This window comes from Micromonospora sp. BQ32, from assembly GCF_059358895.1.
Genome location: NZ_JCADBI010000011.1, coordinates 55,953 through 113,623 on the forward strand (window position 1 = coordinate 55,953; position 57,671 = coordinate 113,623).

General features: G+C 71.4%; 46 protein-coding genes and 1 riboswitch (2 of these 47 cut by a window edge). Of the genes, 31 read left to right on the top strand and 15 right to left on the bottom strand.

The genetic code is table 11. The features are described 5' to 3' along the window. A protein-coding gene (locus AC5L30_RS20940; protein WP_494869262.1) for a FadR/GntR family transcriptional regulator crosses the window boundary here: on the top strand, nucleotides 1-263 show its end. 460 nt of this gene lie to the left of the window's left edge; only the last 263 of its 723 coding nucleotides appear in the window; its start codon lies off the left edge, out of view; it ends in the stop codon at nucleotides 261-263. 10 nt (nucleotides 264-273) lie between these two features. On the opposite strand, the gene AC5L30_RS20945 is transcribed toward AC5L30_RS20940, so the two are convergent. From AC5L30_RS20945 to AC5L30_RS20965, 5 genes are all read right to left on the bottom strand, one after another. Further along, the gene (locus AC5L30_RS20945) at nucleotides 274-1,248 is read right to left on the bottom strand and encodes an aldo/keto reductase (protein WP_494869263.1); all 975 of its coding nucleotides are present in this window, start codon (nucleotides 1,246-1,248) and stop codon (nucleotides 274-276) included. A gap of 41 nt (nucleotides 1,249-1,289) precedes the next feature. Beyond that, a complete protein-coding gene (locus AC5L30_RS20950; protein WP_494869265.1) occupies nucleotides 1,290-2,108 on the bottom strand; it encodes an ATP-binding cassette domain-containing protein in 819 nt (272 codons plus the stop codon). Next, nucleotides 2,108-3,160 (bottom strand): ABC transporter substrate-binding protein, encoded by a 1,053-nt coding sequence (locus AC5L30_RS20955; protein WP_494869266.1) that lies wholly within the window; start codon nucleotides 3,158-3,160, stop codon nucleotides 2,108-2,110. Before AC5L30_RS20955 ends, AC5L30_RS20950 begins: the two co-directional genes overlap by 1 nt. A gap of 40 nt (nucleotides 3,161-3,200) precedes the next feature. Further along, nucleotides 3,201-4,208 (bottom strand): ABC transporter permease, encoded by a 1,008-nt coding sequence (locus tag AC5L30_RS20960; protein WP_357228841.1) that lies wholly within the window; start codon nucleotides 4,206-4,208, stop codon nucleotides 3,201-3,203. Between the two features lie 321 nt (nucleotides 4,209-4,529). Continuing rightward, on the bottom strand, nucleotides 4,530-5,408 hold the full coding sequence (locus AC5L30_RS20965; RefSeq protein WP_494869268.1) for an amidohydrolase family protein: 879 nt from the start codon (nucleotides 5,406-5,408) through the stop codon (nucleotides 4,530-4,532). Between the two features lie 275 nt (nucleotides 5,409-5,683). After that, nucleotides 5,684-5,829: riboswitch (cobalamin riboswitch) on the top strand. A 35-nt stretch (nucleotides 5,830-5,864) separates the two neighbouring features. Here AC5L30_RS20965 and AC5L30_RS20970 point away from each other — a divergent pair. From AC5L30_RS20970 to AC5L30_RS20980, 3 genes are read left to right on the top strand one after another with little or no spacing between them, the layout of a single operon-like run. Further along, complete coding sequence (locus tag AC5L30_RS20970; protein WP_494869270.1) at nucleotides 5,865-6,068, top strand: CbtB domain-containing protein; 204 nt, start codon at nucleotides 5,865-5,867, stop codon at nucleotides 6,066-6,068. Continuing rightward, nucleotides 6,059-6,829, top strand: a complete 771-nt coding sequence (locus AC5L30_RS20975) for a CbtA family protein (RefSeq protein ID WP_494869272.1) — start codon at nucleotides 6,059-6,061, stop codon at nucleotides 6,827-6,829. Before AC5L30_RS20970 ends, AC5L30_RS20975 begins: the two co-directional genes overlap by 10 nt. Next, nucleotides 6,826-7,422 carry a histidine phosphatase family protein gene (locus AC5L30_RS20980; RefSeq protein WP_494869273.1) on the top strand — a complete coding sequence of 199 codons (597 nt, stop codon included), beginning with the start codon at nucleotides 6,826-6,828 and terminating at the stop codon, nucleotides 7,420-7,422. Before AC5L30_RS20975 ends, AC5L30_RS20980 begins: the two co-directional genes overlap by 4 nt. A 76-nt stretch (nucleotides 7,423-7,498) precedes the next feature. Here AC5L30_RS20980 and AC5L30_RS20985 read toward each other — a convergent pair whose 3' ends face one another. Beyond that, on the bottom strand, nucleotides 7,499-9,001 hold the full coding sequence (locus AC5L30_RS20985; RefSeq protein ID WP_494869274.1) for an MFS transporter: 1,503 nt from the start codon (nucleotides 8,999-9,001) through the stop codon (nucleotides 7,499-7,501). A gap of 308 nt (nucleotides 9,002-9,309) precedes the next feature. On the opposite strand from AC5L30_RS20985, the gene AC5L30_RS20990 reads away from it, so the two are divergent. Beyond that, nucleotides 9,310-9,942, top strand: a complete 633-nt coding sequence (locus AC5L30_RS20990; protein WP_494869275.1) for a TetR family transcriptional regulator — start codon at nucleotides 9,310-9,312, stop codon at nucleotides 9,940-9,942. An 80-nt stretch (nucleotides 9,943-10,022) separates the two neighbouring features. Here the strand turns inward: AC5L30_RS20990 and AC5L30_RS20995 are convergent, their stop codons facing one another. Both AC5L30_RS20995 and AC5L30_RS21000 read right to left on the bottom strand, forming a co-directional pair. Then, nucleotides 10,023-15,638, bottom strand: a complete 5,616-nt coding sequence (locus AC5L30_RS20995; protein WP_494869276.1) for a GH92 family glycosyl hydrolase — start codon at nucleotides 15,636-15,638, stop codon at nucleotides 10,023-10,025. Nucleotides 15,639-15,906: 268 nt separating this feature from the next. Beyond that, entirely contained in the window at nucleotides 15,907-16,986 is a 1,080-nt protein-coding gene (locus AC5L30_RS21000; RefSeq protein WP_494869277.1) for a glycoside hydrolase family 19 protein, read from the bottom strand. 439 nt (nucleotides 16,987-17,425) lie between these two features. On the opposite strand from AC5L30_RS21000, the gene AC5L30_RS21005 reads away from it, so the two are divergent. From AC5L30_RS21005 to AC5L30_RS21030, 6 genes are all read left to right on the top strand, one after another. After that, on the top strand, nucleotides 17,426-18,433 hold the full coding sequence (locus AC5L30_RS21005) for a polysaccharide deacetylase family protein (RefSeq protein ID WP_494869278.1): 1,008 nt from the start codon (nucleotides 17,426-17,428) through the stop codon (nucleotides 18,431-18,433). Nucleotides 18,434-18,699: 266 nt separating this feature from the next. Continuing rightward, nucleotides 18,700-20,118, top strand: coding sequence for a WGR domain-containing protein (locus tag AC5L30_RS21010; RefSeq protein ID WP_494869279.1), 1,419 nt, complete (start codon nucleotides 18,700-18,702; stop codon nucleotides 20,116-20,118). Nucleotides 20,119-20,188: 70 nt separating this feature from the next. Beyond that, nucleotides 20,189-21,292 carry an endonuclease domain-containing protein gene (locus AC5L30_RS21015; protein ID WP_494869281.1) on the top strand — a complete coding sequence of 368 codons (1,104 nt, stop codon included), beginning with the start codon at nucleotides 20,189-20,191 and terminating at the stop codon, nucleotides 21,290-21,292. Further along, nucleotides 21,289-22,017: a hypothetical protein gene (locus tag AC5L30_RS21020; RefSeq protein WP_494869283.1), complete on the top strand. Its 729-nt coding sequence runs from the start codon at nucleotides 21,289-21,291 to the stop codon at nucleotides 22,015-22,017. The genes AC5L30_RS21015 and AC5L30_RS21020 overlap by 4 nt, the downstream gene beginning before the upstream one ends. Then, nucleotides 22,014-25,265 (top strand): ATP-binding protein, encoded by a 3,252-nt coding sequence (locus AC5L30_RS21025; protein WP_494869285.1) that lies wholly within the window; start codon nucleotides 22,014-22,016, stop codon nucleotides 25,263-25,265. The genes AC5L30_RS21020 and AC5L30_RS21025 overlap by 4 nt, the downstream gene beginning before the upstream one ends. A gap of 9 nt (nucleotides 25,266-25,274) precedes the next feature. Beyond that, complete coding sequence (locus AC5L30_RS21030) at nucleotides 25,275-25,607, top strand: putative quinol monooxygenase (protein WP_494869286.1); 333 nt, start codon at nucleotides 25,275-25,277, stop codon at nucleotides 25,605-25,607. A 53-nt stretch (nucleotides 25,608-25,660) separates the two neighbouring features. Here AC5L30_RS21030 and pdxY read toward each other — a convergent pair whose 3' ends face one another. From pdxY to AC5L30_RS21045, 3 genes are all read right to left on the bottom strand, one after another. After that, nucleotides 25,661-26,512 (bottom strand): pyridoxal kinase PdxY, encoded by an 852-nt coding sequence (pdxY, locus tag AC5L30_RS21035; protein WP_494869287.1) that lies wholly within the window; start codon nucleotides 26,510-26,512, stop codon nucleotides 25,661-25,663. Between the two features lie 142 nt (nucleotides 26,513-26,654). Further along, the gene (locus tag AC5L30_RS21040) at nucleotides 26,655-27,449 is read right to left on the bottom strand and encodes a S1 family peptidase (RefSeq protein WP_238689401.1); all 795 of its coding nucleotides are present in this window, start codon (nucleotides 27,447-27,449) and stop codon (nucleotides 26,655-26,657) included. 150 nt (nucleotides 27,450-27,599) lie between these two features. Then, the gene (locus AC5L30_RS21045) at nucleotides 27,600-28,616 is read right to left on the bottom strand and encodes a LacI family DNA-binding transcriptional regulator (protein WP_494869288.1); all 1,017 of its coding nucleotides are present in this window, start codon (nucleotides 28,614-28,616) and stop codon (nucleotides 27,600-27,602) included. Nucleotides 28,617-28,872: 256 nt separating this feature from the next. Between AC5L30_RS21045 and AC5L30_RS21050 the strand changes: the two genes are divergently transcribed. The 11 genes from AC5L30_RS21050 (at nucleotide 28,873) to AC5L30_RS21100 (ending at nucleotide 42,322) form a co-directional block, all read left to right on the top strand. After that, nucleotides 28,873-31,227, top strand: a complete 2,355-nt coding sequence (locus tag AC5L30_RS21050; RefSeq protein WP_494869289.1) for an AbfB domain-containing protein — start codon at nucleotides 28,873-28,875, stop codon at nucleotides 31,225-31,227. A 478-nt stretch (nucleotides 31,228-31,705) separates the two neighbouring features. Beyond that, the gene (locus tag AC5L30_RS21055) at nucleotides 31,706-32,998 is read left to right on the top strand and encodes a cytochrome P450 (protein ID WP_494869290.1); all 1,293 of its coding nucleotides are present in this window, start codon (nucleotides 31,706-31,708) and stop codon (nucleotides 32,996-32,998) included. A gap of 263 nt (nucleotides 32,999-33,261) precedes the next feature. Continuing rightward, nucleotides 33,262-33,744 carry a helix-turn-helix transcriptional regulator gene (locus tag AC5L30_RS21060; RefSeq protein WP_494869292.1) on the top strand — a complete coding sequence of 161 codons (483 nt, stop codon included), beginning with the start codon at nucleotides 33,262-33,264 and terminating at the stop codon, nucleotides 33,742-33,744. 253 nt (nucleotides 33,745-33,997) lie between these two features. Beyond that, complete coding sequence (locus AC5L30_RS21065; RefSeq protein ID WP_494869294.1) at nucleotides 33,998-36,397, top strand: sensor histidine kinase; 2,400 nt, start codon at nucleotides 33,998-34,000, stop codon at nucleotides 36,395-36,397. 16 nt (nucleotides 36,398-36,413) lie between these two features. Next, complete coding sequence (locus tag AC5L30_RS21070) at nucleotides 36,414-36,818, top strand: roadblock/LC7 domain-containing protein (RefSeq protein ID WP_030490280.1); 405 nt, start codon at nucleotides 36,414-36,416, stop codon at nucleotides 36,816-36,818. Between the two features lie 54 nt (nucleotides 36,819-36,872). After that, entirely contained in the window at nucleotides 36,873-38,066 is a 1,194-nt protein-coding gene (locus AC5L30_RS21075) for an ABC transporter substrate-binding protein (protein WP_494869296.1), read from the top strand. Further along, nucleotides 38,063-38,959, top strand: a complete 897-nt coding sequence (locus tag AC5L30_RS21080) for a branched-chain amino acid ABC transporter permease (protein ID WP_494869297.1) — start codon at nucleotides 38,063-38,065, stop codon at nucleotides 38,957-38,959. Before AC5L30_RS21075 ends, AC5L30_RS21080 begins: the two co-directional genes overlap by 4 nt. After that, nucleotides 38,956-39,975, top strand: a complete 1,020-nt coding sequence (locus tag AC5L30_RS21085; protein ID WP_494869299.1) for a branched-chain amino acid ABC transporter permease — start codon at nucleotides 38,956-38,958, stop codon at nucleotides 39,973-39,975. Before AC5L30_RS21080 ends, AC5L30_RS21085 begins: the two co-directional genes overlap by 4 nt. After that, a complete protein-coding gene (locus AC5L30_RS21090) occupies nucleotides 39,972-40,715 on the top strand; it encodes an ABC transporter ATP-binding protein (RefSeq protein ID WP_494869300.1) in 744 nt (247 codons plus the stop codon). The genes AC5L30_RS21085 and AC5L30_RS21090 overlap by 4 nt, the downstream gene beginning before the upstream one ends. Then, the gene (locus AC5L30_RS21095) at nucleotides 40,715-41,485 is read left to right on the top strand and encodes an ABC transporter ATP-binding protein (RefSeq protein ID WP_494869302.1); all 771 of its coding nucleotides are present in this window, start codon (nucleotides 40,715-40,717) and stop codon (nucleotides 41,483-41,485) included. The genes AC5L30_RS21090 and AC5L30_RS21095 overlap by 1 nt, the downstream gene beginning before the upstream one ends. 33 nt (nucleotides 41,486-41,518) lie before the next feature. Further along, on the top strand, nucleotides 41,519-42,322 hold the full coding sequence (locus AC5L30_RS21100; protein WP_494869303.1) for a class I SAM-dependent methyltransferase: 804 nt from the start codon (nucleotides 41,519-41,521) through the stop codon (nucleotides 42,320-42,322). Nucleotides 42,323-42,754: 432 nt separating this feature from the next. Here the strand turns inward: AC5L30_RS21100 and AC5L30_RS21105 are convergent, their stop codons facing one another. Together AC5L30_RS21105 and AC5L30_RS21110 are read right to left on the bottom strand one after the other, a co-directional pair. Next, complete coding sequence (locus tag AC5L30_RS21105) at nucleotides 42,755-43,219, bottom strand: hypothetical protein (RefSeq protein WP_494869305.1); 465 nt, start codon at nucleotides 43,217-43,219, stop codon at nucleotides 42,755-42,757. A gap of 385 nt (nucleotides 43,220-43,604) precedes the next feature. Then, nucleotides 43,605-43,775 carry a hypothetical protein gene (locus tag AC5L30_RS21110; protein WP_494869307.1) on the bottom strand — a complete coding sequence of 57 codons (171 nt, stop codon included), beginning with the start codon at nucleotides 43,773-43,775 and terminating at the stop codon, nucleotides 43,605-43,607. Nucleotides 43,776-43,962: 187 nt separating this feature from the next. Here AC5L30_RS21110 and AC5L30_RS21115 point away from each other — a divergent pair, with 187 nt between their 5' ends. Further along, entirely contained in the window at nucleotides 43,963-44,325 is a 363-nt protein-coding gene (locus AC5L30_RS21115; protein ID WP_494869447.1) for a GNAT family N-acetyltransferase, read from the top strand. Nucleotides 44,326-44,420: 95 nt separating this feature from the next. Here AC5L30_RS21115 and AC5L30_RS21120 read toward each other — a convergent pair whose 3' ends face one another. After that, a complete protein-coding gene (locus AC5L30_RS21120; protein WP_494869308.1) occupies nucleotides 44,421-45,362 on the bottom strand; it encodes a hypothetical protein in 942 nt (313 codons plus the stop codon). Nucleotides 45,363-45,656: 294 nt separating this feature from the next. Between AC5L30_RS21120 and AC5L30_RS21125 the strand changes: the two genes are divergently transcribed. Both AC5L30_RS21125 and AC5L30_RS21130 read left to right on the top strand, forming a co-directional pair. Then, nucleotides 45,657-46,637 carry an ATP-binding cassette domain-containing protein gene (locus AC5L30_RS21125; RefSeq protein WP_494869309.1) on the top strand — a complete coding sequence of 327 codons (981 nt, stop codon included), beginning with the start codon at nucleotides 45,657-45,659 and terminating at the stop codon, nucleotides 46,635-46,637. Continuing rightward, nucleotides 46,634-47,461 (top strand): ABC transporter permease, encoded by an 828-nt coding sequence (locus AC5L30_RS21130; protein ID WP_494869310.1) that lies wholly within the window; start codon nucleotides 46,634-46,636, stop codon nucleotides 47,459-47,461. The genes AC5L30_RS21125 and AC5L30_RS21130 overlap by 4 nt, the downstream gene beginning before the upstream one ends. 1 nt (nucleotide 47,462) lies before the next feature. Here AC5L30_RS21130 and AC5L30_RS21135 read toward each other — a convergent pair whose 3' ends face one another. Continuing rightward, entirely contained in the window at nucleotides 47,463-50,642 is a 3,180-nt protein-coding gene (locus tag AC5L30_RS21135) for an ATP-binding protein (RefSeq protein WP_494869311.1), read from the bottom strand. A 113-nt stretch (nucleotides 50,643-50,755) separates the two neighbouring features. On the opposite strand from AC5L30_RS21135, the gene AC5L30_RS21140 reads away from it, so the two are divergent. The 6 genes from AC5L30_RS21140 to AC5L30_RS21165 all read left to right on the top strand — a co-directional run. Next, nucleotides 50,756-51,589, top strand: a complete 834-nt coding sequence (locus tag AC5L30_RS21140) for an ABC transporter ATP-binding protein (RefSeq protein ID WP_494869313.1) — start codon at nucleotides 50,756-50,758, stop codon at nucleotides 51,587-51,589. Nucleotides 51,590-51,621: 32 nt separating this feature from the next. After that, on the top strand, nucleotides 51,622-52,605 hold the full coding sequence (locus AC5L30_RS21145; protein ID WP_494869315.1) for an ABC transporter substrate-binding protein: 984 nt from the start codon (nucleotides 51,622-51,624) through the stop codon (nucleotides 52,603-52,605). A gap of 5 nt (nucleotides 52,606-52,610) precedes the next feature. Next, the gene (locus AC5L30_RS21150) at nucleotides 52,611-54,710 is read left to right on the top strand and encodes an iron ABC transporter permease (RefSeq protein WP_494869448.1); all 2,100 of its coding nucleotides are present in this window, start codon (nucleotides 52,611-52,613) and stop codon (nucleotides 54,708-54,710) included. Between the two features lie 26 nt (nucleotides 54,711-54,736). Beyond that, the gene (locus AC5L30_RS21155) at nucleotides 54,737-55,642 is read left to right on the top strand and encodes a siderophore-interacting protein (RefSeq protein ID WP_494869316.1); all 906 of its coding nucleotides are present in this window, start codon (nucleotides 54,737-54,739) and stop codon (nucleotides 55,640-55,642) included. Between the two features lie 133 nt (nucleotides 55,643-55,775). Beyond that, a complete protein-coding gene (locus AC5L30_RS21160) occupies nucleotides 55,776-57,236 on the top strand; it encodes an SDR family NAD(P)-dependent oxidoreductase (protein WP_494869317.1) in 1,461 nt (486 codons plus the stop codon). A 51-nt stretch (nucleotides 57,237-57,287) separates the two neighbouring features. Then, a protein-coding gene (locus tag AC5L30_RS21165) for a heme-degrading domain-containing protein (protein WP_355010264.1) crosses the window boundary here: on the top strand, nucleotides 57,288-57,671 show its 5' portion. Its footprint extends 93 nt past the window's final position; the window shows 384 of its 477 coding nt (coding positions 1-384); its start codon is at nucleotides 57,288-57,290; its stop codon lies beyond the right edge, outside the window.

Genomic DNA, 57,671 nt, shown 5'->3' on the forward strand with positions numbered 1-57,671 from the left:
TGCACGCCGAGAATCCGGTGCTCGTCGGCCTGATCGAAGCCTTCGCCGGGCGCACCATCCGCGGCCGGCTCTGGCGGAGTCTGCACGAGGAGGGCGCGGACCTGCGTACCCATGACGAACACGTGGCGATCCTGAAGGCCCTCGTGGCGCGCGACCCGGAGCGGGCCCGCACCCGGATGGCCAACCACCTGATCGGTGTGGAGGAGTCGTTGCAGGGGTTACCCGACGACGGTGACGCGAACGTCGAGACGACTCGGTCGTGACCGCCGGCCCCTACGACTGCACGTCGAGCAGCCCTTCGTCGTACAACGCCGCCCAGAGCTGATCCGGGACGTCGACGTCGGATCGGCGCAGGGTCTCGGTCACCTGGGCCTGGTCACGCATGCCGACCACGGTCGAGACCACGGCCGGGTGACGACGGACGAACGCCAACGCCGCCTGGGGCAGCGTGACGCCGTACGTCTGACAGACCCGCGCTATCCGGCGGGCCTGGTCGATCACCTCTGCCGGCGCCTGCCGGTAGTCGTAGACGGCGTCGGTCGCCGGCATGTCCCGGGACAGCAGCCCGGAGTTGTAGACCCCGGCGACCACCACCCCGACGTGGCGGGCCTGCGCGACGGGCAGCAGGTCGGTCAACGCGCCCTGCTCCAGCAGGGTGTACCTGCCGGCGCACATCACCACGTCCACATCGGTCTCGGCGACGAAGCGGGCCAGCATCGCGGACTGGTTCATCCCCGCACCGACGGCACCGATCACGCCCTGCTCCCGCAGCTCCACCAACGCCGGGATCGCCTCGTGCGCGGCCTGCTCCCAATGCCCGTCCGGGTCATGCAGGTACACCACGTCGATCCGATCCAGGCCGGTGCGCCGAAGGCTCGCCTCCAACGAACGGCGTACACCGTCGCGGCTGAAGTCCCAGACCCGGCGATGATCGGCGGGAACGTCGAACCCCTCCGGGTCCCGCCGGTGTGCCGTCTCCGGTGACGGCACGAGCAGCCGGCCGACCTTCGTCGACACCACGTACTCGCCGCGCGGGCGGGAGCGCAGGGCCGCGCCCAGACGCCGTTCGGACAGGCCCAGCCCGTAGTGCGGCGCCGTGTCGAAGTATCGGATGCCACCTGCCCACGCGGTGTCCACCGCGGCGGCGAACTGCTCATCCGACGTCGCCCGGTAGAGATTGCCGCCCTGGGAGGCGCCGAAGCCCAGTGGGCTCAGCCGCAGCGGCGACCCGACGCCGTTTCGGGTCACCGGACGGGAGGGATCGCGCGCACCCCGCTGGACGACAGCCGTCACCGCTCGTCCCGATCCGCGCTGGTGCTGCCGGTCATCGCCGCGACCAGGTCGTCGGTGGTGACCTCGTCGGCGCGGAGTTGGGCCGCTCGTCGACCGAGGCGCAGCACCTCGACCCGGTCGGCGATTTCAAGCACCTGCGGCATGTTGTGGCTCACCAGCACCACCGACATGCCGGCGTCGCGGGCACGCCGCACGACGTCGAGCACCCGCCCGGTCTGGACCACGCCGAGCGCCGCGGTCGGCTCGTCGAGGATGACCACGTTGGTCGCCCAGATGATGGCGCGGGCCACCGCGACGCACTGCCGCTGCCCGCCGGAGAGCATCGCGATCGGAGTGGTGACCCGGGGGATCCGTACGCCCAGCTCGTCGAGGGCGGCGGCGGCGCCCTGGCGCATGGCGCGCTTGTCCAACAGCCCGAGCCGACCGAGCGGTCCGGAGCGCAGGATCTCCCGGCCGAGATACAGGTTGGCGGCCACGCTGAGGTCGTCGGCGACGGCGAGGTCCTGGTAGACGGTCTCCACCCCCGCCCGCCGGGCATCGACCGGGGTGGAGAACTGAACCGGGCGGCCGCCGACCCGGATCTCGCCCTCGTCCGGCGGATGCACACCGGACAGGGTCTTGATCAGGGTGCTCTTGCCGGCGCCGTTGTCACCGATCAACGCGACGACCTCACCCCGGCGGACCGTGAAGTCGGCACCACGCAACGCCTCGACGTGCCCGAACCGCTTGACGATGCCGCGGGCTTCGAGGACCGGCGGTTCCGGCTCGGTGGGTTGCCGATCGCTGTCGGTGGTGGCCGTGGGGATGCCGCCCATCACTGCACCGGCGGGTTGGCGCAGCTGGGCTCGAGCACCGCCTTGATCTCCGCCGAGTCGATGTTCTCCTTGGTGACGAACGTGACGCCGGTGTCGGCCGACGCCAGCGGCGCCTTGTCCCGAAGGTGCTTGACCATCTTGTCGACGCCGAAGTAGCCCATCTTGAACGGGTTCTGCACGACCAGCGCCGAGATCTGGCCGTTGCGCACCCCGGCGATCTCGTCCGGGGCCGCGTCCCAGCCGATGATGACCACCTTGCCGGACTTGCCGGCAGCCTGGATGGCCTGCGCGGCACCGAGCACGCTCGGCTCGTTGGCCGCGAAGACGCCGGCGAGCTTCGGGTTGGCGGTGAGGATGTTCTCGGTGACCCGGCGGGCCTCGTTGACGTCACTGCGGCTCGGCTGCTGGCCGACCAGCTTCAGGTTGGGGTACTGGGCGAGGCCGGCCTTGAAGCCGTCGACTCGCTCGGTGTTGGTCTGCGATCCGGGCTGGAACTCGACGAGCGCCACCTCGTGGTTGCCGGGGCCGAGTTCGGTGGCAAGCAGCTTCGCCGCCTCGGTTGCCGACGCACGGTTGTCGGTGGCGAAGAGGGGCACACTCGACGGCTGCGGGCTGGTGCCGGAGTCGATCATGGCGACCGGGATGTTGGCGCCAAGCGCCTTGTCGGTGGCGGGTGCCAGCGCGCTGGAGTCGGTCGCCGCGTAGACGATGCCGTCGACCTTCTTGGTGACGAAGTTCTGGATCAGGTTGACCTGGCCCTCGACGTCGGTCTCGGTGGTCACCCCGTCCCACTGGACGGTGACGTCCCCCGCGCGCTGCGCGGCACACTCCGCGCCCGCCTTGACCGTGTTCCAGTAGTCGGCCCCGACCGCCTTGGGTACGACGGCGAGCTTCAACGGGCCGCTGGCGTCCTTGGTCGCGCCGTCGCCGCCGTCCCGGACCTCGACCCCGCCGCAGGCGCTGAGCAGAGCGGTCGCCGCGGCCGCAGCCAGGATCGCCTGCGCGCGCAGGAGTCGTCCTCGCGTCCGCCGGCTGGTGGTGGTGTGTGCCATGGTGTGTGTCCTTCCTCGTTCGGACTCTCGGAATGGCATGTCAACCCCGTGATTCCAGCCGCCGGCGGCGGTACTGGTCGAAGTAGACGGCGGCCCAGATGATCACGCCGACGATCACCTGCTGGTAGTGGATGCTGATGTCGAGCAGGACGGCGCCGTTGCGGACCAGGGCGATGAGGAACGCGCCGATGATGGTCCCGACGATCCGGCCCTGCCCGCCGAACAGGCTGGCACCGCCGATGACCGCGGCGGCGATGACGTCGAGCTCCAGCGAGATGCCGTAGTTGGGCTGGCCGGAGTTGACCCGGGACGCGGCGATCATGCCGCCCAGCCCGACCAGCACGCCGGCCAGCACGTACACCCCGGTCAGGTGTCGCCCCACCCGGATGCCGGAGCGACGGGCCGCCTCCAAATTGGAGCCCATCGCGTAGGTGTACTGACCGAAGCGGGTCTGGGAGAGCAGGAAGGCGACCCCGACGGCGACCAGGACGGTGATCACCACGGCGAACGGAATGCCGAGGATCTGCCCGTTGCCGAGCAGTTGGAAGGATCGGGGCAGCCCGTAGACGCCGACCGCTCCGGTGATGATGAAGACGAGGCCGCGGCCCACCGACATCGTCCCCAACGTCGCGATGAACGGCGGAATCCGGGCCACGGTCACCAGCAGCCCGTTCAGCAGCCCGGCCAACGCGCCGACGCCGATCGCGACCGCCGTCGCCGCCCACAGCGAGAAGCCGAGGTCGCGCACGACCATCGCGCCCAGCACGCCGGCGAGCGCGGCGACCGACCCCACGGACAGGTCGATGCCCTTCGTGATGATGACCATCGTCTGGGCCGTGGCGATGATGGCGATCACCGCCGTCTGGGCCCCGATGTTGAAGAGGTTGTCCGCTGTCAGGAAGTAGGGACTCGCGAAGGTCAGGGCGATGAACAGGACGACCAACGCGGTCGCGGCGGTGAACTCGGAGACGGCGTGGGAGATGCGTTCCCGGAACCAGTCGCTGAGTTCACCGCGCTGCGTGCCGGCGGTTGCCTCGACGCTACTCATCGTCGGACCTGACCTCCCCAAGCGTGGCGCCGGCATTCGACGGGGACCCGCCGACGAGCCAAACGCCTGTGAGCGCCCGACCCCGCTCGATGGCAGTGCGCCTAGGTGCCGGCACAACTCCCGGGGAGATAGGTCGGATGTTTCCCACGATCAGGCGTTACCTTGCCACGCATTCACGTATGTTGCCAAGGTCTTGCGAGCATGTTTTGCCATCGTTACCTGCACCCCGGTGACATACGTCTGACCAAACCGACATCGGCTGCCATCCCTAGCATGTTATCGATAACATGCTATGTTCCCAGTCAGGAAGGCGCTGCCGCGTCAGGACGGGGCCAGCCGGTACACCCGGCCGGCGGTCTGCCACCAGATCGCCGCCCGGTCGTCCTCGGACAGCGGAGCCAGCAGGTCACCGACGGCCGTGACCCAGCGGATGTACGAGGTGGCGAGCAGGCACACCGGCCAGTCCGAGCCGAACATCAGCCGATCCGGCCCGAAGACGTCGAGGGCCTCCTCGACCGCCGGCCGCAGGTCCGCCGTCGTCCAGGACGCGCCGTCCACCTCGGTCACCAGCCCGGAGAGCTTCGCCGTCGTGTTGGGCTCAGCCGCGAGCGCCCGTAGGTCATGCCGCCAGTCACCGAGATCGGCGCGCCCGAGCGGGGGTTTGCCGAGGTGGTCGAGGACGAACCGCACCTGGGGCAGGTCACGGACGAGCCGGGTGGCCGCCGGCAGCTGATGGTGGCGCACCAGAAGGTCGAAGGCGAGGCCGGCGGCCCCGACCGCGGCGATGCCGCGCCGCACGTCGGGGCGGTCGAGATAGGACGGGTCGGGCTCGGACTGGACCAGGTGGCGGATCCCGACCAGCCGTTCGCCGCCCCGCGCCCTCCGTAGTCGGTCGAGGCGGCGGTCGACATTGGCGGCGGTGAGGTCGACCCAGCCGACGACCCCGGCGACGAGGGGGTCGTCGGCCGCGATGCCGAGCAGCTCGGGCGTCTCCGACCGAACGGCGACGGACTGCACGACCACGGTCTGGGCGACCCCGGCGGCCCGGGCCGCCGGGGCGAGCTCGACCGGCGTGAAGTCGTCGTCGATCACGGCCATGGTGTGCGGATCGATCCAGGGCTGCGGGTGCCGCGCCCGGACCCAGAGGTGGTGATGCGCGTCGACGATGCCCGGTCGCCGCGCGACCTCGCCGGTCGTCACCGGACCCCGTCCTGGCGCGTTCTCGTCCACCCCACACCCCGCCCAGCCGCTGATCGAACCCTCCAAGTCGACCCGGAGCCACAGAGCCGATCTGGCAGGTTGACCATGTTAGCGGTAACAGGCTGTTCCCAAGTCGCGGAACGCGCGCCACAATCGGCCGCCGGCAGTGTCACCTTTTGGTCTGACGAATCCGCCGGCACCGTGCGGCTGGTCCGGCTCACTGACCGACCGGTGGGGGACGCGTGCGGGGCGTGGGGTCCGGGTTGACCGTCTGAGGTGGCACCGATACCGTCGACCCACTATCTGCGGCGACGCGAGGGAAGCCGGTGTGAATCCGGCGCGGTCGCGCCACTGTGAGCGGTTCCCCAACCACAACTGGGGGCCGCGAGCCAGGACGCTCGGTCGTCCGCAGCCTTGCGATGGGGACGCGTCATCCCTGGGGAGGTTCGTGTATTCATGTCTAGCTCCGCTTCCAGCCAGCCGGTGGTGCACCCCGCTGGCAGTGCACGTCTGCTGTGGACGGCTCTGGCGACCGTTGCCGTGCTCGCCCTGCTTGCCTACCTCGTCGCCTTCGACCAGGGGGCGGTGTCGCGCAGCGGGATGTACCTGCACGAGTTGATGCACGACGGCCGGCACCTGCTGGGTGTCCCGTGCCACTGAACACCACCACCGCTCCCCCGTTCGTCGCCGTCCTCGTTCGCGGGCTGCTCGCCGGCCTGATCGCCGGCCTGCTCGCCGGGGCGTTCGCGTACGTCGCTGGCGAACCGCACGTCGAGGCGGCCATCGCCATCGAGGAGGCGGCGACGCACGCCGAGCCTGCCGCTGGTGCGCACGATCACGAGGACGCTCTGGTCAGCCGGACAGGTCAGCGCGGCGGCCTGTTCCTGGCCACCGCCCTGTTCGGGGCCGCGATGGGTGGCCTGCTCGCCACGGCGTACGTCCTGCTGTCCCGTCGGCGGCGCGGCGACGACGACGGGCGGTCGGGCCTGCTGCTGGCCGGCGCGGCGCTGCTCGGCGCGGTGATCGTGCCGTTCCTCAAGTACCCGGCGAACCCGCCGGCGGTCGGCGACCCGGCCACCATCGACCAACGGACCGTCACCTACCTGTTGATGGTGGTGCTGGGGCTGGTGGCCGTGTGGGCCGGCTCGCTGGGCTACCGGTCGGTCGGCGCCCAGGCGCCGCCGTGGCTGCGCGCCGCCGCGGCCGTGGGCGGGTTCCTGCTGGTCACGGCAGTGGCGTACGTGGTGATGCCATCCTTCCAGGAGGTTCCGGCGGACTTCCCCGCGACCCTGCTGTGGAATTTCCGGCTGGCCTCGCTCGGCACCCAGGTCGTGCTCTGGACCGGCATCGGCCTGCTGTTCGCGGCTCTGATGCACCACGAGCGGCGACGCCGGGCCGGCACCGCGCTGCCGAGCACGTGACCCACACCAGCCTTCGGCTGGTCGCCCACGGTCACACCGCCGCTCTGCGCCGGGCCCGCTTCGGCGGCACCGACGACAGCCTGGACGAGGGTGGCCTGCGTGCCGCCCTCGCCCAGGCCCACCCGCGTCCGGACCGGCGTGGGCACCTCGGCGTGAACGACACCTGCCTGTCCAGCCCGGCGGCAGCGGCCCGGCAGACCGCCGACGCCTTCGATCTGCTGCCGACGATCGAGACGGCGTTGGCCGACTGTGACTACGGCGACTGGTCCGGCCGGTCGCTTGACGAGATCGCCGAGACGCACCCGCGGGCGCTGCGTGACTGGCTGTCCACACCGGACTCCGCGCCGCACGGCGGCGAGTCCGTCACGGCCGTACGGGATCGGGTCGGAAGCTGGCTGGACGAGCAGCGCGGCGCCGGTCGACGCATCATCGCCGTCACTCACCCACTGGTGATCCGGGTCGCGGTTGTGCACGTCCTCGGTCTGCCGACGGCGGCATACCGGCAGGTGGACGTGGAGCCGTTGGCGATCGTCCGGCTCACCAGCCAGGGCACGCGCTGGCAGCTCCGCCTGGGCGCACCGCGCGCAGCGTGAGGTCGCGCCAACCGCGCGGGCCGCGCCCACCAGAGGTGGACACGGCCCGCGCGGATGAGCACCGGTCAGCGTCTGCTCAGTGGTGCCGGTGGGACAGGTGCAGCTCGACCGGCTCGGGCGGAAGGTCGTCCACCCCGGCGGCGACGGCCTGTTCGTGGCGACGACGCGCCGACGGCAGGGCGAGTGCCGCGAAGACGGCCAGGACCGCAACGCCGGCGCACACCCAGAAGCCGGCGGTGAACGCGGTGTCGGTGGGCAGACCCTGAGGGGTGCTGTTCGACGTGATGACGGCCGCCACGACCGCCGCGCCGATGCTGCTGCCGATGGTCCGTGCGATGGTGTTGACGCCGCTCGCCTCGCCGGTCTGCCCGGCCGGGACGCTCTCGATGATGGCGTTGGACATCGCCGCGAACGCCAGGCCGATGCCGGCACCGGTGAGCACCCCGGAGAGCAGCACCTGCCAGGTCGCGCCGTGCGCGAGCGCCGGCAGCGCGAATGCGACGACGACCGCGACCGTGCCGAGGAACATCGGAACCTTGGGACCGAAGCGGCGGTCCAGCAGACCCGCGAGGGGACCGAAGACCACCATCATGAGGACGGTGGGCAGCAGGAACAGTCCCGCCTGGGACACCGTTTTGCCGAACCCGTAGCCGGTGGCCGCGGGAAGTTGCAGCAGGGTCGGTACGAGCACGAACGTCCCGAACATCGCGAAGCCGAGGATCAGGGCGACGAGGTCGGTGGCCCAGACACCGCGAATCCGCATCAGACGCATGTCGATGAGCGGCTCGCGTACCCGAAGCTCGACCCGGACGAACACCACCATCGCGACCGCCCCGAGCACGAACAGGCCGACGGTCTTCGGCTCGGTCCAGCCCCAGCCCTGCCCTTTGCTCACGGCCAGCAGCAGCGAGACCAGCGACACCGACAGGACGGCCGCGCCGAGCATGTCGAGCCGCCCGGGCGTGCGGACCCGCGACTCGGGCATCCCGAAGATCGCGCCGAGCAACGCGACGACGACGAGGACCAGCGGCAGCCAGAACAGCCAGTGCCACGACAGGTGCTCCACGATCGGGCCTGCGGCCACGATGCCGACACCGGCGCCGACCCCGAAGATCGCCGACAGCAGGCCGACGGTGACCCCGACCTTCTCGCGGGGCAGTTGGTCGCGGACGATGCCGATCGACAGCGGCAGGATCGCTCCGGCGGCTCCCTGTAGCGCCCGCGCGACGATCAGCACGGTCAGGTTGGGCGCCAGGGCGGCGAGCAGGGTGCCTGCGGCGAGGGCCGCGAGGACGCCGATGAGGACCCGACGCTTGCCGACCATGTCACCGAGACGTCCGAGAATGGGCGTCAGCACCGAGGCGGCCAACAGGTACGCCGTGAGCACCCAACTGATGTCTCCGGTCGAGACGCCCAGGTCCCTTCCGATGGTCGACAGCGCGGGCGCCACCAGCGACTGCAGCACCGCGAACGCCAGGCCGCCCAGCGAGAGGTACAGCACCAGAAGGGTGCTGTTGGCGCGCGGGGCGGCGCTGGGCGCGGAGCCGAGGTGGGTCGACTCCTCGATGGTGTGGGTCATGAGATCCCCGAACTAGATGTAAACGTTTGCTGACTTAGCCAGTATGCGCAGCCGGGGAGGCATGTCAACAGTCGTTTACGTCACCCTCGGCCGCACCGGAGGTTGCGGCCGCCGGAAAGTCAACATATGTTTACTTGCGGGCGGGTGACGACCGGTGGCGCGGTCTGGAGAGCGATACCTCAGCGGTATAGATATGACCCGGTGGTATATCGCCGGAGAGCACCACCGTTGCCAGCGATGTCCTCGCCGCCGGGCTGCCCGACTGCTGACAGCACCGCCACCGAGCCAGAACGAAGGAGGGACGCGTCGTGACAGCAGAACCGCCTGTCCCCACGACCAGCAACACCGCTGGCGAACCGGCCCAGCGTCGCCGGCGGGACGCGGCCGAGACCCGGCAGCTGCTGCTCGACGCCGCGCGCCAGCGCTTCGCCCGGGACGGCTACGCGGCCACCACCGTCCGGGACATCGCCGACGACGCGGGCGTCAACGTGGCGCTCATCAGTCGCTACTTCACGTCGAAGGAGGGCCTGTTCGAGGCGTGCCTGCGGGCGGCCGGTGACGAGCTGCGCAGAACGACCGGTCAGACGCCGGCCGACCGGATGCCCGAGGCCATCGCCCGGCACATCGCCGACCTCGGCGCGGCGGGCCTGTCGAGCCAGCTCTCACTGCTGTTGCGGTCATCCGGGGACGCGGGCGCCGACGAGATCCGGCGCGGCGTCCTGGTCCGTTCCAGCGAACAATTGGCGGCGGCTCGCGGGTGGCGTCCCGGCGAACCGGGCAGCGAACAGCTCCTGCTCCGCGCGCAGATGGCCCTCGCCGCCGGCATCGGAGTCGCGGTGCTGCGCTCGTCGATCCAGCTGGAACCGCTGAGTTCCGCCACCGAACAGGACCTGGTCGGGCCGCTGCGCGACCTGGTCGACGCGCTGCTGCCACCGCATTGAGAGCTGATCATTTCCACGCGGCGTGGGGCGGGCCGTGATCACGGCCCGCCCCACGCGGCTGCGCTGTCCCCGGCTCGGTACTAGCCGGTGACGGTGAACGGTCGGGACACCTTCGTCACCGACGTCGCGCCGTTCAGCGTGACGCTGGTCGCGCCCGCCTTCGCCGCACCCGGAACGCTGACCGTCGCGCCGGAGATGACGCCGTCACCGTTCGCGCGCACGGTGCTGACCGCGAACCCGGTTCCGAACGCGATGGTGACCGTCTCGTTCGGCGCGAACCCGGAACCGTCGACCATGATCGACGTACCGCGCGGCCCCGAGGTGGTCAACAGCGCCACCCGCGGCTGGTAGGTCCGCGCCTCCGGCTCCCCGGTCACCTGAACGGTGGCCGTGGCCGGCGTACGCGAGGACGCGCCCGTCGCGGTGACCGCGTACCGGCCGGGCTGCGCGTCACCGGAGGTCGGCACCGAGGCACGAACTGTTCCCGTCGCGGAGGCCGCGACCTTCATGGCCCGGCCCGGGTCGGTGCCGACGCTGACCGTCACCTGCTCGCCGGCGGCGAAGCCGCTGCCGTCGACGGTGATCGCGCCACCGGTGGTGACGGTGCCGGACGCGGACAGCGCGATCGCCGGCTGCGATCCGCCCCGGGCCACGGTCACGGTGAACGACTCGGTGCTGCTCGACTGCGTGTCCCACGCGGTGACGCGCACCGTGTAGGTGCCCTCCCGCGGGTAGGTGTGCTGGCCGCTCATCGCGCCGGACGCGCCGATCGTCACGTCGTCCGGAACCGTGCCGTCACCCCACTGGACCCGGGCGCGGTAGCCCGTCGTACCGGGAACGCCGCCGGTCACCGTACCGAGGTTCGCCGCGAGGGCCTGCCCGGCGGTGGCCGTCTGGTCCTTCGGGGCGACGGTCGCCAGCGCCGGGGCGGGCGTGCCGTCGTTGGCCACGGCGAACACGTGTATCCGACCCGCCGAGCGAGGGTCACCGGTCTGCGTCGGCAGGGTCACCGACACCAGCGTCTTGCCCGCCGGGATCTGGTACGGCGCGGTGGCGAACAGGAACGGCTGGGCGCCGTCACGGCTCGTGCCCTGCAACCGGTACGCCGTCCGGGCGACGATGATGTTGCCGTAGGACGGGGTGCCGTTGGCGTTGCCGCCCAGCGTCCAGTCGCTCAACTGGATCGGAATGCTGGCCGTGCTGCCGTCGCTGAACGTCGCCGTGCCGGTGGTGCTCTGGTTGCCCTGCGTTCCGGCGCCGACGAACGAGATGCTCTTCGCGTCCTCCGGAAGGTCGAGGACGACCGTCGCCCCGTTGCCGGTGGCGTTGTCCGGCTGCCCGGCCGGGATCACCGGCAGCGTGAACCGCAGCGCGGTGCCCGGAACCTGCTGCGGCTGGCCCTGGGTGGCGCCACCTGCCGCCAGCGCGGCCCGCGAGTACGCCCACGACTTGGCGTCACAGTCTGCCGCGAGGACCCCTTCGTCACCGACGCAGACGTTGTCGAACGCGGCGGTGAGGCCGGCGGCCGGTGCGTACGCCACCTCGACGCCGACCGTCGCGGAGCTCTGGCTCTCGCCGTCGGTCACCGTGACGTTCGCCTGGTGGTAGCCGGGCGTGGCGTAGGTGTGCGACCCACCGATGCGGTAGACGGCCCGCGAGCTCAACGTCACGGTGCCCGCGGTGACCGGCGTGCCGTCACCCCAGTCGATGGTGGCCTGGTATCCGCTGGCATCGCCGCCGGTGACCGTGGCCAGCGGCACCGAGACGGGTACGCCGGTGGTCGCGTGCACGCCGTCCGCGGCGGTGACCGTGATGTCGCCGCCACCGAGGTCGAGGTCGCCCCCGGCGAGCAGCTCGATCTCGGCGAGGGTGGTCTGCGCCGCGCCGACGGTCTTCGTCACGGCGAGGCGGAACTGCGCGAAGCGTCCCGGCTTGTCGATCTCGTACGGGCGGGTCTGGTTGCGCCACGGGAACACCTGACCGGTGCGGGAGTCCACGGTGGTCCAGGTGAGGCCGTCGTTGGAGCCCTGGAGGCGCCAGTCCGCCGGATCGCCCGCACCGGCCCCGGACGTGACGGTGTAGTACTTCGGCTTCTGCTTGCCGCCCCGGAAGGCCCAGGTGATCTGCGGGGTCGCCGAGGTGGAGGTCAGCTGCGTGGTCGACGAGTCGTCGAACAGCTTCGACGCGTCCTGACCGCCGCTGGCGGTCGCGGTGCCGAGCCCGGGGCCGGTGACGTCCTGCAACGGCTTCGGCGCCTCGTCTCCCTTGGTCAGCGACGGCGGCGCGTCGTTCTTGCCGCTGCCCCAGGACGACGGCCTGGGGCCCATCTGGAAGTCGATGGTGCCGCCCTTAACCAGCGCGGCCACGTCCAGGGACAGGCCGCGCTGCTTCTTGCCGTTGACCAACACGCCCTGCACATAGACGTTCGCCGCGCTGTTGTTCGGCGCGTTGACGACGATGTCGCCGCTGCTGCGGTGCACGGTCATCCGGGTGAACTGCGGCGAGCCGATCGCCCACTCGGACGACCCGGCCTGCAACGGGTAGATGCCCAGCGAGCTGAGGATGTACCAGGACGACATCTCGCCGTTGTCCTCGTCGCCCAGGTAGCCCTGGCCGATCTCACTGCCGACGTAGAGACGACGCAGGATCTCCCGTACGGTCTCCTGGGTCCTGGCCGGCGCGCCGGCGACGTTGTACATGTACGGGATGTGGTGCGAGGGCTGGTTGCTCATGCCGAGCTGACCCATCCGCACCGCGCGCGCTTCGAGCATCTCGTGGATGATGCCGCCGTACCCACCGGGGCGGTCGGCGTTCTCCGGGGTGGTGAAGAACGCGTCGAGCTTGTCCCGCAGCGCCTTCTGCCCCCCGTACAGGTTGGCCAGGCCCCGGCCGTCCTGCTGGGCGGTGAACGCGAAGTTCCACCCGTTCGTCTCGGTGTAGACGCCACCCCAGTCCAGCGGGTCACCGGCGAGGAAGGTGCCGGCGGCGTCACGGCCCTGGAAGAGCTTCGTCTTCGGGTCGAAGAGGTGGACGTAGTTGCGGGCCCGCTCCAGGAAGTACCGCGACTCCTCCTGGAGCCGGGCGCGTTCCGACTTCGGTGTGGCCGGGTCCTTGGCGAGCGCCGCGCCCATGTTGCCGATGCCGTAGTCGTTGATGTAGCCCTCCAGCGCCCAGGACACCGACTCCCCTGTGGACGTCGGCGTGTAGCCGAGGAACAGGGAGGTCTCGATGCCCTTGCGCCCGACCGCACTGCGGCCGGACGCGACGGTCGCGTCCTTGACGGCCGCGTCGTACGCAGCGAGCGGGTCGGGCAGCTTGACCCCGGTGAGGTACGCCTGGGCCAGCGCCACGTTCGCGCTGGTGCCGGTCATCAGGTCGGCGTAGCCGGGGGACGACCAGCGGGCGATCCAGCCGCCGTCGCGGTAGTGCTGCACGAACCCGTCGGAGATCTTGGCGGCGACGTCCGGGTACAACAGCGCGTAGGCGGGCCACACGGTGCGGTAGGTGTCCCAGAAGCCGTTGTTGACGTAGATCTGCCCATCGACGATCTTCGCGCCGGTTCGGGTGGGGGTTGACGCGCCGGTCGGCGCCGAGACCGGGCTCGCGTACTGCCAGCGTGGCGCGGCGGCGGTGCCGGTGTTCTCCGACTGCGAGTTCGGGTAGAGGTTCAGCCGGTACAGGTTCGAGTACATGGTGACCAGCTGCGACTCGGTGGCGCCCCGCACCTCGACCCGACCGAGCCGGTCCTTCCACGCGGCCGTCGCGGCGGCGTGGATCTGGTCGAAGCTCTTACCGGTGACCTCCAGATCGAGGTTCCGGCGCGCCTGGTCGACGGAGAGGAACGACGTCGCGAGGCGCATCGTCACCTCCCGCGACGCGGAGATGTCGAAGGTGGCCGACGTCGCGGCCGACGCCGTCGGCGCCCGGTCGAAGGCACCGGACACGAACATCCGGCTACGACCGGCCGACAGGCCGCTTCCGTTGTCGACCCAGCCGGTGAACGTGCCGTCCGTGCCGATGGTGAACGTGCCGTTGTGGAAGACGAGGCTTCCGGTCGCCTGTCCGGTGGGGAAGGTGAACCGCATGATCCCGGCGTGGTCGGTGGGCGACATCTCCGCGACCAGGCCGTTCTGGAGCGTGACCCGGTAGAGGTTCGGCTGTGCCGTCTCGTCGTCGTGGCGGAAGGCGAGCGCACGGGTGGCGGGCTGACCGGTGAGCGGCCCGCCGCCGACGACCGGCATCACCGACATCTGGTTGCGGTCACCCATCCAGGGGCTCGGCTCGTGGGAGATCGCGAGGCCCTGCAACATCGGCAGGTTGGCCGCGTTGTTGATCCGGTGGTACTCGTACTCCCAGGAGTCGGAGGTCGCGTCGGTCACCGGGGTGAAGAAGTTGAACCCGTTCGGCACGGCGGTGATCGGCAGGTTGTTGCCGCGGGAGAAACCACCCGTCGAGTTGGTGCCCCGTCGGGTGTCGACGTAGTTGGTCAGCTTCGAGCCGTCGATCGACGCCGGGGTGGCCGTCAGTTCGATGTCGTCGAGCCAGCCCTGGAACCGGGTCTCCCCGGTGGCCTGCGGGTTGTCGTACGCGAGCAGGATGCGGTCGATCGTCTTGCCGCGCGCGACGGTGCCGAGGTCGGCCTGCACCAGGTTCCACTGGTCGGCGAAGAGCACCTTCGAGGCGCCCTGACCGGCGCCCGTGAGCGGGTAGCCGTGCTGGTCGGCGGGTGAGCGGCCACTCAGGTAGCTGCCGTCGGTGAAGCGCAGGTCGACGGCGGCATAGGTGGACGGGTACCGGCCGTCCCCGTTGGTGAACTCGGGGAAAATCTTGTACGACAGTCGGGTCTTCGGCCCGACCGGGATGGTGACGTCGAAGAGCTTGTTGGTCGCGTACGCCCGGCCGTTGCCCTCGGCGCCGCCGGAGTAGCGCAGCGCGGCCAGTCCGGTGAACCCGGCGTCCGGCTTCGTGGTGTAGCCGCCGTTCGGGCCGGCGGTCGCCACGCTGACCATCGGGGTGGCCGGCGGGCGGACGTCCGAGCCGTCGCTGATGTTCCAGTCGGCGAGCTGTACCAGCGAGTCACCGGAGTTCGCGGTGACGTTGAGCCGGTAGAAGCCGTAGGCGTTCGGGTTGGTGAAGCTGTACGTCTTGGTGGCGAAGCGCCCGCTGAACTTCTCGCCGGCGCGCTTGTCCAGGTCGGTCCAGGTGCTGCCGTCGTTCGACCCCTGGACGACGAAGTCCCTGGGGTCCCGGGTCGGCGCGTCGTTGGCGGCGGTCAGCGAGTAGCGCACCACCGTCGCCGGCTTGGCGAGCTGGTAGGTCACCCAGCCGGTCGACTGGAAGACGAGCCACTTGGTCGACGGATCGTCGTCTTTGAGGTTCGCGGCGACCTCTCGCGGCTGGTTCTCGTCGCTCGCGGTCACGGCGCTGACCTGGCCGAGCAGGCTGCCGGGCAGCGTGGCGACCTTGCCGCTCAGGTTGGCCTGGACCGGCTTTCCGTTCGCGCCAACCTCCACGGTGCTGGTGGCGGGCTGCGGGTCGGCGGGTTCGAACGAGGAGCTGAAGTTGCCGGGCGTTGCGGGGGTGGGGGCGGCGTTCGCCAGGGGCGCGGCGACGAGCAGGCCCAGCGGTAGCAGGGCGGCTGTCGTCGCCGCGATCAGGCGGGGAGTGAGCGGGCGCGCAAGGGGGATATGCGACATGAGGGACGGAGCCTTTCGACTCGAACCGGGTCGAGTACGTCGAACGTCTGGGCAGAGTGGAGCGGGTGCGGGCCCTGACATCGTTGTCATAAGAGTTCGTGAGCAACAAACGTCGGGGCGGTGGACTGCCGCTGATAGTTCCGGGCGCAGCACGGCCGTGTCAACGGGTTGATCGCGCCGAAACGGCCGCCGCCCCCACCGGGCCCGGCGGCCGATGTGCCGGGCCTCGACCCCGTCCGGCCGACGTACGTCGAGGCCCGGCCACGGATCAGCAGTAGAGGTTGGCTCCGGCGGGCACGCCGAGGATGCCGACGAACTGCTGGTACCTGGTGACCCGACTCTGCACCTGGGCGGGGTTTCCGCCGTTGCACTCGATCGAGCCGTTGATGCTGCGGATCGTCTGGCCGAACCCGGCGCCGTTGACCATCGCGTTGTGGGCGGTCATGGTGCCCGGCCCGTTCTGGGTCATCCAGTACCAGATACCGGTCTTCCAGGCCACCGAGGCGTCGGTCTGCACCAGCCACGGGTTGGTCAACAGCGGCAGGTTGAGGGCGTTCCCCGCGGCGTTGTAGTTGAAGTTCCAGCTGAGCTGGATCGGTCCGCGACCGTAGTAGGCGGCCTGCCCGGCGGGGCAGCCGTACGGCTGGCCGTAGTCGCAGTAGTGCGGGTAGTTCGCGGTGTTCTGCTCGACCACGTGCACGAGCCCGCCGGTCTCGTGGTAGACGTTCGCCAGGAAGGCCGCGGCCTCCTGGCGCTGGACGGTGGCACTGCCGCTGCGCGCGAACGCCGGGTAGGCGCTGAGCGCGGCGACGAGTCCGGAGTACGTGTAGAAGGAGTTGCGACCTGGGAACATCTGGTTGAACTGGGCTTCGGTGACCACGAAGCCACCCGGGTTGGTGGGCGGCGGGGTGGTCGGGGGTTGACCGCCACAGGTGTAGGGCTCCCAGTACCAGGTGCTGACGACCGGGTCGTACCCGGGATTGTCGTGCTCGGCGATGTAGTAGGAACCGTTGGTGTACCGCACGATCGCCCCGGTGGCGTACCAGGTCCCGGCGGTCCAGTTCGGGTAGCTACAGGTCCCCCCGGTGGGCGGCGTGGTGCCCCCGCCGCACGTGCCGAGGTCCTCCCAGACGCCGGTGGTGCCCGGCGGCGCCTCGTTCTGGGTCCACCACTTCGCCCGGTAGTTGCGGCCGTTGTGGGCGACCTGGGCGTCTCCCCAGTAGACGGCCGAGGCCTGCCACGATGCTGAGCAGGCCGCCGCCGACGCGGCCGTGGCCGGGATGACCGCCACCAGCCCGCCGGCGACGATCAGTGCCGCCAGCGCGACCAGCGCGCGCAGTCTCGTCATGTGATCACTCCTTCCTGGGACCTCACTGGCCGAAATCCGAACGGACATCGACCGAGGTGACTGTAACATCTTCTGTTCACAACCTTTACTATTTCGCACGGCTGGCGTCGGGGCGAACCGGCGATCGACGTCGATAATTCCGACGTCTTTCCGGATCATGTCGAGCGCTTGCTCATCGATCGACATGATCGAGATCCCCACGGAAGCTCACAGCCGCCATGCATCCCTGGCCAGCCCCCACATGACCCCCCGCGTTGTTCCGAGGATGTTCCGGAACTTGTTGACGCGTTGGAATTCTCGCTGCAATACTCCGATCCACTGAGGTCAATGCGATCGGCTTCGTCGCGGTTTCGGCTCCACCTACCCACTCATCCACACCAGTCCGGACTGTGCTGCCCGCACCCCAGGGCGCGTCCGGGTTTGCGCGAAGGGGCACCAGATGAGCAGCACGGCCCTGTGGTCGAGGCGGTTGCGGGCGGCGCTCGCCGTCCTCGCCACCGCCGTCGCCATGTGCGGCGTGGTCCTCGCGGCCACCTCGACCCCGTCGAGCGCCGCCACCTGCAACGGCTACGTCGGCCTCACCTTCGACGACGGTCCGACCGGCAGCACCAGCGCGCTGCTGAACGTGCTGCGCAGCAACGGCGTACGGGCCACCATGTTCAACGTCGGGCAGAACGTCCAGAACAACCGGTCGGCCGCGCAGGCCCAGGTGGCCGCCGGCATGTGGGTCGCCAACCACAGCTGGAACCACGCCCACATGACCTCGATGAGCCAGGCCCAGATGCAGTCGGACCTCTCCCAGACCAGCTCGGCGATCCAGTCGGCGACCGGCAGCCGGCCAGTGCTGTTCCGGCCGCCCTACGGCGAGACCAACTCCACGTTGCAGTCCGTCGCGTCGTCGCTCGGCATGCGCCAGGTGCTCTGGGACGTGGACTCCCAGGACTGGAACGGCGCCAGCGTCAGCCAGATCGTGGCCAACGCGAGCCGGCTCCAAGCCGGTCAGGTCATCCTGATGCACGACGGGATCCAGAACACCCGCGACGCGATCCCCCAGATCATGGCCAACCTGACCAGCCGCAACCTGTGCCCCGGCATGATCTCACCGTCCACCGGCCGGGCGGTCGCACCCGACGGCACGACCCCGCCGCCGGACAGCCCGCCGCCGTCCGGCGGCACCTGCACCGCGACCGCCGCGACCACGAACGTCTGGGGCGACCGGTACAACACGTCGATGACGGTCAGCGGCGCCAGCGCGTGGACGGTCGTCGTGGCCATCACCGCGCCGCAGCGGGTCACCACCATCTGGAACGGCACCGCCACCTGGGACAGCGGCGGCACCGTCATGACCATGCGACCCAACGGCAGCGGCAACACCTTCGGCTTCACCACGATGACCAACGGCAACAGCAGCGCCCGCCCACAGATCCGCTCCTGCACCTCGGGTTGACATCGCCCAGGTTGAGACGTGCGCGGTGGGTGCGCCCGGCACCCACCGCGCACCTTCCTGCCCGCCGCACGTGGCCACTAGCCTGCACTGATGCGACACACGTGCGGGTGACGCAGATCGTCAACCGGAGCGTCGGCGCGCACGCGGTGCTCCGCGACGACGCGCTGCGCTGGCCGGACGCCGGTTCTGTCGGGGGGCGCGGTTAACGTGTGGTCACTGTCGCCGCGCCGGCCGGATCGCGCCGCGCTGACCCTCGGAGGCCCCCCATGTCCCAGGAGACGACCTACCTCGAACTGTCCGAAGTGGACGGTGCGCACAAGTTCTACGAGGTCATCGTCGACAACGCCACGCTGACGGTGCGCTACGGCCGGATCGGCGACCAGGGGCAGGTCAAGGCGAGCGCCTATCCGGACAACGCCCGGGCCCGGGCCGCCGCGGCGAAGAAGATCGGGGAGAAGGTCCGCAAGGGCTATGCGCCTGCGGTCCCCGGTGTCCGGCAGAAGCGCACCGTGTCGCGGCGGCAGATCGTCAGCACCCGCTCCACCGCCCGCACCGCCCCGGTGCTCTGGCGCTACGACTCCGGCGCCCCCGCCTTCGGCATCTTCGTCGACGGTCAGCACTGCATGGTCGGCAACGAGCACGGAGTCATCACCACGCTCGACCACGACGCCCAGGTGCGCAGCCAGGTCCGCCTCCCCGACGGGGTGAAGTGCATCGTCGCCGACGACGCCTGGATCTACGCCGGCTGCGACGACGGCAACGTCTACGACCTGTCCGGCAAGGTGCCCCGGGTGGCGTACGCGATCGCACCGGAGATCGACATCTACTGGCTGGACATCCACGACGGGGTCCTCGGCGTCTCCGACGCCGACGGCGGGATCACCGCCGTCGACCACGAGGACGAGTTCCTGTGGCGTCGCCCCGGGCGGGGGCGTTCGGCCTGGATGGTGCGGTGTGACGACGACGCCATCTACCACGGTCATTCGCGGGGCGTGACCGGCTACGAGTGGCGTACCGGCGGGGAACTGTGGCACACCACTACCGGTTCGGTGCTCTTCGGCTGGCAGGAGCACGGCAGTGTGTTCGCCGGGACGGGCACCCGCGAGGTGGTGCGGCTTTCCAAGTCGGGTCGGCTCGAACGCACCTACCGCTGCGACGCCCCGGTCTTCTCCTGCGCCACCGCCGAGGGCGGCCGGTACGTCTTCGCCGGTGACAGCCAGTCCTCGATCTACTGCTTCGACGCGGCGGGCACCCGGTTGTGGAAGCTCGGCACCGGCTGTGGCTCGGCGTACTCCATGCAGTACCACGACGACCGGCTCTACGTCGTCACCACCGGTGGCCATCTGGCCTGCATCGACGCGAGCGAGCCGGCGATTCGCGCGGCGCAGGCCGGGGATGTTCCCCAGGTGCGCGACATCAAGGCCCCACGGCAGGCGCCCCAGCCGGTGCAACCGACGATCGTCGAGGTGACCAGCGACTCGGGCGCGGGCGTGGTCGTGCAGTGCCTGGACGATCGGGGGCGGTTGCGGGTTCAGGTGCTGTCCGACGGTTACCGGCGCGACTGGTCGGTGCAGTTCCCCAAGGGGATTCGCGAGCCGGGCGCCCGCTACCTGGTGACCGAGGTGCGCGAGTCCAGCCGCGGTGGCTACTACCGCGCGTACGGCGACATCCGCCGGCTGCGCTGAGCGGCGACCGCACCGCCTTCCGTCACCGAGGGGTCACCGGTCGCGCACGCCCGTGTCGTAGGGTGCCGGCATGGCGTACCCCGTCCGGGCCAACGGCGACGCCAACGGGGCCTGGTGGGCCGCCCCGCCGACGCGGCGAGTGAGTCACCTGCCGGGCGTCGACCCGGAGCTGCTGCGGGTGGCCCTCGACCCGTTGCCACCGGCAGCGCCCGCGATCGTGCACTACCGACCCACGGCGGTCGGTCCTCTCGGTGACCTCGTGGACGCCCTGCTCGACCAACTGGACACCGCGGCCCTCGCGATGTTCCCCCGCTGGCTGACCGGGGCCGACCGGATCGACAGCGAGGGCACGCTCGGTGTGGCGGCGGTGCGTGCCCTCGCGGCCCGTACCGCCGCCCGCTCCCGGCACTTCGGCCCGTTCCTGGCCGACCTCGCCGAGCGTGGGCTGCGCGGTCCACGCCGCCCCACCGGCCGGTCCCGCTTCGCCCCGGGGGTACGCGCCGCCGGGCTCGCCCGGGTCATCGCCGAGGCGTACGACCGGGAGGGCTGCGTCCTCGTCGTGGCCCTGCCTGACCTGGCTGCGGATGCCGAGCGGACGCTGGTGGCCGCCGCCGAGTGGTTCGTGCGGCACGGCGGTTTCACGGTGTGGTTGGCCGGTGGCCCGCTGCGCCACGCCGACCGGGTGCGATCGGTGCCGGTGCCGCTGCCGCCGCGATTCGCCGGGCTGGCCAGCACGATCGAACGGATCCCGACCATCCCCGCCGAGCCGGGGTCCACGGTGCTGGCCTGGCCGCCGATCGCGGGTGTGCCCCGCGGTGACAGCGCCGCCGAGCAGGCGTTGGAACGGGCGCTCGCACCGCACGACTGGGCTCGGGGCCGGCGGTGGAACCAGACCTACGAGTGGCACGTCCTGGGCGCGGCGTACCGACTGGATTTGTTTTGGCCCGTGGAGGGTCTTGCGGTCGAGGTGGACGGCCCGGAGCATCGTGGGCGAATCGCTTTCGCCAACGATCGGCGGAGAGACGTGCAGCTGCAACTCCTCGGGCTGGACGTGCTCCGCTTCACCAACGAGCAGGTGCTCACCGACGCGCCGGCGGTGGTCGACGGGATCCGTCGGCTGCTGGCCCGGCGACGCGCGGGCGGCACGTACCCCCACGGAGATGAGACATCATGACGAGCCCGGCGCACGTCCCGCACCTGACGCCGAACCAGATCAACGCCCTCGTGGTGCTGATGGTCGAGGCGCGCCGACTCACCAACGTCGAGCTGCGTGAGCTGGCCGGTTTCACACTGACCGGCCAGGACAACAAGAAGCTCGTCGACCTGGGTCTGGTGGACACCGACCGGTCGCACCGGCCGTTCGCCCACGAGCTGACCGACGAGGGCTGGCGGGTGGCACGTCAGCTGCACGCCTCCCCGCCGCCGAAGCAGGGTGGCTCGACGACCCGCTCGCTCTTCGTCGTCCTGTCCAATCTGCACCGTTCGCTGGACCGGCTCCGGGTCAGCCACGGCGATTTCTTCAAGCAGACCGAGGCAACGGCCGCGGCGGCCAGCGCGCCTCGGCACGACGCACCGGCGGCGGCATCGACGCCGGCGGAAACCGCGGCACCCGCCGCGGTGGCACCGGTGTCCGCGGCGGAGGTGGAGGTGCTGGTTCGTTCGGCGTACCGGGAGCTGGCCACCGCGCCGGGTGCCTGGGTGGGCCTCGCCGACGTCCGGGATCGGCTCGCCGACACCGACCGGGCCGCCCTGGACGCGGCGTTGCGGGCGATGGTCGGCCGGGCGGACGTCCGCATCATTCCGGTGGCGAACACCAAGTCACTGACCGCACGGGACCGGGCCGCGGCCGTCCGCATCGGGAACGAGGACAACCACGCCCTGGCGATCGGCCCGGCATGATCTCCGACGACCAGCGGGCCGCGCTGGAAGCGGTGAGCCTCAACCCGGCGGTCACCCCGGACGACGTCTGGCGACCCAGCCCACACAACGTGCCGGAGCTGCACGAGAAGGTGGCCGCGGAGATCCTGCGCGGGGTGGCGCGGGCCCGCACCGACGACACGAGCATGCCGCTCGGCGTGGCCATGCAGGGCCGTGCGGGCGCCGGCAAGACGCACCTGCTCGGGGCGGTCCGCGAACGGATCCAGCGCGACGGCGGCTACTTCTTCCTGGTCGACATGGTCAGTGGCAAGACGTTCTGGGAGAGCGTGGCCCTGGCCCTGGTGGAGGGGATGGGCCGCGCCCACGTCGGCTGGGGCACCCAGCTGAAGACCTTCCTGCGTCGGCTCACCCCCCAGCTCGGCCTGCCGGTGGAGGTCCGCGACGCGGTCGCCGGCACCCGACCGGTGACCCGCGCGCAGCTCGACACCTTCATCTGGGCGCTGCGTGAGCGCGACCGGGAGGTCGGGCGGGACGCCCAGGACACCGCCCGGGCGCTCGTCCTGCACGGCGCCATCGACTTCGAGGCACAGGACGTCGGTTACGCCCACCTGATCTCCGAACCGGGTGACCCGGCCGCGCGGGCGGCGTGGGGGTTGAGCGCCGCGATCCGCACCCCGCAGCAGGTCGTGCAGGACATCTCCCGGCTGATGGCCCTGACTCTGGACCCCACGGTCATCGCCGTGGACCAGCTCGACACGCTGTTCGCCCAGACCAGCACCTCACTGCTCAACCACCATCAGGGGCTGGAGGATGGCCAGGCCAAGGTGCTCGGCCCGATCGCCGACGGCCTGCTCAAGCTCCGCGACATCACCCGCCGCACACTGGTCGTCGTCTCGTGCCTGCCGGACACCTGGGTGCTGATGACCCGCACCGCACCCACCCCGGTCGCCGACCGCTTCCGTACGTCGACCCTGCCGGACCGGATCCCCACCCCGGAGATCGGGCGGGCGATCGTGGCGAAACGCCTGGCCGGCGCGTTCGCGGGCCCGCGTTTCGTGGCACCGCACCCCACCTGGCCGATCGCCCCCGCCGCCTTCGCCGACGCACCCACCCTGACGCCGCGCGCCCTGCTCCGCCGGGTGGACCGCCACATCGCCTGGTGCCGTGACAGCGACGAGGTGGTCGAGCTCGACCGGCTCATCGACGGCGCCGACTCGACGCCGACGGTGAGCACCGCCCGTGCCGCTTCCGCCGACCCCACGACCGACGAGCGCCGCCTGCACGAGTTGGACACACGCTTCGCCGAGTTGGTCGAGGCCGCGGACGTGTCGGCCGCCGTCGACCCGGCCGGCGAGGACGAGCACATGCCGCCGCTGCTCGCCGCCGGCCTGGCCGCCTGGATCGCCGAGCAGGCGCCGACCGGCGCCACCTACAAGTACGATCCGCCGCCCGGGCGCAAGCCCGCGCTGCACGGGCGGCTCATCGAGGTGCTCGACGAGGCCACCGAGAACGAGGCGCACTGGTGCTTCCGGGCCATCGCGCATCCCAATGCCATCGCCGTCACCGCCCGGGTCAAGGCCGCGTGCACCCTCGCAGGGTTGGACCGGGACCTGCCGCAACGGCGGCTGATCCTGCTGCGCAACGGTCCGTGGCCGACCGGGAAGCGTACGACCGAGGTGTTGACCGGCTTCGACGCGGCCGGCGGCCTGCGGTGTGCCGTGCCGGAGGCGGACCTGCGGGTCTTCGCGGCACTGCGGGTGATGGCGACCGAGCCGTCCACGGCCTTGCAGGAGTGGCTGGTGGCCCGTCGTCCGGCCAGCGGCACCGAGCTGTTCCGGACGGTCCTGCCCGGGCCCGACGGGACGCGCGGCAGCGTCCCGACGACGCCGCCCGACGACGGCGAGCCACCGTCGGGCGGCCCCGATTCCGACTCGACCAGGGTGCCGGTCGCCGACGTCCCCGAGGGCGCGTCGACGGGTGCGGCGGCGGCCGGGCCCGTACCCGCTGACCCGGCCGACCCCGTGGTCGACGGCGGCGGCCGGGCCGTCGGGCTGGGGCGCAGCGTCGACGGCGGTCACCCGTTCACGGTGCCCCTGGAGTCGCTGCGTCGCCACGCCGTCGTGTTCGCCGGGTCCGGCTCGGGCAAGACCGTGCTCATCCGCCGGCTGGTCGAGGAGTGCGCCCGCGAGGGGGTCTCCGCGATCGTGCTCGACCCCAACAACGACCTCGCCCGGCTCGGCGACGCGTGGCCCGACCCGCCCAGCGGCTGGGGCCCCGGCGACGCCGAACGAGCCACCGACTACCTCACACACACCGAGGTGGTGGTGTGGACACCCCGGGTCACCGCCGGTCGGCCGCTGAGCTTCCAGCCGTTGCCCGACTTCACCTCCCTGCGGGACTGGCCAGACGAGTTCGACCAGGCCGTCCGCTCGGCCGTGGAGGCGCTCGCGCCCCGGGCCGGCGTCGACCGTTCAGGCCGCCTCGCCCAGCAGGGCAAGGCCGTCCTCACCGAGGCCCTCCAGGCGTACGCGCGAAGTGGGATGGTGGGCCTGCCCGGCTTCACCGAGTTCCTCACCGACCTGCCCGAGGGGGTCAGTCGGCTGGCCCGGGCCGGGAAGCTCGCCGAGGAGTTGGCCGAGGCGCTCAAGGCGGCGATGGTCACCGATCCGCTCTTCGGCGGGGTCGGCGCACCGGCCGACCCGGGGCTGCTGCTGACGCCGTCGCCGGGGCGGCGAGCCCGGGTGTCGGTGATCAGCTTCGTCGGCCTCACCTCCGACCAGGAGCGGCAGAGCTTCGTCAACCAGTTGCAGATGGCGCTCTTCGCGTGGATCAAGCGGCACCCCGCCGGCGACCGGCCGCTGGGTGGGCTGTTCGTGATGGACGAGGCGCAGACGCTCGCTCCCTCGACCGGCACCACGGCCTGCACCGCCAGCTCGATCGCGCTGGCCTCGCAGGCCCGCAAGTACGGGCTCGGGCTGGTCTTCGCCACCCAGGCGCCCAAGGGTCTGCACAACCAGATCTCCGGCAACGCGACGACCCAGTTCTTCGGGCTGCTCAACGCGCCGGCGCAGATTGACGCGGCCCGGCAGCTCGCCGAGGCCAAGGGCGGGCGGCTGCCGGACATCGGCCTGCTCAACAGCGGTGAGTTCTACGCGGCCGGGGAGGGGTTCTCGTTTGTCAAGGTCCGCACCCCGCTGTGCCTGACGCACCACCCGAAGGCGCCGTTGACCCCCGAGGAGGTCATCGCCCGGGCCCGCCCGGCTGGGTAGCCTGGTGCCATGATCTTCATTACCGCCAAGTTCCGGGTCCTGGCCGAGCACGCCGACCGGTGGCCGCAGATCGCCGCCGAGTTCACCGAGGCGACCCGCGCGGAGCCGGGCTGCCTGTGGTTCGACTGGTCCCGCAGCCTGGACGACCCGAGCGAGTACGTGCTGGTCGAGGCGTTCCGCGACGACCAGGCTGGCGCGGCCCACGTCCAGTCCGCTCACTTCCGCACGGCCCAGAAGACCCTGCCGCCGTACCTGGCCGAGACGCCGCGGATCGTGAACGCCACCGTGCCGCAGGAGGACTGGTCGCTGCTCGGCGAGATGGCCGTCCCCGAGGGCCGCTGACCGCCACCGCTCCGCGTCCGTCGTCGGCGCAGCCGGTGGTCCGCGACCCGCCGTCAGCGCAGCCGGCGGGCGGTGAAACGGGCCGGCGGGTCGGCGATCACGTCCTGCGCCGCGATCAGCTGGATCTCCCGGGTGCCCGCCGCGAGAGTCGCCTCGAGCACGGCGTAGACGGAGGCGATGGTGCGTTCCAACGCGGTCGCGGGTGAGCCGGTCGTCCACAGGTGCGCGAGGTACAGCGCCGCGGTGACGTCGCCCCCACCGTTCGGGTTGATCGGCAGCAGCGGCGTGGTCACCGCCCAGGCGCCCTCGTCGGAGACCGCCACCACCTCCAGCGAGTCCGGTGGCAGGTCGCCGTGGAGCACGCTGGTCACCAGGACGTGCCGCGGCCCGGTCGCGCGCACCACGTCGACCGCGTCGAGCACCTCGGCCAGCGAGTTCGTCGTACGGCCGGCGAGGAAGTCCAGCTCGAAGTGGTTCGGCGTGATGATGTCGGCGCGGGGCACGACGGTGTCCCGTAGGTACTCCGGGATTCCCGGCCGGACGAACATGCCCCGACCGGCGTCGCCCATCACCGGGTCGCAGCAGTACACCGCGGCCGGGTTGGTCGCCTTCACCGTCGCCACCGCGTCCAGGATCACCGCGCCCATGGCCGGGTCGCCCTGGTAGCCGGAGAGCACCGCGTCGGCGGTGCCGAGGACGCCGCGGTCCTCGATGCCGGCGATCACCTCGGCCACGTCCGCCGCCGGGAGCATCGGGCCCCGCCACGCGCCGTACCCGGTGTGATTGGAGAAGTGCACCGTCAGGACCGGCCAGACCTCGTGCCCGAGGCGTTGCAGCGGAAAGGCCGCCGCCGAGTTGCCGACGTGACCGTAGGCGACCGACGACTGGATGGACAGGATCTTCACCGGCCCATCATCGCCGCTGCGGCCGGTGCCCCAGGGACGGCCCGCCGAATCTGTCGGGTGGCCCACTCGCCACCCACCGGGCTGGACGGCGCGAGCGGGCGACCCGGACCGTGTCGTCCGGGTCGCCCGCTCGGTCGTACGGTCAGCCGCCGAGGCTCGCCGCGGCCGAGGCGATCGACGAGGCGAAGTAGCTCACCTGGGTGTAGACACCCGGATAGTTGGGTCGGGCGCAGCCGTTGCCCCAGCTGACGATGCCGACCTGGATCCAGGCGTTGCTGGCGTCGCGGCGGAACATCGGGCCACCCGAGTCACCCTGGCAGGTGTCCGTGCCGCCGCTGGCGTAGCCGGCGCAGATCTCCTCGGCGGGGATGAGGTCGCCACCGTAGTTGGCGTTGCAGGTGGAGTCGCTGACGAACGGCACGGTCGCCTTGAGCAGGTACCGCTGCTGGCCGCCGCCCTCGCGCGCGGCGCCCCAACCGGCCACGGTGAAGGTGCCGCTGTCGTACGCGGTCGTGCTGGCGATCGGCAGTGTGCTCAGCCCGGTGACGGGGCTGGCGAGCCGGATCAGCGCCCAGTCGCGGCCGGCGCCGTTGTAGCCGGGGGCACGGTAGACATAGTTGGACCGGACGGTGATCCGGCTGGACGACTGGAGGTCGACCGTCCCGAGCGTCGCGGTGATGCTGGTGTTGGTGCCGGTCCGGCCCACGCAGTGTGCCGCGGTGAGCACCAGCCGGGGGCTGTACAGCGCCCCGCCGCAGCCCATCGAGAGACGCACCATGAACGGGAACTCGCCCTGAGCGGCGCGGGTACCGCCGACGACGTTCGGCGTCACGGGGCTGTCGGCCGCGGCGGCCGGCGCGGTGAGGGTGAGGCTGGCCGCGGTCACCGCGGCCAACGCGGTGGCCAGCAGGCCAGTGAGGGTACGCCAGCGAACCATGCATTCCTCCGCATCAGGGTGGCACGCCTCGTGAGCGCACCGCAGTCGAGATAGCGGTCATCATATTGAGATTTATGGATCTAGCGGGTCATCCCCTCTGGGTCGTACCACCGGCGTTATGGATCTCGCCCGGCGTGCGGCGACCGGTTGTCAGACGCCCGGGGTGCCGGTGCTCTCCCGGCGGAGAAGCCGGAACGGTGTCTGCACGGTCAGCGGCCCGGCGACCTCCGCGCCCTCGATGCGAGCGACGAGACGGCGTACCGCGAGACGGCCGATCTCCCTCTTGTCCGGGGCGATCGTGGTGAGGGTCGGGGCGGTGAACCGCCCCTCCTCGATGTCGTCGATGCCGATCACGGCGACGTCCTCCGGTACCCGGTGACCGGCCTCGGCCAGCGCCCGCAGCGCGCCGATGGCGACGAGGTCGTTGTAACCGAACACCGCGTCCGGCGGGTCGCCGAGGGTCAGCAGATCACGCATGGCCCGCTTGCCGTCGAGTCGGCCGAAAGCGTCGGTGCGGGCGACCAACCTCGGTCGGTACGGCAGGCCGGCGGCAACCAGGGCCTCCCGGTAACCCCGGACCCGCAGGTGGGCTGATTGCCGGTCACCGCCCGGTGTGGCGCCGATGAACGCTATCTGGCGGCGGCCGATCGCCACGAGATGCCGGATCGCGGCGTGGCTGGCGGCCACGTTGTCGATGGCGATGTGGTCGTGCGGCACGTCGTAGACGCCCTCGCCGATCAGCACGAGAGGACTGCCGGCGGTCCGGGCCAGCACCTCCTCCCGACCGATGCGCACCGGACTGAGGATCAGCCCGTCGATGATGCGCTGCCGGGAACCGTCCAGGAGGGCCAGCTCCGCCTCCCGGTTTGCCGCGGTGTTCTCCATGACGAGCGTGTAGCCGAGCGCGGCGGCCTCCGAGATGGCGATCTCGGCGAGCTCGGCGAAGTAGGGGTTGGTCAGTTCCGGGACCGCCAGGGCGATCAGGCCGGTACGGCCCCGGCGGAGATGTCGGGCGCCGAGATTGGGGCTGTAGCCGAGTTCGTCGATCGCCTGCTGCACCCGTTGTCGGGTCCGCTCCCCCACCGGTCGATACCCGTTCACCACGTTCGAGACGGTGGCCAGCGAGACGCCGGCGCGCTGGGCGATGTCCTTCAGGTTGACGCCCATCCACCAACCTTTCGCGATCGTGACCGGCGGGCCGCCAGGGCATTGACGAACAGGCATTGACGGGACACCCGGCGCGGCTCTATAACGTTATACAGGTGATGATGGATGTCAATATGCTGCTTCCCTTCGGCGAGTGGAAATCCCACCGACATCCGTCGCTGACGCCCGTCCCCCGTCAATGACCACCCGATGCCCACCACCCACGCGCTTCGGGCTTGGCTGCACCGCCCGCGGCAACTCGTCCCCCGGAGACGGCATGACACATCACGTCCCCATCCGCCCCGCCCTGCCACTGCTGCTCGTTCTCGCCCTGCTCGCCGGCGTTCTCGGCGTGCCAACCTCGCCGGCGTACGCCGCGCCGGCCAAGACGCCACCGCTGACCACCCCCTGGACCAGCCAGGCCCTGGCCGGCACACCACTGCCCGAGTACCCGCGACCCCAGATGACGCGGCCGGACTGGCTTAACCTCAACGGCGAGTGGCAGCTACGCCAGTCGACGACCGACGACGCCCCGCAGTTCGGCACCAACCTGCCCGAGCGGGTCAACGTGCCCTTCCCGGTGGAGAGCGCCCTGTCCGGCATCCAACGGGCCGCCAACGACAACCGCAACTACCTGTTCTACCGGCGCACCGTCACCATCCCGGCGAACTGGTCGGGTCGACGGACCCTGCTGCACTTCGGCGCCGTCGACTGGCAGAGCACCGTCTGGGTCAACGGCGTGCGGGTCGGCGCGCACACCGGCGGCTACGACGCCTTCACCTTCGACGTGACTCCTCAGCTCACCACCGGGACGAACGAGATCGTCGTCAAGGTCTGGGATCCCACCGACACCCGGCAGAACGGCAGTCTGCCCGCCATCGGCAAGCAGACCAAGACACCTGGCGGGATCTTCTACACCCCCAGCTCCGGCATCTGGCAGACGGTGTGGCTGGAGCCGGTGCCCGCCGCCTCGATCAGCAGCGTGGACGTCTACCCGAACCTGAGCAACAACACAGTGCGGGTCCGGGTCTTCACCCGGGGCGACGTGAGCGGCCACAGCGTGCTCGCCGAGGCGCTGAACGGCGGCACCGTGGTCGGCTCGGCCACCGGCGGCTTCACCGACTTCACCGTGCCGGTGCCCAACGCCCGCCGCTGGTCACCCGACGACCCGTTCCTCTACAACCTCCGGGTGACAGTGCGCAACGCCGCAGGCGCCACGGTGGACCGGACCACGCACTACTTCGGCATGCGGGAGATCACCACCGGCCTGGTCAACGGTGTGCTGCGCCCCAAGCTCAACGGCCAGTTCGTCTTTCAGGTCGGCACCCTCGACCAGGGTTTCTGGCCGGACGGGCTGTACACCGCGCCAACCGACGCGGCCCTCGCCTTCGACCTGCAGAAGCACAAGGACCTGGGCTTCAACATGGTGCGCAAACACATCAAGGTCGAACCGCAGCGCTGGTTCTACCACGCCGATCGGCTCGGCCTGCTGGTCTGGCAGGACATTCCATCGCTGACCGCACAGGACGTCGACCCCACCGACGCCCAGCAGGCGCAGTTCGAGGCCGAGGCACGCGAGATCGTCGACGAGCACCGCAGCTCACCCGCCGTGATCGCGTACACGCCCTACAACGAGGGCTGGGGCGAGCGGTCCCTCGCCGACACCCGGCGGGTCGCGCAGAACATCAAGAACCAGGACCCGACACGTCTGGTCAACCCGCACAGCGGCCACAACTGCTGCCAGTCCCTCGGCGACCCCGGAAACGGCGACATCGACGACTGGCACGTCTACCTTGGGCCGGACTCCCCCGTACCGTCGAGCGGCCGGATCGCGGTGCTCGGTGAGTTCGGCGGCCTGGGCCTGCACACGCCGGGCCACGAGTACAGCCCGAGCGGCAGCTTCTTCGCGTACGAGTGGCAGTCCAGTTCGAGCGCCCTCACCGACCGGTACGTGGGGCTGGTGCAGGGCACCCAGAACCTGATGCTCGGCAAGGGGCTCAGTGCCTCGATCTACACCGAGATCACCGACCTGGAGGGTGAACTGAACGGTTTCCTCACCTACGACCGGCAGGTGATCAAGATGGACCAGGCGCGGGTGCGGGCCGCCAACGCCGCCCTGATCAACGCCTCGAAGACCATCGGCGGTTCGGCGCCCGTCGCCCTGCCGGTCAACACCCGCCGATCGTTGCAGGTGACCACGCCCGGCTTCACCAACCGCTACCTACGCCACCAGGACGGCCTGGCCTACACGGAGGTGGTCGACGCCGCCAGCTCCAGCCTGCTCAAGGCCGACGCCACGTACACCATCCGGCCCGGCCTGGCCGGCACCGGTTGCTACTCGCTCGAGTCGGTCAACTTCCCCGGGCAGTACCTGCGCCACCAGAACTCCCGGGTCCGCAACTCGCCGGACGACGGCTCCGCGCTGCTGCGCGCCGACGCCACCTGGTGCGCCCGTACCGGGCTGACCGGCACCGGCGTGTCGCTGGAGTCGTACAACTTCCGAGGCAAGTACCTGCGGCACTACAACTCGGAGGTCTGGCTCAGCAACGGCACCGGTGGCGACGCGTACAACACGCCGACGTTGTGGACCGCCGACAGCACCTGGGGCATCGCCACCCCGTGGGCGCCCTGACCGCTGCACGCGGAGCGGGTCGTCACGACACGAGGAGCGCGGGGGGTTCCGGCCTGGGCTGGAACCCCCCGCGACACCCGGACGTCGCCGCGGGGGCCAACTCCTCCCGCCAGCGCCAGCCCCTTCCGTCGGGTCAGCTCCTTCCGTCGGGGTCGGTGACCGGACTGCGGCGTCACTCGTCGTCTCGGGGGTCGTTTCCCCGGGCATGAGGGAAAGCGGCGAGTTGATTGCACCGTGCGGCGGGGTCGACTTCATGGCAAGGACCGAGCCGCAACTTGCATCTGGCCAGGTTCGCCCGGCTGTTGCAACACGCAATAATGCCACGCAATAAATAGACGAAAACCAATCTTGACTTGTGCGGCCGGCCAGCGCACCGTAAAGAGCCAGAGGCAGATGCGCGCCATTATTGGCCCGGCTGAAGTGGATCGCCAAATGGGGGCGCTGCCGGTTTCGCGCCGCGTGCATCAGGAGGCTTTCCATGCGGTTGAATCCGTTCACCGGGGTCTATCTCACCGATCCGGCGAGCATGTGGCGGCGCATTCTCGACGATCCCGACGGGGTGCACTACGCCGAGGATCTGGGCCTGTGGCTGATCAGCCGGCACACACACGTCCGGCGGGCCCTCGCCGACGCCGCGACATTCGCCAACGCCCTCACCCTCGCCCCGGTCTACGAGGTGTGCCCGCCGGCAATGAGCGTGATCATGCAGATCGACGCACCACCCACGACGGCCGCCGCGGACCCACCGGCGCACCCCCGCACCCGGCGGGCGCTGCGGGCGACCTTCGCGAACACCGCCGAGCGGGTCGAGGCCGAGTACGGGGCAATCGTCCGGCGCCGGGTCGACCAGTTGGTGTCCCGTCTCGCCGCCCGCCAGGGCGACCAGGTCGACCTGATCCCGGAGTTCGCGACCGAGCTTCCCCTGCTGGTGGTCCTGGACATCCTCGGGGTGCCCGACGCCGACATCGGGCGGATCCGGAGTTGGGCGGATGGCCAGATCGCCCTCATCTGGGGGCAGCCGGACCCGGCCGAGCAGGTACGCCTGGCGCAGGGCCTGTTGGAGTTCTGGCACTACTGCGAAGATCTGGTCCGCCAGCGGGTGGACAGTGGACACCGGGGCGACGACTTCATCAGCCGCGCGCTGGCCTACCGGGACGACGACGACACCGTACTGACGGTGCCCGAGGTGGCCAGCCTGGCCTTCAATCTCCTGGTCGCGGGGCACGAGACCACCGCCGGGTTGCTCGCGCACGCCCTCGATCAGGCCCTGTCCGTTCCCCAGCGCTGGTCGGCGATCACCGCGGACCCGGGGCTCGTCGCCGCCTTCGTGGGTGAGACGCTCCGATTCGCGCCCGCCATCGACGGCTGGCTCCGGGTGACCACCCGAGATGTCACCCTGGGGGCGGTGACGATCCCCGCCGGGGCCCGTTGCCTGCTGTTGATCGGCGCGGCGAACCGGGACCCCGCGGCGTTTCATGACCCGGACCGGTTCGACCCACACCGGGTCGATGTGGGCAATCATCTGTCGTTCGGCCACGGTGCGCATTTCTGCATCGGCGCGGGATTGGCGCGCCTGGAGGCGGCGATCGCCCTCAGCCGGCTCGCCGTAACCATTCCCGGACTACGACTGTCACCGGAGCAACATCGCTCGTACAAGCCCAATGTCGCGTTTCGGGCGCACCGTACGCTGCTCGCGAGAATCGATGTTCCGCCGGCCGCGGACATGCCCGCGGCACGGGATGGGGCGACGGCCGAAGTGCATGCCGGCTGAGAGCGCGCCAGCGCCAGCGGCGCTGACCTGCGGACGGGTCGGGGGTGGGGTGGGGCGGCGTTGCCCGCCTCCACCCGGCGCACCCCGACGCCGGCAACGGGCCCGGCAGGCACCTTTCGCGCTTTTCCCGTCGATCCATACCGGTGAACGTCTTCACACCCATCGCGTCCTGGGTTAAGAATTGCCCTCTGTGAATGTTCAGCTCATCGGTCAATCTCGATCTGACGTCCGCTGCTGAAAGTCCGTTCCACGAAGGTGAGCGCATGGAGCACACGTCCCCGTCGAGCTCGGCTCACTCTGCGGCCAGTCAGCGGTTCCGATGGGAGTTGCGCAACTGTCGCGTCCAACGGGGCCTGACCCAACGGGCCCTGGCGGATCTGGTGCGGTTCAGCCGGGAGACGGTCGCGGCGGTCGAGTCAGGTCGCCGGTTCGGCAGTCACGAGTTCGCGCAGCGCTGCGACGACGTGCTCGACACCGGCGGCCGGCTGGCCGCGCTGTGGCCGCAGGTCGCGGCCGAGCAGTTGGCCGCCGACGGTCGCCGGGGTCCGCGCGCTCCGGAACCGGCTCGGCTGGATCGGCAGGTGCCGCGCCAGCGTGGTCGGCGCGACGCGCGCGATCCGGGCGCCGTGGTGGACGCGATCGACGAGCTGCGGGAACTGATCGGCCAGGTGCTCAACGGCCAACCCGAACCGGACGACCCGGAGCGGCGGCACCCGCCGGCCGGGCCCCTCGACCACCAGCGCTGACCCGACCGATCCGGCCCGACCGCGCGGCGTCACCGGTCGCTGACGTTGGGTACAGATGCTGGTACGGGCAGTTTGTACCACGGCCAGGTCTGGTCTACGAGCGCGGCTTCCGGCCGAATGGGACTTGCATTCGGCAACGTGCGGATAGACCGTCATCGACGAGTCGTGGGAGTCAATCTTGGCGTCGAGCACCCGGTCCCACGCGGCCAGACCCTACCCGACCCGCCGACGCGGTTGGAAGATAGCCGGTCGGATGCGCCTCATCGTCGCGGCCCCTCTCGTCGCCGTGATCGGCTTCGCCGGTCTCGCACTGACCGAGAGCGCACGCCAGACAGCCCGCGCCAGCGACCTGCAGATCCTGGCGCAGGTCGGTGCCGAGGCAGGCGACCTGGCCTACCGGCTGCAACGCGAACGCATCGCCGCCGCCGACCTGCTCACCTACGCCCGGCCGGAGCAGCAGGACACCTTCGGCGCGGAGATGGCCGCCACCGATGACGCCGTCGCCCGTTACCGGGGGCAGCGGGACCGACTGTCCGGCGACAACGACGCCAACCTGGCTCTGCTGCGGCGCATCGACGCGGCTCTGGACGGCCTCGCCCCGCTGCGCACCCAGGTGCGTACGGCCACGCACGCGTCGGTGTCGGCGATGACCTTCAGCTACCGCATCGCGATCGCCGACCTCATCAACTTCCGGGAGGCTGTCTCACACGGCGTGGTGGACGCTGAACTCGCCGACGGGATCCGGGCTTCGGCGTCGCTGTCGAAGACCGCCGAGGCCATCGGTCAGCAGCAGGTGGCCGTGCTGCGCGCCGTCGCGGGTGGCGAGCTGACCCCGGCCATGCAGCAGGACATCACGGCGGCCCGCACCAGTTACACCGAGTCGAGCCTGTCGTTCCTGGCGCTGGCCCCGCCCGAGTGGAGCCTCTGGTGGGAGCAGGCCGGCACCGGCAAGGAGGCGCTTGCCCTGCAACGGATGCAGGACGAGGTGTCCCGGGCCCAGCCGGGGTCGCGGCTGCAACTGGAGACCGACGCCTGGGTGTCCACCACCCAGACGCGCGCCGCCCGCCTGGCCGATCTACGCGCCCGGGTCGACGACGCGGTCCGCGACGACGTTCGAGCCGCGCACGCCGACCAGCGCCGCCGGGCCGTGGCCGAGGCGGCCAGCGTCCTCCTGGCCCTGGTCCTGACCGCGTTGGTGACCTGGGCCGTCGCGCGGCAGATCACCCGCCGGCTGCGCCGCCTACGGGACGCGGCGAACGCCGTGGCGTTCGAACAGCTCCCCGCCGTGGTGGCCCAGCTCCAACAGCCCGGCAGCGCCACCGTCGACCCGCAGAGGCTTGCCCGCCAGCAGTCCAGTGCCGCCCTCGAACCGTCCAGTGACGACGAGATCGGCGAACTGGGTCAGGCGTTCAGCGCGGTGCACCAGGCCGCCGTGCGGACCGCCGCCGAACAGGCCGTCATGCGCGCCAACACCGCCGACATCTTCATCCACCTGAGCCGCCGCGAACAGCGACTGGTCGACGCCGTCCTGGCGCAGGTCGACCTGGTCGAGCGGGACGAGACCGACCCCGACCGGCTCGACCAGCTGTACACACTGGACAACCTGGCCACCCGGATGGGTCGGATCAACGCCAGCCTGCTGGTGCTCGGCGGCGTCGGTGTCGGTCGCGTACGCCAGCGGGACGTCCCGCTGCAACAGGTGCTCCAGGCGGCGCTGTCCCAGATCGAGCACTACGCGCGCGTCCGGCTCGGCATGATCGACGGGGACGTCGCGGTGGCCGCCAAGACCGTCGACGAGGTCGTGCACCTGCTCGCCGAACTCATGGACAACGCCACCACGTACTCACCGCCGGGCAGTGAGACCTGGGTGAGCGGCCGGAGCCTGGGTGACCGCGTCATCGTCCAGATCAGCGACGAGGGCGTGGGGCTGTCCGCGCAGCGGTTGCAACAGCTCAACGAGCTGCTGGCCCGCCCGCCGGCCATCGACGTGGCCGCCGTACGGGCGATGGGGTTGGTCGTCGTGGGCCAGCTCGCGGCTCGGTTGGGCGCCACCGTCCAACTGCGACGCGGCCCCCGACGCGGCATCCTCGCCGAGGCGACACTGCCCGCGACGATCATCCGGTCCCTGCCCCCGGAGGAGTACCTGCTCGCACCCGGCCGGCTGTCGCGGCGGGCAGCGCGGACGACCAGTCCTCCGCCGCCGTACCAGCCGCGCCCCGAACCCACCGCCGGACGCCCTCCGGCCGAACGGACCCTGCCGGCGGCACCGGTCTTCCGACCGGCTCCCCCACCTCCGGACCGGGGTGACGCGCCCACCGAGGAGCTCCTCATCTTCGAACAGGTCAACCACTGGTTCCAGACCGACGTCGTCGACGGTCAGAACGGCCAGAACGGCCAGCAGTGGTCCAGCCCCGCCGACGACGCCTGGCGTACGGCCGCCCAGGCGCACACCCCCGAGGTCGCCACGACCACCGACTCCGGCCTGCCCAAACGGCAGCCGCAACGGCACCTCGTGCCCGGCGGTGTGACAGTGCCGCAGCAGCAGCAACGGTCCGAGTACCGCGACCCGGCGCAGGTGGCGACGGCGATGGCCGCGTACGCGCGGGGCGTGGCGAACCGACGGCGCACCCCGATCAACCTCGGCAACAACTGACGCGACAGGAGAGCACGTGACCGACCAACAGGATCTCGGCTGGCTGCTGGACAACTTCGCCGCGCGCGCGACCGAGGTCAGCCACGCGATCGCCATCTCCAGCGACGGCCTGATGGTGGCCGCCACCCGCGACCTGCCACCGGACCGGGCCGACCAGTTGGCCGCCACGGGCAGCGGGCTCGTCAGCCTGCTGCGGGGGGCGGCGGCCTTCTTCGACGCCGGCGCGGTGATCTCCAACGTGACGCAGCTCGAGGGCGGGTTCATGTTCTCGATGGCCTTCAACGACGGCGCCTCGCTGCTGGTGCTGGCCGCCCCCGAGTGCGACGTCGGCAAGGTCTCCTACGAGATGACCGAGCTGGCCAACCGCATCGGGGACGCCCTGACCCCCGCTGCCCGCGCGGCGCTCGCGCGCAGCCGCTGACCAACCCCGGCGCCCCCACGCCGGAGACCCCTTCCCCTTCCTCTGGAGTCAGACATGTTTCTCACCACCCCTTGGCGCAGCCGTGCCCTCACCGCCGCGCTGCTCGCGGCCGTGCTGACCACCAGCACAGCCTGCGGTGACGACGCCCCGGGCACGAGCGCCGGCGGCTCGATAAAGATCGGCCTGCTCGCGTCGCTGTCCGGGACGTACCAGGCGGTCGGTACGGAGATCCGCGACGGCTTCCAGCTCTACCTGGACACCCACGACGGCAAACTCGGCGGCCGGCAGGTCGACCTCATCGTCGCGGACGAGGGCAACGGCGCCCAGACCGCGGTCCCGGCGGCGACCAAACTGCTCAAGCAGGATCGGGTGTCCGCGCTCACCGGCATCGTCGGTGGCGGCTCGGTCGCCGGAGTCACCCCGGTGCTCAACGAGACCAAGGTGCCACTGGTCGGCTCCAACGGCCGGCCGGAGCTCAAGGACGTCTCCCGGGTCTGGCACACGTCGTACCTCTCCGACGAGCCCGGGGAGGCGATCGCCCAGCACGTCCGCGACAACGTGAAGGGCTCGGTCTACGCGATCGGCCCGGACTACCAGGGCGGTTGGGACGAGCTGCGCGGTTTCACCGACGCGTTCGGGAAGCTCGGCGGGAAGCTCGCGAACGCCGACGGCAAGACGACCTTCACGCCGTTCCCGGCCACCACCAACTTCCTCCCGTACTTCGCCCGGATCAAGGCCTCGGGCGCGGCGGCCGTCTACACCTTCTACGCCGGAAGCGCCGCCGTCGACTTCGTCAAGCAGTACGCGCAGTCCGAGATCAAGGACATCCCGCTGTACGCGGCCGGATTCCTCACCGAGGGCGGCGTGCTCAACGCGCAGGGCGAGGCTGCCCGGGACATCTACTCGGTGCTCAACTACTCCCCCGACCTCGACAACGCCGAGAACCGCGCCTTCGTGGCCGCGTGGAAGGCGAAGCACGACGGTTCGCCGACGACCTACGCGCTCGCCTCGTACGACGCGGCGGCGGTGCTGGACCGGGCGATCGGCGCCGCCGGAAGCAACCCGACCCCCGAGGCCATCAACACGGCCATCGGCCAACTCGGCCAGATCGCCAGCCCGCGCGGCACCTGGCAGTTCTCCACCACCACGCACTCCCCGGTACAGAAGTGGTACCTGCGGCAGGTCCGCCAGGACGGTCGGGCGCTGTCCAACACCGTGGTGGGCGACCTCGCGACCGTCGGCCGGTGACAGCGGTGGCGGCCGGCACGAACCGGATCGACCCGTACCTGATCCCGGCGTTGGACGGAGTGGCCTACGGGCTGCTGGTGTTCGTCGCCGCGTCGGGTCTGGTCTTCTGTTTCGGCGTCGCCAACATCCTCAACCTGGCGCACGGCCTGCTCTACGCGATCGGCGGGTACACCGCCGCGGCGCTGCTCGACGGCGGCTGGGCGAGCCTGGCCCTGGCCCTCACCGTCGGTGTGCTGGCCGCGGCCGCGGCGGGGGTGCTCCTGGCCGGCCTGCTCACACCGGTCGCCACTGGTAATCACCTGAGTCAGGCGCTGCTGACGTTCGGGGTGGCACTGGCCGGCGGCAGCCTGCTCGTCGCCGGCTTCGGACCTGACGACCCGCAGGTCCGGGTGCCCGCCGCCCTGGAGGGATCGGTGGTGGTCGCCGGCCACCGCTACGCCGCGTACCGGTTGGTGTTCATCGTCGTCGCCGCGGTGCTCGCCGCCGCGCTCTACCTGGTGGTGCGCCGCACCAGAGCCGGGATGCTGGTCCGGGCGGCCGTGGACGACCCGGAGATGGTCGCCTGTCTGGGCGTGAGTCCGGCGCGGATCCGGGCCGGTGTGCTCGCCGCCGCCGGTGCGCTGGCCGGCGCGGCCGGGGTCCTGGGCGCGCCCATCATCGGCCCCGGCACGGACACCGCCGACACCGTGCTGCTGCTCTCCCTGGTGGTGGTCGTCCTCGGTGGCCTCGGATCGATGGCGGGCACCCTGCTGGCCGCGCTCGCGATCGGCGAGATCCAGACGCTGGGAGTGGCGCTGCTGCCCTCCGCCGCGCCGTTTCTGCTGTTCGCCGCCATGGCGGCGGTGCTGGCCGTACGGGCGCGCGGCCTGGCCGCGAGATGGCGGGCGGCATGAGAGGCGAGGTGATTCGGCGAGCCCGGGGTGGCATCGCGGCGCTGGTCCTGGTCGGCCTGGTCGTGGCGCCGTGGGTGGTCGACGACTACACCACAGCGCTCCTCGCCCGGACACTGGCGCTGGCCCTGGTCGGGGTGAGCGTGGCCCTGCTCACCGGCGTCGCCGGGATGCCCACCCTCGGGCAGACCGCACCGTACGCGGCGGGCGCCTACGCCTGCGCCGTGGTCGGCAGCCGAGTCTCCGACGTCGGCGTCGTGCAGCTCGTCGTCGCGGCGGGCGCCGGGGCGCTGCTGGCCGCGCTCACCGTGCCGCTGGTCGTGCACGCCCGAGGGGTGATCGTCCTGATGATCACCCTGGCCATCGGCGAGCTCGTCGTCATTGTCCTCGGGCGCTGGCGGTCGGTGACCGGTGGCACGGACGGGCTGGCCGGCATTCCCGCGGTCCGTCCGTTCTGGGGGCTCCCTGCCCTGGCCAGCGATCAGGCTCGGTACCTGTACGCCCTGGTCGTCGTGGCCACGCTGATCGGCGCGGTGCTGGTGCTGCTGCGTACCCGGGCCGGGCTGGTGCTGCGCGCCGGCCGCGACGACGAGACTCGGCTGCGCGCCAGCGGTCACCGGGTGGCGCTGCACCTGTCCGGTGCGCACATCGCCGCCGGGGCGATAGCCGGTGCCGCCGGCTCGCTCCTGGTCGTCGCTCAGCAGTACATCTCCCCGGCCGATTTCGGCTTCGACACGTCCGCTCTGCTGCTGCTCGGTGTCGTCATCGGTGGTACCGCCTCAGTGGGCGGCGCCCTGGTGGGCGCGGCGTTGGTCATCGCCGTCCGGGACTGGCTGTTCGGGGCGTTGCCCGGCCACGCGCCGCTGGTGCTGGGCGCGCTGTTCGTGGCGACGGTCTACCTGCTGCCCACCGGCGTCAGCCGGGCCCGGGTCCGGCTGCGCCCGTCGGGCGCCCCGGCGCACCAACCGGGTTCGCCAGCCGCCCAGGAGCAGGCCACCGTCCCGGAGCTGCGCCGATGACCTGCCTGCTCAAGGCCCAGGAGGTCAGCGTCCGGTACGGCTCACTCGCCGCGCTCGACGGCGTGGACCTGTGCATCCACGACGGCCAGCGGCACGCGCTGATCGGCCCGAACGGGGCCGGCAAGACGACCCTGCTCAACGTGCTCGGCGGGTCCACCAGGCCGCAGCGCGGCACCGTGCGATTCGACGGACGGGACATCGGTCGGCTCGGGCCGGCGGCCCGGGCGCGGCGGGGCATCAACCGCATCCACCAGCGACCCGCGGTCTTTCCGACGCTCACCGCGACGGAGAACGTCGTGGTGGCCGCGCTGCCGCGGGTCATCCCACGCCACCGGTGGTGGCCGGGCGGACGCCGACATGCCGCGCAGCACCTGGCCGGGTCGCTGTTGGATCAGATGGGGCTCAGCGCCGTCGCGGCGGTCCCCGCCGGGCACCTGGCGCACGGGCAACGACGCCAGTTGGAGATCGCCATGGCCCTGGCCGGTCGTCCCCGCCTGCTGCTCCTCGACGAACCGGCGGCCGGGCTGTCCGCCATCGAGGTCGGCCGACTGGTCGAGTTGCTCCAGGCGCTGCCCAGGGCGGTCGCCGTATTGCTGGTCGAACATCGACTGGACCTGGTGTACGCCCTCTCCGACACGGTCACGGTGTTGCGCGACGGTCAGACGTTGGCCGCCGGCACGCCGGACGAGATCCGTACCTCGCCGCTGGTGCGGCAGGCCTACGCCGATGGGGTGGCCTGATGCTCACTGTGGATCGTCTCTGCGCCGGCTACGCCGGTGGAACCGTCCTGCACGAGGTCAGCCTGCGGGTACGCCCGGGCAGCATCCAGGCCGTGGTGGGCCGCAACGGGGCGGGCAAGAGCACGCTCGTGCACACCATCGCCGGGCTGGTGCGAGCGTCCAGCGGTCGCATCGAGATCGGCGGCGTACACGTCGCCGGCCGACAACCGCATCGCATCGCCCAGTCCGGCGTCGGTCTGGTCCCGCAGGGCCGACGGGTCTTCTCCCGGTTGACCGTGGCCGAGCACCTGCACCTGGCGGCCGCCCCGTGGCGGGCCCCCGCCTCCGGCGGCGAGGGCTGGACGGTAGCCCGGACCCTGGAACTGTTGCCGAGGCTGGCGGTGCGGCTGCGACACCGTGGCTGCGAACTCTCCGGCGGCGAGCAGCAGATGCTGGCGATAGCCCGCGCGCTGCTCGGCCAGCCCCGGGTGCTGCTGCTCGACGAGCCGTGTGAGGGCCTGTCGCCCGATCTGGCGGCGCGGGTCCGCGAACTCGTCAACGGTCTCGCCGCCGACGGCCTGACCGTGCTGCTCGTGGAGCAGCAACTCCAGCACGCCATCGAGATCGCGGACCGGGTGGCGGTGCTGGAGTACGGCCGGGTGGTCTACGACCGGCCGACCGCGGAGGCCCGCCGCGATCCGGCCCCACTGGCGGCGATGTTGAGCGTCGCCGCCGTCGCGCCGCCCCCGGCCAACCGACCGACCCCTCGGCTCTGGGCCGACACCCCGTAGTCAACCCGACCCTTCTCGGAGAGGTAGACACCGATGACAACCGCTACCAGCGATGACACGTACACGTTCGACAACGGCGCACCGGACGCCGTTCCCCAGATGCACGCGCTGGAGTCCTTCCTCGATCCGATCACCACGCGTCGGCTGGCCCGCCCGGTCCTGAAGCCGGGCGCGACCTGCTGGGAGGTCGGGGCCGGTGGCGGCTCGATGGCCCGGCGGATGGCCCGCGCGGTCGGCGACGACGGGCACGTGCTGGCCACCGACATCGACCCCACCCACCTGGTGGCCGACGGCAACCTGCACGTACGCCAGCACGACGTGCGCACCGAACCGCCACCCGGGGACGCGTTCGACCTGATCCACGCCCGGCTGGTGCTGCTGCACCTCCCCGATCGGCGACGGGTCCTGCGCACGCTCACCGGCGCGCTGGCGCCCGGCGGATGGCTGGTGGTCGAGGAGTTCGACTGCACCGCGCCGCAGCGGGTGCTGACCGCCCCGACCGACGACGCCGCGAAGCTCTTCGCGCAGGTCATGGACGCCATGATGGGTGTCCTGGAGGACCACGGCGCCGACCTGGGCTGGGCGCAGGACGTGCACACCGAGATGGCCCTCGCCGGTCTGACCGACCTGGACACCATCACCCACTCGCAGAGCTGGGCCGGCGGGTCGACCGGAACATCGCTCTACGAGACCAACTCCCGCCAGTTGGAACCGGACCTGCTGGCCGCCGGGCTGTCGCCTCAGCAACTGCACGCCTTCCGACGGCTGCTCCGTGACCCCGGTTTCGCCGTCATGTCGTACCACTTCGTCTCCACGCGGGGCCGCCTACCGAGCTGAGCAGGTGGACCACCGCGCGGAGCGGGGTCACGCTGTCCGTACCTCTCCCGCCGCAGCACCTCCCCCCGCTGCGCTCGGGACAGCTCTACGACGGCGTCGACCCGCACCGGCCGGGCTCCCCGCGAGGGAGCCCGGCCGGCCCATGTCCGTGGTGCCTGGCACCCCTCGAACAGCGCAGGCGGTACGTAACGCACGTGCGCCGGCTGAATGAACAGCGAGAACGAGATTTCGCCGGGCCGTTGGTTCTGACCTGACCCAGGCGCTGGCGCAGTCGCTGCTGGCGAGCCGGCAACGCGGCCGCGAGTGGGACCACCAGATCTACTGGCAACGCCGGATATCGGAATCGCCGGAATAGCGTTGCCCGCCGTCAACGCCGGTTTACCGTCACTCCCCAAGCGCCCGCTCTACACCCGGGTACCAGGTCGGCGTGGGTCAGGCGATGAACCGCACCTCCGGGAAGGCCGGGTTCGGGCCGCTGAGCAGGCGCTGTGGCTGGTGGCGTAGGTGCAGGTCGAAGAACGCGAGTGGGTACGCCTGCTGGATCCGCACCGCCCGGGTCGGGTCGAGGGTGCCGATCCAGCCGGCGAGGGCCTCGTCGGGCATTCCGGTGATCGTCGCCAGTTGCGGGATCAGCCACTGGAGGTCGCAGTACGACCCGTGGGCCGCGCCCTCGGCGTGCACGTTGAGCCGCCATCCGCGCAGGTGTGACCAGAACTCGGCGACGCTCGACTCGGGGGCCCGGGTGTACTCCGCGGTCAACAGCATGAACGGCCGGTCCAGGTCGGTGGCCGGTGGGGCCGATTCCATCGGGCCGTCGAAACTCAGCCCGGCCCGCACGCGCCGATCGGTGTTCATGACGAGCGCGGTCGCGGTGGCGCCCTTCGACCAGCCGAACATGCCGATGCGACGCAGGTCGAGTGCCGCGCCCAGGCCGGCCGGCAGCGCACGGCACTCGGCGTCTGGGTTGCGGCCGGCGGCGAGGTCCTCGACGCGGTCGAGGACGAACCGGACGTCGTGGCACCTCGGCGTGGGGCTGGTTGGCGAGTCGTTCCCAGATGGTTGCGACAGTGACGTCGAGGTCGGAGTCGATCATCTTGTCGATGTGGTGGCGGAGACCTCTTAGGACGGGGTTCTGCTTCGACTGCGAGCGTTTGCGCGGTGTGTCTTCGCCAATAAGGGCTCGCATGACAGTGGTGCGGTCGGTGGAGACCTGCGCGGCGAGCCTGCTGGCCAAGATCCCGACGGCTTAGTGGCGGATCTTGGTGAAGAGATCGCGCCCTGCTCAGAAGGCGCCGGACGGACTTGTTGTCGCCTGGGTGGGCGCGGACACGGTTGACGTGGTCGCGAACCGTTCCGTAGCCAGCCGTGGTTTGCCGTTCTTGGATGAGCTGGCCTTGTCGATCTTGGAGTTGTGGTGCCTGAGCTGTTGCTGTTCGGGGCTTTTGTCGCCCACCACGACTCCATGATCGACGAGGTGGTGCGGGGTTGATGGACAACTACTTCACCTGACGCGATGGTGTTGCTGGCAGACTGCCCGGGTGTTCGTCAGACTTGCCGAGGAGCAGGACTTCATCGGCTTCCTTGGCCTGGCCGCCCAGGTCGAGTGTGGTTCGGCCCGATGATCGAGGATCGTGACTTCCATGACGCGGTGCGCAAGCACATTCGTCGGTCCACAGCGATCGTTGCTGTCTCCTCCGGGTCCGATCACCTGGGTGGGTTGTTGTTCACGGCGAAGGCTCCGACCCACCGCGTCCACTGGCTTGTCGTTGCTGAGCAGTCACGGGGGGAAGGGTGTTGGTCGTGCACTGATGGCAGCGGCGATGCGTACGTTTGTGCCGGGTTCAGGCTCCGTCGAAGTGGTCACGTTCGGCGCCGATCATCCGGGCACCTGCGTCAGCGGTGCGCGTGCCTTCTACGAACGCCTTGGTTTCACCCCTGCCGAGGCCGTCGATCCCGGTCCGGAGGCCGGTTCCCGGCAGGTCTTTCGCCTGGCCGTCGCCTGATCCATCCGAGGGTGGTCCAGACAACGACGCTGTTCAGGGGGCGTCTGACGGGGCCCGGAAGGGACGATGCGGGCACCACCCTGCCGGGCCCCGGCTCAGCGCGGAGTGGTCTCCTGGTCGGCCAGGACAATCAGGTCGTCGGGGCGGGCCGACAGCGGCGCCGTTGCCCCGTCGAGCCACACGAGATAGCCCACCGGCGGACCGGAGGCACCCCACCGGGCACCGATGATCGTGGCCGACCGCGCGTCGTGCGGTTGCGTGAGCAGGCGTACCCGGGTGCCCGGCGCGTGTCCGTCGTCGGCGACGATGAGCAGCGCGTCGAGGATCTGCCGGGCACCGGCGACGGGCAACCCCGGAACGTACGGCTCGCCCGCGTATCCCAGACGCGGTGTCATCATCGTGCTCAACAGCGCGGTCAGCCGGATTGCCTCCTGGCGGACCCGCCCGTCCACAATGCGTTCGGCCACGGTCAGCGCCTTCTGGATGCTCGACCAGAGGGCCAGTGGCTCCTGGTCGAGCAGGCGGCGGGCTTCGCGGTCGATCTCGGCGCAGGCCGTGTCGAGCGCGGTGTCCTCGCCGAGTTCCGCGATCCAGGCGAGGTCCCCCACCTCGGGCAGCAACCCTGGCGACTCGGCCACGATCACGATGTACAGCATCGCGAGCAGTTCCTCGCGGCCCTCGCCGTGATAGAGCGAGCCCACCCCGCTGCCGGTACGCCCCCGGCTGGGCGGGAACCGCTCGACGAGGTGCTGCGCGCGACCATGAGGCAGGACCGCGGCCCGCCTGGTGTCCGACACCCGCTCCTCGAACGACCGCCGCTCACGGCGTTCGACGAGCAGCTGGCGATGCGGGTCGGACCCGATCGGATAGATCGTCCGCCCGTACCTGGAAAGGGTTTCGCCGGGCCGGAGGCCGACCGACTCGAGCTGGCGGGCCGCCTCCGAGTAGGCAACGCCGGCCCGGGCTGCATGCTCGCGGATGGCGCGCTTGCGGGCGCGTCCCGGGGCCGGGGTCCGTCGGGGGATCGGATCAGACATGACGCCTCCGGTGCAGCCCCACGCACTCCACCGAACGGGCGGCGTGACCGGCACGCCGAGAGTCGACACATCGGCGCGGAGTCGGAGACTCTTGGCCCAAGCATGTGGTCAGGCGTGGGCCACCACATCGGGCGCTGGCAGGCGCTCTGCCGTGGCCAGCATATCGTGACGCCGACCGCCGGTGTGGATGTGCACACCCTGGCCGCCCTCGCTCTCGGCCCCGATGTCAGCCCGTGTCAGCCGATGTCGGCGGCGTGTCGGGGCGGTGTCAGCGGGCCCGCGCAGACTCGGCGCATGACAGCTGACCTGGTGATCGAAGCCGAGGGCCTCGTGAAGACATTTGGGAAGACGAGGGCGCTACAGGGCGTGGACCTCGCCGTACCCCGTGGGACGGTGCTCGGGGTGCTCGGCCCCAACGGCGCCGGCAAGACCACCGCCGTGCGCATCCTCTCCACCCTGCTCACCCCGGACGGCGGGACCGCCCGAATCAGCGGTTTCGACGTGGTGCGGGACGCCGAGCGCGTTCGGCAGAGCATCGGCCTCACCGGCCAGTACGCCTCGGTCGACGAGGACCTGACCGGGCGGCAGAACCTGGAGCTGTTCGGCACCCTGCTGGAGCTGGGGCGCACCGGCGCCCGGCGACGGGCCGCCGAACTGCTCGACTGGTTCGACCTGACCGATGCCGCGAACCGGCCGGCCAAGACCTACTCCGGCGGCATGCGGCGACGGCTGGACCTAGCCGCCAGCCTCGTCGGCTCCCCCGACGTGATCTTCCTGGACGAGCCGACGACCGGGCTCGACCCGGCCAAGCGCGAGGACATGTGGGACGTGGTCCGGTTGCTGGTCAACAACGGCTCGACGGTGCTGCTCACCACCCAGTACCTGGAGGAGGCCGACGCGCTCGCCGACTCGATCACGGTGATCGACCATGGCCGGGTCATCGCGCACGACACCCCCGAAGGGCTCAAGCGGGTGGTCGGCGGGCAGACCCTGGAGGTTCGGCCCTCCGATCCGGCGCAGCTGCCCCGCACCGCGGAGATCCTGACCCAGGTCGGCTCCGGCGCGCAGGCCGACGAGATCCGCAAGGGCGTGCTCGCGGTGCCGGTCACCGACGACGCGGCCCTGACCGAGAGCGTCGCGCGGTTCGCCACAGCCGGCATCGCGGTCACCGAACTCTCCCTGCACCTGCCGAGCCTCGACGAGGTGTTCTTCACCCTCACCGGGCGTACGGCGTCAGAAGACGACACCACCCGCCCCACGGAGGTCGCGGCATGAGCACCCTGACCGACACAGCGCCCACGAGAAGCCGCGCGCTCTCGAACTCCGCGCCGAACCCCCGGCCGTTCCGGCTGGTCCGGCACTCGTTGGCGCTCGCCAAGCGCAGCCTCATCAAGACCTGGCGTACGCCCGAGGCGCTCATCGACGTCACCCTGCAACCGGTGCTGTTCCTCATCATCTTCGTGTACGTCTTCGGCGGCGCCGTCGCCGGATCGACCCACGACTACCTGCAGTTCCTGCTGCCCGGCATCCTCGCGCAGACGATCGCCACCGGCGCCATCGCGATCGGCGTCAACCTCAACACCGACATCGCCAAGGGCATCTTCGACCGGTTCCGGTCGCTGCCGATCCCCCGCTCCGCACCACTGGTCGGCGCGGTCCTCGGCGATGTCGTCCGGTACGTCATCGTCACCGTGTCGACCCTCGCCATCGGCTACGTAATGGGTTTCCGGATCGAGACCGACCCGTTCCGGGCGATCGCCGGGTGTCTGCTCGCGGTGCTGTTCGCGCTCTGCCTGAGCTGGCTGCCGGTGCTGGTGTCGATGAAGGTGCGGACCGCGGGTGCCGTACAGGGTGTGATGTTCGCGCTGATCATGCCGCTGAGCTTCGCGTCCAACGTGTTCGTCGGCGCCGACACCCTGCCCGGCTGGATGCAGGCGTTCGTGGACGTCAACCCGATGACCCACCTGGTGGCGTCGGTACGCGGACTGTTCCTCGGCACCCCACTCGACAACCATGTCTGGTGGACGCTCGCCTGGTGCGCCGGATTCGTGGCGGTGTTCATGCCGCTGGCGCTGCGGGCGTACCGCAAGAAGATCTGAGTCAGGCGAGCAGGTCGTCCATCAGCTCGCGGATCCGGCTGACGGCCGCGGCGGGCGGCCGCTCGCGCCACGCGGCCAGCAACGGCTCACGCTGCTCCTCGTCCCCGAGGATGGCGTTGAGCCGTTCGCCGTTCTCGAAGGGGAAGAACATCTCGATCTGGGTGCCGATCCGCTTGGCGAGTATGGCCAGTTCGCGGGCGGTGTCGACGTCACCCCGGTACGCCGCGAACTCCGCGCCGCCCGACGCCCACGCCCCGATCACCGGCAGGTCCCGCGAGGTCAGCGCATCGTCACGGGCGAGCGACAGCATCGCGGCCGCCTGGACGGTGGCGTCGTTGCCCGACACCCGCCCCGCCTGGGCCACCCGCAGGTAGATGATCGCCGCCGTCGCCCGGAGCATCACCCGCGGCTGTGGCTGCGGCCCGACCCAGCTGGCGAGGATGCGCGTCACCTCGTCGGCGTGGGCGAGCGTCTCGTCGTACCGCTCGCGCTGCCAGGCGAGGTGGGCCAGGCCGAGCAGCGCCTGCGCGGCGTCGATCTGCTCGGCCTGGCCCGGCGCGGCCGTCTCGCCCAGCCGCCGCTCCGCGTCCGCGTCGCCGGTCAGGGCGAGCTGCACGTCCAGCCGGACCCGGATCGACCGGGCGTCCTGGGTGGCGCCGACCAACTCCATGTGCCGGACGCTGCGGGTCAGCCACTCGGCCGATCGGGCATCGCCGCCCGGGACCAGGAACTGTCCGACCGCACCCGCCGCCATGGCCATGCCCCAGTGGTCGCCAGCGACCTCGAAGCGGTGGTACGCCTGCTCGGCGTCGCTGATCGACGCTTCCGGCAGGCCGCCATTTTCCCGTACCGCCGCGCGCGCGAACAGCCCGAGTCCCTGCACGTACGGGTCCGGGTGCGCGACCATCTCGGTCGCGCTCTTCATGCTCTGCTCCACGTCGGAGGCGTCGAAGCCGGGCAGCGCCGACGCGAGAGCGGTCAGCCGGGGCGACACCTCGGCGGGACGTTCGGCCTGGAGCGTCCGCAGCGCCCGCCGGGCGAGCACGGCGGGCCGCAGGTCGGCGCTGACACCGGCGTTCACGCTGATCACCACGCACGTCCAGGCCAGCCGGTCGGCGTTGGGCAGTGGCCGGCCGCTGGCCGCGCCGCGCAGGATCGCCGACCGCAGCCGCCGCTGCGGGTCGTCGATGTGCAGCAGCCCGCGCGCCCAGGCGAGGACCTCAAGGTGCAGGCCCCGCACGGACCAGAGGTGGAACAGCGCGGTGGCGACGTCGACGGCCGCGGATTCGTCGTCGGCTCCCATCGCCCACCGCAGGCCCGCGACCAGGTTGTCCTGCTCGGCGGCACAACGGTGCAGCGCCTCGACCTGGCCGGGGCCGATGAAGCGGCCGGCCAGTGCGACGGCCTGCTCCCGCGCCCACCCGACCAGGCCGGCCATGGCCTGATCCCGGGCGCCGGCCGCGTCCAGCCGGGCCTCGCCGTACTCACGGACCGTTTCGAGCATTCGGTAACGCGGCGGACCGTCCCCCTCGACCAGGGTCAGCAGGGACTGTTCGACGAGGTTCGCCAGGCCGCGACGGACGTCCGGGGCCTGCGCGACGGCGGCGGCGAGGTCCGCGGTGAACGGCGCGGGAATGACCGCGACCCGCTGGAGCAGGTCCCGGTCGGCCTCGGCGAGCAGTTCCCTGCTCCAGTCGACCAACGCCCACAGGCTCGCGTGCCGCTCGGGCAGGCCGCGCAGGGCGTCGTCGAGCAGCGCGAACCGGTCGGTCAACCCCGCGAGCACGTCGTCGATCGGCATGTGCCGCAGTCGTGCGGCGGCCAGTTCGAGCGCCAACGGCAGGTTGTCGAGCCGGTGGCACAGGGCGAGCGCCCGCTCGGTGTCCCAGGTCGGCACCGCTCCACCGGCCCGGGCCCGGGATTCGACCAGCGCGAGCGCGTCGGCGTCCGGCAACGCGGTCAGCCGGTGTACCAGTTCGCCGACCAGGCCCAGTGGGGCGCGGCTCGTCGCGAGCACGGCGACCTCCGGCGAGGCCACCGCGACCAGGTCCGCGACGACGACGGCCACCGCGTCGAGCACGTGCTCGCAGTTGTCCAGCACCACCAGCCCGTCCAGGTCCGGCGCCACCGCGCGCAGCCGCTCCTCGGGGCTGAGGACCCGCCGTTCCAGACCCAGGTTGCCGCCGGTCGTCGTGGTGTCCGCACCGCCGAGCGCGGCGAGCACCGTGGGCAGCACCTCGTCGGGCGAGCGCAGGCCGGCGAGTTCGATCACGCGTACGGCCTGCCCGGCCGCCGCCGTGCGCCTGGCCACCTCGGCGGCGAGCCGGGTCTTGCCCGCCCCGCCGGTCGCCACGATCGTCACGACAGGTGTCTCGGCGAGCGCGCCGGTGACGGCCTCGACGTCCCGCTCCCGCCCGACGAGGGCGGCCATGGGACGGCGCCACGCGGCGGGCAGCGTGATCCGCGCCGGTTGTCGGGGCGGCGTCGCGACGGGCGGGGCGGTGAGCTCACCGCGCAGCAGCGCCAGATGGACGGCCGTGATCACCGGCGACGGGTCGGTGCCGTACCGGTCGGCCAGGTCGGCGCGCAGCCGCTCGACCACCTCCAGCGCCTCCGCCTCCCGCCCCTGGGCGGCCAGCACCCGGACGAGCAGGGCGGCGGACGGCTCGTCCGGCGGTGTACGCGCGACGAGCCGGCCCAGGTCGACCTCGTCGAACGGGCCCACGCCGGCGAGTGCCGCCTGCGCGCGCAGCGCGGCGACCTCCGCGAACAGGCGGGTGTCCTCGGCGCTGACCAGCTCCGGCACCTCGGGGAACAGGGCACGCGCCTGATCGGCCAGGCCGCGGGCGACGCCGAGGTCACCGCACCGGAGCACGGTGCGTGCCTGGTCGACGAGCGCCCGCGCCTCGACCGCGTCGACGGTGATCTCCTCGGCCGGCAGCCGGTATCCGCCCGGCACCGCGACCACGGGCAGCCTGAGTCGGCGCACCCTGGACACGAGCGCCTGGACGGCGCCGGTCGCGTCGTCGGGTGGCGAGCCGTCCCAGACGGCGTCCACGAGCAGGCTCACCGAGACCGCCCGCCCTCGCGCGTCGACGAGCGCGCGGAGCACCGCCGCGAGCCGTTCACCCCGAACGGGTTGGCCGTCGACGGCGAGTGGGCCGAGGGTCGCGATGTGCACGGACCCAGCATCCCCCACGCGCGCACGGGCCCGACGAGCACCGGTCCGCCGGGGTGGTCATGGCCCCGCGACCGGCTTGACAGGCCACCTTTCGGTTAGGTTAGCCTAACCTCATGCAGAACGAGTTGGCGTCGGTCAACGGGGAGCGCAGCCTGTCCGGCGTCAACCTCCGTCTGGGCTATCACGGTGTGCCGGTGGTGCACGGCGCCGTGCTCAACCTCCGCGCCGGCGCCGTGACCGCACTGGTGGGGCCCAACGGCAGCGGCAAGTCCACCCTGCTGCGGGCTCTGGCCCGGCTGCACCCGATCGAGGCCGGCACAGTGCACCTCGCCGACGGCGTCACGGCCGCCAGCCTCCCGGCCCGGGAGTTCGCCCGGCGGGTCACCCTGCTCGCGCAGAGCCGACCGGTGCCCAGCGGGGTCACCGTCCGCGACGTCGTCGGCTACGGCCGCCACCCCTACCGGGGGCGCTGGCGCACCGAGGATCCGGACGGCCCTGCCGCCATCGCACGGGCCATGGACGTCACCGGCGTCGCGGCGATGGGCGACCGTCCCGTCGACGAACTCTCCGGCGGCGAGTTGCAGCGGGTGTGGTTGGCCACCTGCCTCGCCCAGGACACCCCGGTTCTGCTCCTCGACGAGCCCACCACGTTTCTCGACCTGCGCTACCAGGTGGAGATCCTCGACCTGGTCCGTGACCTCGCGGACGATCACGGCGTCGCCGTCGGCGTCGTGCTGCACGACCTCAACCAGGCAGCCGCGGTGGCGGACGAGGTGGTCCTGTTGCACCAGGGCCGGGTCCGCGCCACCGGCACCCCGGCAACGGTGTTCACCGAGAACGCCCTCACCGAGACCTACGGGATCCGTATCGAGGTGACCACCGATCCGGTCAGCGGTCTGGTCACCACCCGCCCCGTCGGGCGGCACCAGCTCCGCGCCCTGGTCTGAACACCCCTCATCCACAGCAGAGAAAGACCGTGATGACCCGCACCCGTTTCACCGCCCTCATCGCCGTCGTGGCCGCGCTGACGCTCGGCGCCTGCGGCACCACCGAGAACGCCGCCGCCCCCGGGACCTCCCCCTCGGCGGCCGGCGGCCCGGTCACCCTCACCGACAGCCGGGGCAAGGAGATCACCCTCAAGGCGCCGGCGACCAGGGTCGTCGGGCTCGAGTGGGGCGAGGTCGAACTGCTGGTCAGCCTCGGCGTCATGCCCGTCGGTGTCGCCGACCCCAAGGGCTACGGCACCTGGGTCACCTCCGCGAAGCTCGACCCGGGGGTCAAGGACGTCGGCACCCGCGGTGAGCCCAGCGTCGACTCGATCGTCGCCCTCCAACCCGACCTCATCGTGATGGAGGACGACCGGGGCGCCAACATGGTCAGCCAGCTGGAGAAGTACGCCCCCGTCGTGGTCGCCAAGGGCAGTGACGCCACCGACAACATCGGCCGGATGCGCACCGACCTCAACATGATCGCGAAGGCGGTCGGCAAGACCACCGAGGCGGAGAAGCTGCTCGCCGACTTCGACGCGGCCCTCGCCGACGGCAAGAAGAAGATCGCCGACGCCGGTGCCGCCGGCCGGCCGTTCGCCATCGCCGACGGCTGGAAGGAGGGCAGCACCGTCAGCATCCGGATGTTCGGCAAGGGCTCGCTGGTCTCCCAGATCGGCATCCAGCTCGGCCTCACCAACGCCTGGACCGGCAAGACCGACGAGGTGTGGGGCCTCGGCCAGACCGACGTCGAGGGCATGACCGTCCTCAAGGACCCGAACACGCACCTCTTCTACAACGCCTCCGACGGCGACGACGTGTTCGCCGACGGTCTCGCCGGTAACGCCATCTGGAAGTCGCTGCCCTTCGTGCGGCAGGGCAACCTGCACAAGATGCCCAACGGCGTCTGGACCTTCGGCGGTCCGCTCTCCGGCAAGCAGTACATCGACGAACTCGTCAAGACGTACACGGTGTGAGCGTGCTGGACGCACCCCCACGCCCGGAGCCGGCCACCCGGCCGGCCCCGGGCGGACGCCTGGCCGTGCCCCGCGTCGCCGGTGCCTTCGTCGCCGCGATCCTGCTGCTGCTCGTGGTCGGCGCGGTGCACCTCACCCAGGGCACCTCGAACGTCGGCGCCCTCGACCTGCTGCGGCTCGCGACCGGCGCCGACGACGAGGCGGCCCGCGTCCTGGTCGCCTCCCGGCTGCCCCGGCTGCTGGCCGGGCTGGCCATCGGCGTGGCGCTCGGGTTCGCCGGGGCGGCGTTGCAGTCGATCGCCCGCAACCCGCTCGCCTCCCCCGACACCCTCGCGGTCAACGCGGGCGCCCACCTGGCGATCGTCGCCGTCGCCGCGTTCGGCGTCTCGCTGCCCGCGCTGCCCGCCGGCGGCCTCGCCTTCTGCGGCGGGCTGGCCGCCGCCGGCCTGGTGATGGCGATGTCCTCCGGTGGGCAGGCCGGCACCACCCGGCTGATCCTCGCCGGCTCGGCGACCGCGCTGGCGCTCGGGTCGGTGACCACCCTGCTGCTGCTCCTGTTCGAGCAGGCCACCATCGGGCTGTTCGCCTGGGGGAACGGCTCCCTGGTGCAGAGCGACCTGACCGCGCTGACCCAACTCGCTCCGGTGATCGTCGGCGCCGTCATCGTGCTCGTGCTGCTCGGGCACCGCCTCGACATCCTCGCCCTCGGCGACGACACCGCCACCGTGCTCGGCCTCGACGTGCGGCGTACCCGGCTCACCGTCATGGTGCTGGCCGTGCTGCTCTCCGCCGCGGCCGTCACCCTCACCGGCCCGGTCGGCTTCGTCGGCCTGTGCGCCCCGGTGATCGTCCGGCTGCTCGCTCCCGTGCTGCCGGGGGTGCACCGGCACCGCATCCTGCTGCCGTTGTCCGGCATCGCCGGGGTCATCATCGTGCTCGGCTCCGACGTGCTGCTGCGGGCCGTCATGGGTGGGCAGGCCGGGGTCGACATCCCCACCGGCGTGGTCACCACCCTGTTCGGCGCGGCGATCCTCATCTGGCTGGCCCGCCGACACCGCGACGCGGGCCCCACCCGTCGTCCGCCCGGCGGGCACGCTGCCGTCCGCTCCGCCGCCTTCCACCGGGGCGTCGTCGCCGGCACCGCCGTCCTGACCGTCTGCGCCGTGACGGTCGGCATGCTCGCCGGTGACACCTGGGTGCTGCTCGGTGACGTCGTCAACTGGGTCAACGGCAGCACCGGGCCGGCGTACACCTTTGTGCTGGACCAGCGGTGGCCGCGCGTCGCCGCGGCGGTCCTGGCCGGCGTGGCGCTCGCGGTCGCCGGCACCACAGTGCAGGCGGTCTGCCGCAACCCGCTGGCCGAACCCGGCATCCTCGGCATCACCGCGGGCGCCGGACTCGGGGCCGTCTCCCTGCTCACCTTCGTACCGCTGGCCGGTGTGTGGGCCGTCTCCGGCGTCGCCGGGCTCGGCGCGATGCTGGCGTTCGCCCTGGTCTACGGCCTGGCCTGGCGCGGCGGACTGAACTCCGACCGACTGGTGCTGATCGGTTTCGGCGCCTGGCAGGGCGGCATGGCGGTCATCACCTACCTGGTCGTCGCCTTCGACCCGTGGAACACCGGGAAGGCGTTGACCTGGCTCTCCGGCTCCACCTACGGTCGCATGCCCACCCAGGTGCTGCCGGTGCTGATCGCCCTGCTGGTGCTCACCCCGGCCGTGGTCGCCGCCCGCCGGGAACTCGACCTGATGACGCTGGACGACGACACCCCGCGGGTGCTGGGCGTCCGCCTGGAACGCACCCGGTTGCTCGCGCTCGGCGCGGCGGCGCTGCTCACCTCCACCGCCGTCTCGGCCGTCGGGGTCATCGGCTTCGTCGGCCTGGTCGCCCCGCACGCCGCGCGGGCGCTCGTCGGCGGGCGGCACTCCCGGGTGCTCCCGGTGGCCGCCCTGCTCGGCGCGGCGCTGGTCAGCATCGCCGACACCCTCGGCCGGACGGTCATCGCGCCGGCCCAGATCCCCGCCGGCCTGGTCACCGCCATGATCGGCACCCCGTACTTCGTCTGGCTGCTGTGGCGTTCCCGCGCCGTGGCGAGCAGCACCCGGTAGACGCCGGCCGAGTCGAGAGAGGCACCATGACCGAGACCCTGCCCATCGCCCCGTGGCGCGTGTTCGCCGTCACCGTCCGCGCGGTACGCCGGCTCAGCCCGTCCTTCACCCGGGTGACCTTCACCGGGGCGGACCTGGACCGCTTCGCCGACAACGGTTACGACCAGCGGATCAAGCTGGCGCTGCCGCGGCCCGGTCAGCGCGGGGCCACCCTGCCGGACGGGATGGACTGGTACCCGAAGTGGCGGGCGCTGCCGGAGCCCGAGCGCAACCCGATTCGGACCTACACGGTGCGGGCGGTCCGACCGCACCTGGCCGAGGTCGACGTCGACCTGGTGCTGCACGGTGACAGCGGCCCGGCGACGCGCTGGGCTCGGCGGGCCAGCGTCGGCGACGAGATCGCCCTGGTCGGGCCGGACGCCGGCTTCGACGGCAACCACGGCGGCGTGGAGTTTCGGCCGTCGACCGGCGGCGCCCTGCTGTTGGCCGGCGACGAGACCGCCGTGCCGGCGATCAGCAGCATCTGCGAGCGACTCCCCGTCGACGCCCGGGGCACGGTCGTGCTGGAGGTACCCGACGCCGCCGACGTGTTGCCGCTGGTCGCACCCCCCGGCGTCGAGGTCCGCTGGCTGGCCCGGGGCGCCGACGGATACGGCAGCCGGCTGGTGCCCGCCGTCGTCGCCGCGGCCGGGGAACTGCTGGCCCCCGGTGCGTCGACGGCCGCCCAGCCCGTGGCGGACGTGGACGTGGACACCGAGATCCTGTGGGAGGTGCCCGAGGAGGTGGCCTCGGTGCCGCTGTACGCGTGGCTGGCCGGGGAGGCCGGGGTCATCCGTACCCTGCGCCGGCACCTGGTCGCCGAGCGAGGTCTGGACCGCCGGGCGGTGGCCTTCATGGGCTACTGGCGGCTCGGCCACGTCGACGCCGACTGACAGCGCCGGGAGGCGCAGTTCGCTGGGGAGGGCCGCGAGGTGCGTCGGATGCCGTGAGGCGCGTACCGTTTCGGGTCGGACTTGGGGCGGGCCGGCTGGAGCCGGCACGGGATACGGGACGAGACAACGACGCATGACGGTGGACAACATTACCGAAAACGGTCAAGAGGGTATTGACCGAAGCCGGCTGGAGGCCTGCCTCAGCGTCTTCGAGGCGTTGGAGGCGCTGCCCTCCGACCACCCCGACGTGGTGCGGGTGCAGCGAGCCACCGCGCGCCTCTACAAGGTGATCAAGCAGCGGCGGCGGGAGGAGCGGCGGGACGCCATCCTCGCCGCCGACCGGGCGGTGACGGAGGCCACCGCCACCGGCGCTCCGGGGCGGATCGACGACGAGACGCAGGGCATTCCGCTCGCGTCCTCCGTCGCGGGCGAGACAGCGGGCTTCCTGCACAACCCGCGCGGCTGCTACGTCTGCAAGCAGCGCTACCGCGAGGTGGACGCCTTCTACCACCAGCTCTGCCCGTCCTGCGCCGCACTCAACCGGGAGCGCCGCGACGCCCGTACCGACCTGACCGGCCGGCGCGCGCTGCTCACCGGCGGCCGGGCCAAGATCGGCATGTACATCGCGCTGCGGCTGCTGCGCGACGGCGCGCACACGACGGTGACGACGCGGTTCCCGCACGACGCGGTCCGCCGGTTCGCGGCGATGCCCGACAGCGGGGACTGGCTGCACCGGCTGCGCATCGTCGGGATCGACCTGCGCGACCCCGCCCAGGTGATCGCTCTCGCCGACGACGTCAGCAGCCAGGGCCCTCTCGACATTCTGATCAACAACGCGGCGCAGACCGTCCGCCGGTCCCCCGGGGCGTACGCGCAACTCATCGCCGCGGAGGCCGCGGCCCTGCCGGACGGTCCACTGCCGGAGCTGATCACGTTCGCCAAGCCGGACGGGCCGGGTGCCCCGGTGGGCAGCCTGACCGCCGGACCACAGTCGACCGCGCTCACCCCGCACGCGCTGACCGCGCTGGCACTGACCAGCGGCTCGGCCTCACCGGAACGGATCGCGGCGTCCACGGCCATCGACGCCGGCGGGCTGGTGCCCGACCTCGACTCGGTCAACAGCTGGGTCCAGCGGGTCCAGGAGGTCGACCCGGTCGAGCTGCTCGAAGTGCAGCTGTGCAACGTCACGGCACCGTTCGTGCTGGTCAGCCGGTTGCGCCCGGCGATGGCCGCCGCGTCGGCCCGGCGCAAGTACGTGGTGAACGTGTCGGCGATGGAGGGTCAGTTCGGTCGCGGTTACAAGGGGCCGGGGCACCCGCACACCAACATGGCCAAGGCGGCGTTGAACATGCTGACCCGCACCAGCGCCGAGGAGATGGTGACCGACGGCATCCTGATGACCAGCGTCGACACCGGCTGGATCACCGACGAACGCCCCCACCCGACGAAGATGCGGCTGGCCGACGAGGGCTTCCACGCCCCGCTGGACCTGGTCGACGGCGCGGCCCGGGTGTACGACCCGATCGTCCGGGGCGAGCAGGGCGAGGACCTGTACGGCTGTTTCCTGAAGGACTACGCGCCCTGCGCCTGGTGATCGCCCCGCACGACAAACTGGTGATCGCCCGCACAACAGAGGAGAAGAAACATGTCAGCTGACCGTGAGTCGTGGCCGACGCTGGACGAGCTGCTGCGCGAGGAGAACGAGCTGGAGCTCGCGGGTCTGTCCGAGACCGACGCGTACGAACTGGGGATGCTCGCCGTCGCCGCCGCGACCGAGCAGCGGCTGCCGGTCTCGGTGGGCGTGTGGCGGGCCGGGCGCCAGTTGTTCCACTGTGGCCTGCCGGGGTCGACGGCCGACAACGACGCCTGGCTGCGCCGCAAGGGGCGGGTGGTGATGCGGTTCGAGCACTCCTCGCTGTACATGGCCCGGCTGTGCCAGGACAAGCAGGTGACACTGGCCGAGAGGTTCGGCCTGCCGGCCTCGCGGTACGCGGCGGCCGGGGGCGCGGTGCCACTGCGGGTGCGCGGC

Coding starts and splice junctions, on each gene's coding strand:
- AC5L30_RS21040 (WP_238689401.1), bottom strand. CDS start 27,449: ATGGTTCGCTGGCGTACCCTCACTGGCCTGCTGGCCACCGCGTTGGCC.
- AC5L30_RS21005 (WP_494869278.1), top strand. CDS start 17,426: ATGAGCAGCACGGCCCTGTGGTCGAGGCGGTTGCGGGCGGCGCTCGCC.
- AC5L30_RS21050 (WP_494869289.1), top strand. CDS start 28,873: ATGACACATCACGTCCCCATCCGCCCCGCCCTGCCACTGCTGCTCGTT.
- AC5L30_RS20985 (WP_494869274.1), bottom strand. CDS start 9,001: ATGACCCACACCATCGAGGAGTCGACCCACCTCGGCTCCGCGCCCAGC.
- AC5L30_RS21015 (WP_494869281.1), top strand. CDS start 20,189: ATGGCGTACCCCGTCCGGGCCAACGGCGACGCCAACGGGGCCTGGTGG.
- AC5L30_RS21030 (WP_494869286.1), top strand. CDS start 25,275: ATGATCTTCATTACCGCCAAGTTCCGGGTCCTGGCCGAGCACGCCGAC.
- AC5L30_RS21055 (WP_494869290.1), top strand. CDS start 31,706: ATGCGGTTGAATCCGTTCACCGGGGTCTATCTCACCGATCCGGCGAGC.
- AC5L30_RS21115 (WP_494869447.1), top strand. CDS start 43,963: ATGACGCGGTGCGCAAGCACATTCGTCGGTCCACAGCGATCGTTGCTG.
- AC5L30_RS21065 (WP_494869294.1), top strand. CDS start 33,998: ATGCGCCTCATCGTCGCGGCCCCTCTCGTCGCCGTGATCGGCTTCGCC.
- AC5L30_RS21140 (WP_494869313.1), top strand. CDS start 50,756: ATGCAGAACGAGTTGGCGTCGGTCAACGGGGAGCGCAGCCTGTCCGGC.
- AC5L30_RS21160 (WP_494869317.1), top strand. CDS start 55,776: ATGACGGTGGACAACATTACCGAAAACGGTCAAGAGGGTATTGACCGA.
- AC5L30_RS21100 (WP_494869303.1), top strand. CDS start 41,519: ATGACAACCGCTACCAGCGATGACACGTACACGTTCGACAACGGCGCA.
- AC5L30_RS20960 (WP_357228841.1), bottom strand. CDS start 4,208: ATGAGTAGCGTCGAGGCAACCGCCGGCACGCAGCGCGGTGAACTCAGC.
- AC5L30_RS20970 (WP_494869270.1), top strand. CDS start 5,865: ATGTCTAGCTCCGCTTCCAGCCAGCCGGTGGTGCACCCCGCTGGCAGT.
- AC5L30_RS21145 (WP_494869315.1), top strand. CDS start 51,622: ATGACCCGCACCCGTTTCACCGCCCTCATCGCCGTCGTGGCCGCGCTG.
- AC5L30_RS21105 (WP_494869305.1), bottom strand. CDS start 43,219: ATGTTCGGCTGGTCGAAGGGCGCCACCGCGACCGCGCTCGTCATGAAC.
- AC5L30_RS21010 (WP_494869279.1), top strand. CDS start 18,700: ATGTCCCAGGAGACGACCTACCTCGAACTGTCCGAAGTGGACGGTGCG.
- AC5L30_RS21155 (WP_494869316.1), top strand. CDS start 54,737: ATGACCGAGACCCTGCCCATCGCCCCGTGGCGCGTGTTCGCCGTCACC.
- AC5L30_RS21025 (WP_494869285.1), top strand. CDS start 22,014: ATGATCTCCGACGACCAGCGGGCCGCGCTGGAAGCGGTGAGCCTCAAC.
- AC5L30_RS21045 (WP_494869288.1), bottom strand. CDS start 28,616: ATGGGCGTCAACCTGAAGGACATCGCCCAGCGCGCCGGCGTCTCGCTG.
- AC5L30_RS21060 (WP_494869292.1), top strand. CDS start 33,262: ATGGAGCACACGTCCCCGTCGAGCTCGGCTCACTCTGCGGCCAGTCAG.
- AC5L30_RS21120 (WP_494869308.1), bottom strand. CDS start 45,362: ATGTCTGATCCGATCCCCCGACGGACCCCGGCCCCGGGACGCGCCCGC.
- AC5L30_RS20955 (WP_494869266.1), bottom strand. CDS start 3,160: ATGGCACACACCACCACCAGCCGGCGGACGCGAGGACGACTCCTGCGC.
- AC5L30_RS21075 (WP_494869296.1), top strand. CDS start 36,873: ATGTTTCTCACCACCCCTTGGCGCAGCCGTGCCCTCACCGCCGCGCTG.
- AC5L30_RS21090 (WP_494869300.1), top strand. CDS start 39,972: ATGACCTGCCTGCTCAAGGCCCAGGAGGTCAGCGTCCGGTACGGCTCA.
- AC5L30_RS21130 (WP_494869310.1), top strand. CDS start 46,634: ATGAGCACCCTGACCGACACAGCGCCCACGAGAAGCCGCGCGCTCTCG.
- AC5L30_RS20995 (WP_494869276.1), bottom strand. CDS start 15,638: ATGTCGCATATCCCCCTTGCGCGCCCGCTCACTCCCCGCCTGATCGCG.
- AC5L30_RS21095 (WP_494869302.1), top strand. CDS start 40,715: ATGCTCACTGTGGATCGTCTCTGCGCCGGCTACGCCGGTGGAACCGTC.
- AC5L30_RS21020 (WP_494869283.1), top strand. CDS start 21,289: ATGACGAGCCCGGCGCACGTCCCGCACCTGACGCCGAACCAGATCAAC.
- AC5L30_RS21125 (WP_494869309.1), top strand. CDS start 45,657: ATGACAGCTGACCTGGTGATCGAAGCCGAGGGCCTCGTGAAGACATTT.
- AC5L30_RS21000 (WP_494869277.1), bottom strand. CDS start 16,986: ATGACGAGACTGCGCGCGCTGGTCGCGCTGGCGGCACTGATCGTCGCC.
- AC5L30_RS21085 (WP_494869299.1), top strand. CDS start 38,956: ATGAGAGGCGAGGTGATTCGGCGAGCCCGGGGTGGCATCGCGGCGCTG.
- AC5L30_RS20950 (WP_494869265.1), bottom strand. CDS start 2,108: ATGGGCGGCATCCCCACGGCCACCACCGACAGCGATCGGCAACCCACC.